Annotated in this window: 52 protein-coding genes, 1 tRNA gene and 1 pseudogene (1 of these 54 cut by a window edge); 27 read left to right on the top strand and 27 right to left on the bottom strand. The window is 73.0% G+C overall.

Annotated elements, in window-relative coordinates; translation table 11 throughout:
* Both AB0H83_RS04175 and AB0H83_RS04170 read right to left on the bottom strand, forming a co-directional pair.
* Positions 1 to 259: the start of a DUF899 family protein gene (locus AB0H83_RS04175; protein WP_360086466.1), read on the bottom strand. The gene continues 416 nt to the left of window position 1, outside the view; the window shows 259 of its 675 coding nt (coding positions 1–259); it begins with the start codon at positions 257 to 259; its stop codon lies off the left edge, out of view.
* A gap of 72 nt (positions 260 to 331) precedes the next feature.
* On the bottom strand, positions 332 to 1,600 hold the full coding sequence (locus AB0H83_RS04170) for a VWA domain-containing protein (protein WP_360086463.1): 1,269 nt from the start codon (positions 1,598 to 1,600) through the stop codon (positions 332 to 334).
* A gap of 131 nt (positions 1,601 to 1,731) precedes the next feature.
* On the opposite strand from AB0H83_RS04170, the gene AB0H83_RS04165 reads away from it, so the two are divergent.
* Both AB0H83_RS04165 and AB0H83_RS04160 read left to right on the top strand, forming a co-directional pair.
* Complete coding sequence (locus AB0H83_RS04165; RefSeq protein WP_360086460.1) at positions 1,732 to 2,091, top strand: hypothetical protein; 360 nt, start codon at positions 1,732 to 1,734, stop codon at positions 2,089 to 2,091.
* Between the two features lie 74 nt (positions 2,092 to 2,165).
* Positions 2,166 to 2,537 carry a hypothetical protein gene (locus tag AB0H83_RS04160; RefSeq protein ID WP_360086457.1) on the top strand — a complete coding sequence of 124 codons (372 nt, stop codon included), beginning with the start codon at positions 2,166 to 2,168 and terminating at the stop codon, positions 2,535 to 2,537.
* Between the two features lie 62 nt (positions 2,538 to 2,599).
* Here the strand turns inward: AB0H83_RS04160 and AB0H83_RS04155 are convergent, their stop codons facing one another.
* Positions 2,600 to 3,178 (bottom strand): DUF308 domain-containing protein, encoded by a 579-nt coding sequence (locus AB0H83_RS04155; RefSeq protein WP_360086454.1) that lies wholly within the window; start codon positions 3,176 to 3,178, stop codon positions 2,600 to 2,602.
* A gap of 173 nt (positions 3,179 to 3,351) precedes the next feature.
* Here AB0H83_RS04155 and AB0H83_RS04150 point away from each other — a divergent pair, with 173 nt between their 5' ends.
* The gene (locus AB0H83_RS04150; protein WP_360086451.1) at positions 3,352 to 3,867 is read left to right on the top strand and encodes a hypothetical protein; all 516 of its coding nucleotides are present in this window, start codon (positions 3,352 to 3,354) and stop codon (positions 3,865 to 3,867) included.
* Positions 3,868 to 4,171: 304 nt separating this feature from the next.
* Positions 4,172 to 4,723: a DM13 domain-containing protein gene (locus tag AB0H83_RS04145; protein ID WP_360086448.1), complete on the top strand. Its 552-nt coding sequence runs from the start codon at positions 4,172 to 4,174 to the stop codon at positions 4,721 to 4,723.
* A gap of 29 nt (positions 4,724 to 4,752) precedes the next feature.
* Here the strand turns inward: AB0H83_RS04145 and AB0H83_RS04140 are convergent.
* Positions 4,753 to 4,834, bottom strand: a tRNA-Phe gene (locus tag AB0H83_RS04140).
* A 21-nt stretch (positions 4,835 to 4,855) separates the two neighbouring features.
* Between AB0H83_RS04140 and AB0H83_RS04135 the strand changes: the two genes are divergently transcribed.
* The 3 genes from AB0H83_RS04135 (at position 4,856) to AB0H83_RS04125 (ending at position 7,012) form a co-directional block, all read left to right on the top strand.
* Positions 4,856 to 5,074: a DUF2631 domain-containing protein gene (locus tag AB0H83_RS04135; RefSeq protein ID WP_360086445.1), complete on the top strand. Its 219-nt coding sequence runs from the start codon at positions 4,856 to 4,858 to the stop codon at positions 5,072 to 5,074.
* Between the two features lie 112 nt (positions 5,075 to 5,186).
* On the top strand, positions 5,187 to 5,825 hold the full coding sequence (locus AB0H83_RS04130) for a response regulator transcription factor (RefSeq protein ID WP_360086443.1): 639 nt from the start codon (positions 5,187 to 5,189) through the stop codon (positions 5,823 to 5,825).
* Positions 5,822 to 7,012, top strand: a complete 1,191-nt coding sequence (locus AB0H83_RS04125) for an ATP-binding protein (RefSeq protein WP_360086440.1) — start codon at positions 5,822 to 5,824, stop codon at positions 7,010 to 7,012. Before AB0H83_RS04130 ends, AB0H83_RS04125 begins: the two co-directional genes overlap by 4 nt.
* 297 nt (positions 7,013 to 7,309) lie before the next feature.
* On the opposite strand, the gene AB0H83_RS04120 is transcribed toward AB0H83_RS04125, so the two are convergent.
* The gene (locus AB0H83_RS04120; protein WP_360086437.1) at positions 7,310 to 7,753 is read right to left on the bottom strand and encodes a hypothetical protein; all 444 of its coding nucleotides are present in this window, start codon (positions 7,751 to 7,753) and stop codon (positions 7,310 to 7,312) included.
* A 113-nt stretch (positions 7,754 to 7,866) separates the two neighbouring features.
* On the opposite strand from AB0H83_RS04120, the gene AB0H83_RS04115 reads away from it, so the two are divergent.
* Genes AB0H83_RS04115 through AB0H83_RS04100 form a run of 4 tightly spaced genes read left to right on the top strand, consistent with a single transcriptional unit; the run spans position 7,867 to position 11,900 of the window.
* Positions 7,867 to 8,742, top strand: coding sequence for an ABC transporter ATP-binding protein (locus tag AB0H83_RS04115; protein ID WP_360086434.1), 876 nt, complete (start codon positions 7,867 to 7,869; stop codon positions 8,740 to 8,742).
* A gap of 32 nt (positions 8,743 to 8,774) precedes the next feature.
* Positions 8,775 to 10,304, top strand: a complete 1,530-nt coding sequence (locus AB0H83_RS04110) for a hypothetical protein (RefSeq protein ID WP_360086431.1) — start codon at positions 8,775 to 8,777, stop codon at positions 10,302 to 10,304.
* A gap of 52 nt (positions 10,305 to 10,356) precedes the next feature.
* Positions 10,357 to 10,866: a SigE family RNA polymerase sigma factor gene (locus AB0H83_RS04105; protein ID WP_360086506.1), complete on the top strand. Its 510-nt coding sequence runs from the start codon at positions 10,357 to 10,359 to the stop codon at positions 10,864 to 10,866.
* Positions 10,863 to 11,900: a hypothetical protein gene (locus AB0H83_RS04100; protein WP_360086428.1), complete on the top strand. Its 1,038-nt coding sequence runs from the start codon at positions 10,863 to 10,865 to the stop codon at positions 11,898 to 11,900. The genes AB0H83_RS04105 and AB0H83_RS04100 overlap by 4 nt, the downstream gene beginning before the upstream one ends.
* Positions 11,901 to 11,904: 4 nt before the next feature.
* On the opposite strand, the gene AB0H83_RS04095 is transcribed toward AB0H83_RS04100, so the two are convergent.
* Positions 11,905 to 12,681: a DeoR/GlpR family DNA-binding transcription regulator gene (locus AB0H83_RS04095; RefSeq protein WP_360086425.1), complete on the bottom strand. Its 777-nt coding sequence runs from the start codon at positions 12,679 to 12,681 to the stop codon at positions 11,905 to 11,907.
* 82 nt (positions 12,682 to 12,763) lie between these two features.
* Between AB0H83_RS04095 and AB0H83_RS04090 the strand changes: the two genes are divergently transcribed.
* The 5 genes from AB0H83_RS04090 (at position 12,764) to AB0H83_RS04070 (ending at position 15,922) form a co-directional block, all read left to right on the top strand.
* Entirely contained in the window at positions 12,764 to 13,639 is an 876-nt protein-coding gene (locus AB0H83_RS04090; RefSeq protein WP_360086422.1) for a sugar isomerase, read from the top strand.
* Between the two features lie 8 nt (positions 13,640 to 13,647).
* A complete protein-coding gene (locus AB0H83_RS04085; protein WP_360086419.1) occupies positions 13,648 to 14,541 on the top strand; it encodes a 1-phosphofructokinase family hexose kinase in 894 nt (297 codons plus the stop codon).
* A complete protein-coding gene (locus tag AB0H83_RS04080; RefSeq protein ID WP_360086416.1) occupies positions 14,522 to 15,355 on the top strand; it encodes a class II fructose-bisphosphate aldolase in 834 nt (277 codons plus the stop codon). Before AB0H83_RS04085 ends, AB0H83_RS04080 begins: the two co-directional genes overlap by 20 nt.
* Positions 15,356 to 15,578: 223 nt before the next feature.
* On the top strand, positions 15,579 to 15,788 hold the full coding sequence (locus AB0H83_RS04075; protein WP_360086413.1) for a hypothetical protein: 210 nt from the start codon (positions 15,579 to 15,581) through the stop codon (positions 15,786 to 15,788).
* The gene (locus tag AB0H83_RS04070; protein WP_360086410.1) at positions 15,785 to 15,922 is read left to right on the top strand and encodes a hypothetical protein; all 138 of its coding nucleotides are present in this window, start codon (positions 15,785 to 15,787) and stop codon (positions 15,920 to 15,922) included. Before AB0H83_RS04075 ends, AB0H83_RS04070 begins: the two co-directional genes overlap by 4 nt.
* Positions 15,923 to 15,976: 54 nt before the next feature.
* Here AB0H83_RS04070 and AB0H83_RS04065 read toward each other — a convergent pair whose 3' ends face one another.
* Together AB0H83_RS04065 and AB0H83_RS04060 are read right to left on the bottom strand one after the other, a co-directional pair.
* Positions 15,977 to 16,216, bottom strand: coding sequence for a hypothetical protein (locus AB0H83_RS04065; RefSeq protein ID WP_360086407.1), 240 nt, complete (start codon positions 16,214 to 16,216; stop codon positions 15,977 to 15,979).
* 138 nt (positions 16,217 to 16,354) lie between these two features.
* Positions 16,355 to 18,280, bottom strand: a complete 1,926-nt coding sequence (locus AB0H83_RS04060; protein WP_360086404.1) for a CHASE3 domain-containing protein — start codon at positions 18,278 to 18,280, stop codon at positions 16,355 to 16,357.
* Between the two features lie 41 nt (positions 18,281 to 18,321).
* On the opposite strand from AB0H83_RS04060, the gene AB0H83_RS04055 reads away from it, so the two are divergent.
* Complete coding sequence (locus AB0H83_RS04055) at positions 18,322 to 18,981, top strand: response regulator transcription factor (protein ID WP_360086401.1); 660 nt, start codon at positions 18,322 to 18,324, stop codon at positions 18,979 to 18,981.
* On the opposite strand, the gene AB0H83_RS04050 is transcribed toward AB0H83_RS04055, so the two are convergent.
* The 4 genes from AB0H83_RS04050 to AB0H83_RS04035 all read right to left on the bottom strand — a co-directional run bounded on the left by AB0H83_RS04050 (position 18,947) and on the right by AB0H83_RS04035 (position 22,997).
* A complete protein-coding gene (locus tag AB0H83_RS04050; protein ID WP_360086398.1) occupies positions 18,947 to 19,444 on the bottom strand; it encodes a response regulator transcription factor in 498 nt (165 codons plus the stop codon). The genes AB0H83_RS04055 and AB0H83_RS04050 overlap by 35 nt on opposite strands.
* Positions 19,445 to 19,540: 96 nt before the next feature.
* On the bottom strand, positions 19,541 to 20,551 hold the full coding sequence (locus AB0H83_RS04045; RefSeq protein ID WP_360086395.1) for a hypothetical protein: 1,011 nt from the start codon (positions 20,549 to 20,551) through the stop codon (positions 19,541 to 19,543).
* A 65-nt stretch (positions 20,552 to 20,616) separates the two neighbouring features.
* A complete protein-coding gene (locus AB0H83_RS04040) occupies positions 20,617 to 22,638 on the bottom strand; it encodes an ATP-binding protein (protein ID WP_360086392.1) in 2,022 nt (673 codons plus the stop codon).
* Complete coding sequence (locus AB0H83_RS04035) at positions 22,635 to 22,997, bottom strand: response regulator (protein ID WP_360086389.1); 363 nt, start codon at positions 22,995 to 22,997, stop codon at positions 22,635 to 22,637. The genes AB0H83_RS04040 and AB0H83_RS04035 overlap by 4 nt, the downstream gene beginning before the upstream one ends.
* Positions 22,998 to 23,201: 204 nt before the next feature.
* On the opposite strand from AB0H83_RS04035, the pseudogene AB0H83_RS04030 reads away from it, so the two are divergent.
* A pseudogene (locus AB0H83_RS04030) lies at positions 23,202 to 23,327 on the top strand (sigma factor); the annotation flags it as partial.
* A gap of 32 nt (positions 23,328 to 23,359) precedes the next feature.
* Here AB0H83_RS04030 and AB0H83_RS04025 read toward each other — a convergent pair.
* Positions 23,360 to 24,004 (bottom strand): CPBP family glutamic-type intramembrane protease, encoded by a 645-nt coding sequence (locus AB0H83_RS04025; protein WP_360086386.1) that lies wholly within the window; start codon positions 24,002 to 24,004, stop codon positions 23,360 to 23,362.
* Positions 24,005 to 24,161: 157 nt separating this feature from the next.
* On the opposite strand from AB0H83_RS04025, the gene AB0H83_RS04020 reads away from it, so the two are divergent.
* Entirely contained in the window at positions 24,162 to 24,533 is a 372-nt protein-coding gene (locus AB0H83_RS04020) for a YciI family protein (RefSeq protein WP_360086383.1), read from the top strand.
* Here the strand turns inward: AB0H83_RS04020 and AB0H83_RS04015 are convergent.
* Positions 24,517 to 25,239: an RNA pseudouridine synthase gene (locus AB0H83_RS04015; RefSeq protein ID WP_360086380.1), complete on the bottom strand. Its 723-nt coding sequence runs from the start codon at positions 25,237 to 25,239 to the stop codon at positions 24,517 to 24,519. The genes AB0H83_RS04020 and AB0H83_RS04015 overlap by 17 nt on opposite strands.
* Positions 25,240 to 25,256: 17 nt before the next feature.
* On the opposite strand from AB0H83_RS04015, the gene AB0H83_RS04010 reads away from it, so the two are divergent.
* The gene (locus tag AB0H83_RS04010) at positions 25,257 to 26,135 is read left to right on the top strand and encodes an RNA polymerase subunit sigma-70 (protein ID WP_360086377.1); all 879 of its coding nucleotides are present in this window, start codon (positions 25,257 to 25,259) and stop codon (positions 26,133 to 26,135) included.
* A gap of 162 nt (positions 26,136 to 26,297) precedes the next feature.
* The gene (locus tag AB0H83_RS04005; protein ID WP_360086374.1) at positions 26,298 to 26,492 is read left to right on the top strand and encodes a CsbD family protein; all 195 of its coding nucleotides are present in this window, start codon (positions 26,298 to 26,300) and stop codon (positions 26,490 to 26,492) included.
* 65 nt (positions 26,493 to 26,557) lie between these two features.
* Here AB0H83_RS04005 and AB0H83_RS04000 read toward each other — a convergent pair whose 3' ends face one another.
* The 4 genes from AB0H83_RS04000 to AB0H83_RS03985 all read right to left on the bottom strand — a co-directional run bounded on the left by AB0H83_RS04000 (position 26,558) and on the right by AB0H83_RS03985 (position 30,163).
* Complete coding sequence (locus AB0H83_RS04000) at positions 26,558 to 26,968, bottom strand: hypothetical protein (protein WP_360086371.1); 411 nt, start codon at positions 26,966 to 26,968, stop codon at positions 26,558 to 26,560.
* Positions 26,969 to 27,003: 35 nt separating this feature from the next.
* The gene (locus AB0H83_RS03995; RefSeq protein ID WP_360086368.1) at positions 27,004 to 28,593 is read right to left on the bottom strand and encodes a family 10 glycosylhydrolase; all 1,590 of its coding nucleotides are present in this window, start codon (positions 28,591 to 28,593) and stop codon (positions 27,004 to 27,006) included.
* Between the two features lie 43 nt (positions 28,594 to 28,636).
* On the bottom strand, positions 28,637 to 29,848 hold the full coding sequence (locus AB0H83_RS03990) for a DUF4407 domain-containing protein (RefSeq protein WP_360086365.1): 1,212 nt from the start codon (positions 29,846 to 29,848) through the stop codon (positions 28,637 to 28,639).
* 63 nt (positions 29,849 to 29,911) lie between these two features.
* Positions 29,912 to 30,163, bottom strand: a complete 252-nt coding sequence (locus AB0H83_RS03985; RefSeq protein ID WP_360086362.1) for a hypothetical protein — start codon at positions 30,161 to 30,163, stop codon at positions 29,912 to 29,914.
* Between the two features lie 526 nt (positions 30,164 to 30,689).
* On the opposite strand from AB0H83_RS03985, the gene AB0H83_RS03980 reads away from it, so the two are divergent.
* From AB0H83_RS03980 to AB0H83_RS03970, 3 genes are all read left to right on the top strand, one after another.
* Positions 30,690 to 32,099: a ricin-type beta-trefoil lectin domain protein gene (locus tag AB0H83_RS03980; RefSeq protein ID WP_360086359.1), complete on the top strand. Its 1,410-nt coding sequence runs from the start codon at positions 30,690 to 30,692 to the stop codon at positions 32,097 to 32,099.
* A 474-nt stretch (positions 32,100 to 32,573) separates the two neighbouring features.
* Positions 32,574 to 34,043, top strand: coding sequence for a glutamate-cysteine ligase family protein (locus AB0H83_RS03975; protein WP_360086356.1), 1,470 nt, complete (start codon positions 32,574 to 32,576; stop codon positions 34,041 to 34,043).
* Positions 34,040 to 34,768, top strand: a complete 729-nt coding sequence (locus tag AB0H83_RS03970; RefSeq protein ID WP_360086353.1) for an enoyl-CoA hydratase/isomerase family protein — start codon at positions 34,040 to 34,042, stop codon at positions 34,766 to 34,768. Before AB0H83_RS03975 ends, AB0H83_RS03970 begins: the two co-directional genes overlap by 4 nt.
* Positions 34,769 to 34,883: 115 nt before the next feature.
* Here AB0H83_RS03970 and AB0H83_RS03965 read toward each other — a convergent pair whose 3' ends face one another.
* The 7 genes from AB0H83_RS03965 to AB0H83_RS03935 all read right to left on the bottom strand — a co-directional run bounded on the left by AB0H83_RS03965 (position 34,884) and on the right by AB0H83_RS03935 (position 47,080).
* Positions 34,884 to 35,975: a hypothetical protein gene (locus tag AB0H83_RS03965; protein ID WP_360086350.1), complete on the bottom strand. Its 1,092-nt coding sequence runs from the start codon at positions 35,973 to 35,975 to the stop codon at positions 34,884 to 34,886.
* 14 nt (positions 35,976 to 35,989) lie between these two features.
* Entirely contained in the window at positions 35,990 to 37,210 is a 1,221-nt protein-coding gene (locus tag AB0H83_RS03960; protein WP_360086347.1) for a bifunctional glycosyltransferase family 2/GtrA family protein, read from the bottom strand.
* Positions 37,211 to 37,318: 108 nt separating this feature from the next.
* Positions 37,319 to 39,367: a glycosyltransferase family 39 protein gene (locus AB0H83_RS03955; protein WP_360086344.1), complete on the bottom strand. Its 2,049-nt coding sequence runs from the start codon at positions 39,365 to 39,367 to the stop codon at positions 37,319 to 37,321.
* Positions 39,368 to 41,423: 2,056 nt separating this feature from the next.
* Positions 41,424 to 42,128 carry an NRDE family protein gene (locus AB0H83_RS03950; RefSeq protein WP_360086341.1) on the bottom strand — a complete coding sequence of 235 codons (705 nt, stop codon included), beginning with the start codon at positions 42,126 to 42,128 and terminating at the stop codon, positions 41,424 to 41,426.
* A gap of 11 nt (positions 42,129 to 42,139) precedes the next feature.
* Positions 42,140 to 44,629 (bottom strand): EAL domain-containing protein, encoded by a 2,490-nt coding sequence (locus tag AB0H83_RS03945; RefSeq protein ID WP_360086338.1) that lies wholly within the window; start codon positions 44,627 to 44,629, stop codon positions 42,140 to 42,142.
* 31 nt (positions 44,630 to 44,660) lie between these two features.
* Positions 44,661 to 46,385 (bottom strand): S8 family serine peptidase, encoded by a 1,725-nt coding sequence (locus AB0H83_RS03940; RefSeq protein ID WP_360086335.1) that lies wholly within the window; start codon positions 46,383 to 46,385, stop codon positions 44,661 to 44,663.
* A gap of 182 nt (positions 46,386 to 46,567) precedes the next feature.
* Entirely contained in the window at positions 46,568 to 47,080 is a 513-nt protein-coding gene (locus AB0H83_RS03935) for a PaaI family thioesterase (protein WP_360086332.1), read from the bottom strand.
* Positions 47,081 to 47,146: 66 nt separating this feature from the next.
* On the opposite strand from AB0H83_RS03935, the gene AB0H83_RS03930 reads away from it, so the two are divergent.
* Complete coding sequence (locus AB0H83_RS03930; RefSeq protein ID WP_360086329.1) at positions 47,147 to 47,635, top strand: helix-turn-helix domain-containing protein; 489 nt, start codon at positions 47,147 to 47,149, stop codon at positions 47,633 to 47,635.
* Positions 47,636 to 47,692: 57 nt separating this feature from the next.
* Here the strand turns inward: AB0H83_RS03930 and AB0H83_RS03925 are convergent, their stop codons facing one another.
* Positions 47,693 to 48,349, bottom strand: a complete 657-nt coding sequence (locus AB0H83_RS03925) for a DUF998 domain-containing protein (RefSeq protein ID WP_360086326.1) — start codon at positions 48,347 to 48,349, stop codon at positions 47,693 to 47,695.
* Between the two features lie 277 nt (positions 48,350 to 48,626).
* Here AB0H83_RS03925 and AB0H83_RS03920 point away from each other — a divergent pair, with 277 nt between their 5' ends.
* Entirely contained in the window at positions 48,627 to 49,589 is a 963-nt protein-coding gene (locus AB0H83_RS03920; RefSeq protein ID WP_360086323.1) for a LysR family transcriptional regulator, read from the top strand.
* 28 nt (positions 49,590 to 49,617) lie between these two features.
* Here the strand turns inward: AB0H83_RS03920 and AB0H83_RS03915 are convergent, their stop codons facing one another.
* Complete coding sequence (locus AB0H83_RS03915; protein WP_360086320.1) at positions 49,618 to 51,180, bottom strand: cellulose binding domain-containing protein; 1,563 nt, start codon at positions 51,178 to 51,180, stop codon at positions 49,618 to 49,620.
* Between the two features lie 151 nt (positions 51,181 to 51,331).
* On the opposite strand from AB0H83_RS03915, the gene AB0H83_RS03910 reads away from it, so the two are divergent.
* Entirely contained in the window at positions 51,332 to 55,906 is a 4,575-nt protein-coding gene (locus tag AB0H83_RS03910; RefSeq protein ID WP_360086317.1) for an AAA domain-containing protein, read from the top strand.
* The last annotated feature ends 84 nt before the right edge of the window (positions 55,907 to 55,990 follow it).

Here is a 55,990-nt window from a genome sequence, read left to right as displayed (position 1 = left end):
AGCCGCCGCACTGCCATTCTGCGTCAGGGTTCCACATGTGGTTGTACACGATGAGCTGCGACCTGCCGTCGAAGATGTCGACGAGCCGGACGGGGCCATCGGCGCCGACGAGCGTGTAGTCGGGCATGCGGACCGCGGGGAGCCGGCGGCGCTGGGCGGCGATCGCGTCGAGCTCCTTCGTGGCGGCCTTCTCGCGTACGCGCAGCGCGGCCAGTTCCTTGCGCCAGGTCTCGAGATCGACGACGGGCGGGACGGGCATGACGAGCCTCCTCCGTGCGTGCGGACAAACCAAAGGTCCAGCATGCACCGTCACCCCGGCCGGTGCTGGCGGTCAGGGCGTGAGGATGCCGGCCGCGGCCGCGGCGCTGTGCCAGCGGCTGACGAAGGTGCCGAAGATCTGGCCGTACAGGTCGTCGTCGGACAGCAGGTCGATGTCGTCGATCGGCAGGAACCCGGCGCTGTCCACGAGGCCGCCCCGGACGTTGTCCAGCCTGGCGAGGACACCGTAGTCGGCGACGCCGAGACCCAGGAACATCCAGTACACCGGGCGATTGCTCGACCGGACCAGCAGCTCGGTGATCTGCTTCTCGGCGTGCACGCCACCGTCGGACCAGAACAGCACCAGCGTCGGGTGCGGTGACGGCTCGGCCGCCGTCCAGTCCAGGATCTCCTTCATGACCCGGGGCTCGAAGTTGCCGCCCTCGGCGCGCTTCTTGTCGGCGGCCTGCCGCTCCAGGTAGTCGGGGGCGGTGGCGACCCGCACCGGCGCGGAGCGCACCGGGAAGTCGCCGAAGAACCAGACCTCCATCTCGCCGTTGTCGTCGAGCAGGTCGGCGATGACGACCATCCGCTCCAGCGAGCGCTGCATGACGCCGCTGCGGAAGAGCTTCTTCGTCGAGCCGCTGCAGTCGATGGCGAGGACCACCCGGAACGTGCGCGCGTCCAGGCCGCTCTTGACGAGGGAGACGGCGACGGCGTACTTGCGCAGGTCGACGCTCGAGGCGCCGGTGGCGGGCTTGGCGAGGCTGATCTGCTGCGCCTTCGTCAAGGTGACAACAGGCGAGGGCTGCGGCGCCGGTGCCTCGTCCTCGACGGTCAGGCCGACGTCCGTGATCAGTCCGCGCAGGCCGTCGGTGAAGCCGTCGCCGACGCAGCGCACCTTGATCGTGTCGCGGTGCCGGTAGACGTCGCCGACGATCAGCGCGTCTTGGACGTCCGGCGTGCCGAGGTCGAGGGTGTACAGCTCACCGCCGGGACCGTGCAGTGCCGCGTGCAGCTGCGGTACCGCGGCGAACGTGCCACCGGCGACGGTCAGGCCGATCCTGACCCGGGCGGTCGTGCCGGCCCACCCGCCGGGCGTGACGTCGAGGCGGTGCCGGGTCACCCCGCCGGTGGTCTCCGGCGGCGACCAGCGTGCCCCGGCCCCGTCGGGCTGGTTGTAGAAGACCATCGCCTCGTCGCCGGGCGCCCGGCCCGCCTCGTCGAGGAGGAACGCGACGAGATCCACCTCGGGCCCGGCCGCGTGGCTGACCACGACGCTGTACGACGCCGCAGCCGGCAGTGCTGTGTTCTGCCCACGGGCGAGGATCGCAACGGTCACCCGACGATTGCACCACAGGCCGTCCAGCCCGGCGGAAAGACGCTCATGCCGGCTGGGTGGGGCGCCGGCCGGGCACCGACTGGATGGTGGAGACGAAAAGTGCACGTGACCGCAGATCAAGGGAGTGTTCCGTGACCAGTTCCACCGCAGAACGCAACCGCACCGACGTCTCCGAGCGGGAAGGTGAGGAGGCGCTGCATCCGCTGCTGCTGGCGGCCCTCATGTCCCGCCGCGAGGAGCGCGGTGAGGGGCTGTTCGAGCACCCGTTGCTGATCGCCGCCCTCGCCAGGCGCCGGCGCGAGGAGGACGGCGAGAGCATGATCGAGCATCCGCTGCTGCTGGCCGCCCTCGCCAGGCGCCGGCGCGAGGAGGACGAAGGCAGCATCATCGACAATCCGCTGCTGCTCATGGCGCTCGCCTCCCGCAAACGGCGGGGCCGCAACATCGTCGACCACCCGCTCCTGCTGGCCGCGCTGATGGCCCGCGACTGAACCAACCGGCAGCGCCCGTCCCCCGGCCGGGGGACGGGCGTTCCCGCTGAGCAAAGGAAGGAGGGGGACCCATCGTGGCGGCTGGCGATCCTGATCAACCGCAGCACGTCGAGGCGCTGATCGACGAGCTGATCCTGGAGATCCTCAACAGTGCCGACCAGGGGCAGGCGGCGAAAGCTGCCGGTCGGAGCCACCCGGGGCTGCCCGGTGGCCTGCTCGACAGCGTACGGTCGACCATGGCGCGCGGCTCCCGCGGTTCAACGCTGGAGCGAATGTTCATGGCCGAGGCCCTCGCCGGCGTGCTGGCCGACGCGATCGCACCGGCGCTCGCGGAGGCGCTCGCGCCGAGGATCATGAAGGCGTTGGAGGGCGATGATGCCCCGGCCGGCGCCGAGCAACCGCAGAAGGCGTCGGCGGGCCGGTCCCGCAAGTCGGACGCGAAGTAACGACAGGCGGCGGCGGTCTCTGTGCACCGCCGCCACCTCGTTCCGCCCGGTCCTCGTCATGGTCATGTGGCAGCGGCCGCCTCGCGGCGCATCATGAACGCGAACACGACCTCCATGCACCCGATCAGCAGGGCGCTGATCCCGGTCAGCAGCACGATCGCGGTGAGCGACGCGCTCGGCCACACGACGAACACCAGCCCGACGACGAGCGACACGACGCCCATCGTGGTCAGCCACACCCGTGTCCGGCCGTGCGTCATCAGCCCGATGCCGATCTCCGAGATGCCGGTCAGCAACCAGGCCAGCCCGACCACGAGCGCCAGGAGCGTCACCCCGGTGGCGACGTTGCGCAGGCACGCCACGCCGCCGACCACCATCACGGCGCCCACCACCCCCGTCAGCAGGCGCCGACCCAGGCCGTGGTGCTCGGTCAGCGCCGCCGCGACCCGCATGGCGCCCGCGACGATGAGCCAGACGCCGACCAGCGCGCCGAGAACCCGCAGCGTTTCCCCGGGCCAGGCCAGCACCGCGATCCCGAACAGCGCCGTGACCACCCCCAGCGCGAGGGTCTGCCAGAACGGTACGACCGCCGCCGACGACCCGTGTACCACCCCACCGTGCCGTGCTGAAAACGTCGCCATGTTGCCCTCCTCATTCGTTCCACCACCCACGCTTCACCCGTCACCACCCACCGCCCTCGCCCGCGGAGGAGGAGGCGGGTCGGCAGTCGCCACTTCGCCCGCCGGACGGAGGCGAGGGCGGGGTCCGCGGCCGTGGCGGTGGGTTTCCGTACCCGATCAGGACGGTGACGCAGATGTGGCGAGGACCGCGCCGGCAGCACCTCGGGCACCGGCTCCGGGTGACCGGCCTCACCGAGGAGAGCACCACCGCCGGCGTCTACGGCGTCATCATCGGCGCGGCCGTCATGGCCTCGTCGCACGCCGGGTCGGCCGGTGCGGTGGTGGCCGCGGTGCTGGTCACGCTCGTCATCTACTGGAGTGCCGAGCGGTACGCCCGCATCGTCGCCCAACGCATCCACGAGGGCCGGCGGCTGGAGGCGCACGAGGTCCGGCTGCAGCTGACCACCGGCTGGGAGATCGTGACCGCCTCCGCACTGCCGGTGGCCGTCCTCGTGGTGCTGACCACGTCAGGGGTCGCGCTGCGTACAGCGGTGATCTCGGCGCTGGTGTGCAGCGCGCTGCTGCTGTGCGTGGCCGGCTGGGAGGCGGGCCGGCACGGGCAGCTCACCCTGCCGGAGCGCCTGGTGTCCGCGACGGTCGCCGGCGCCTTCGGGGTCGTCATGATCGCGCTGAAGGTGACGCTGCACTGAGCCCTCCAGCACCCCGATCGCCCTGACCAGCGGCATCGGTACCCGGTCGACCCAGCCCATCATCGGCAGCCTGATCCCGCCGGCGCTCGCCCTCGCCGGCTGGGCGATCGAGCACGTGCCGCACATCGAGGCCAGCCGGGCCGCGTACCAGAGCCGCAACGACTGACGCCGGCGCCGAGGACGACTGTGCGGATGGCGCAGTTGCACGACTCCGCTGTCGTGCACCCGGGCCGGCCGCAGCCGTAAGCGACCGGTAAGCGTGAACACCTGGCCACGATCGGGCGCACCCGGTTCACTCAGAGCCATGACACGCAGACCGATCACCTGGCTCGTGGCCGCCGCCCTCGCCGCGGGCGTGGCGTTCGGCCTGTACTGGTTCACGCCGTGGCGCCTGTTCACCGACACCACCGTCAACGAGACGCTCACCGCCGTCTCCGAGCCCGGCGCCGCCTCGTCATCGTTGCCGTCTTCGTCGTCGTCCTCGTCGTCGTCTTCTGTTGCGGTGCCGGTGATCGTGTCCCGCGGCTCGTTCATCACCCACGAGCACGACACGTCCGGCACCGTACGGCTGCTGCGCCTCCCCGACGGCACCCACCGCCTGGAGATCGAGGCCCTGGACACCTCCGACGGCCCCGACCTGCGCGTCTGGCTCACCGACCAGCAGGTCGTGCCGGGCCGGCCAGGCTGGCACCTCTTCGACGACGGCCGGTACGTCGAACTCGGCAAGCTCAAGGGCAACAAGGGCGACCAGGGGTACGCGATCCCCGCCGGCACCGACCTGACCGGCCTGCGCTCGGTCACCATCTGGTGCAAGCGCTTCTCCGTCTCCTTCGGCGCCGCCGAGCTGGCGGCCTGAGTGCCGCTGCTTCCGGCCGGTCACGCGGGTGGTCCCAGGCAGGATTCGAACCTGCGGCACACGGCCGCGCCCCGTGTTTCAGCGGTACCTGCCAAGCTTGGCATACATGGACATTTCGGCGAAGGGCGCGTTATGGCTGAGTATGAGCCGGTGAGCTCCCCGGACCAGCGCAAGCCGGGACACCCGCGCGCTGCCCGTTTCGGTGCGGTCGTCGTTGCGCTGCTGCTGATCAGCTTGATGTTCGAGAACCATGAGGGCCGCACCGGAGACATCTGGCTGATCGCCGGTGCCGCGCTGCTACTGGTCACCCTCGTCGCCGACCGGATCCTGCGTCGCAAGGGCCTGCGCTGACTCGTGCGGGCCGAGGTGCCGCAACTCCTGCCAGGAGCGGTGGCCCGATACATCGACATCACCGGCTTGCCGAGGACTGAGCGGGTGGCGGACGCATCTAGGCTGCTGTGGTGTGACCATCCGTGTGCTCATCGCCGACGACCAGTTGATGGTGCGGGACGGGTTGCGGCGGATTCTCGGGGCCGAGGACGGGATCGAGGTGGTCGCCGAGGCCGGTGACGGGGTCGAGGCGCTCCGGCTCGCGCGGGAGCTGACGCCCGACGTGGCGCTCGTGGACATCCGGATGCCGCGGATGGACGGGCTCACGCTGACCAGGCACCTTGCCGGTGGGCCGACGCGGGTGGTGGTGGTGACCACGTTCGACCTGGACGAGTACGTGTACCCGGCGCTGCGTGACGGGGCATCCGGGTTCCTGCTGAAGCGGTCGGGGCCGGCGCTGCTGGCGGAGGCGGTGCGGGCCGCGTACGCCGGGGACAGCCTGATCAGCCCGTCGATCACAGTACGGCTGCTGCGGCACGTCACGGCGCCGCGGCCGGCGCGGGCGGCACCGGTGGAGGCGCTCACCGAGCGGGAGCTGGAGGTGGCCGCGCACGTCGGGGCGGGGCGGACGAACGCGGAGATCGGGGCGGAGCTGTTCATCTCCGCGGGCACGGTGAAGACGCACGTGGCCGCGATCCAGCGCAAGCTCGGCGTCCGCAACCGGGTCGGCATCGCCGTGTGGGCGTGGGACACGGGCACCGTGGCGCCGTGACCAGGGTGTCCACGCGACGGCTTTTGCTGCTGGTGCCAGTCGGGCTGCTCGGGCTGTGCGGGCTGCCGCTGACCTGGCCCGCCGGGATCGTGCCGGCCGTCGCCGCGGTCGCCGCGGTGGCGGTCGCGGTGGTGGCCCGTTCGGCCCGGCCGGCGGTCGCCGTCGCGCTGCTGTCGCTGCTGGCCGATGTGGTGTACCAGGGGCCGCCGCAACCGCCCGCATTGTGGGCGCCGTTCGAGTTCACGGCGTTGACCGTGCTGCTCGTGGTGCTGGCCCGGCGGGGGCCGGCCCTCGCCGTCGCGGTGGTGGGCGTGGCGGTCGTCGCGTTGCCGGTACGGATCGCGCTGCACGTGCCCGGAAACCGGGTCGAGGCGACGGTGCTGCTGGTCGCGGCGGCGTTCCCGGTCGCGGTGTGCGCCGCCGGGGCGGGACTGTACCTGCGGCTCGGCGACCACCGGCGGCGGCTGGCGGAGGAGCGGGCCCGCCGGGAGCACCGCCTGGACCTGGCCCGTGACCTGCACGACCTGGTCGCGCACGAGGTCACCGGGATCGTGGTCGCGGCGCAGGCGGCGGGGCTGCCCGACATCGAGGCCGCCGGCCTGCGGGCCCTGGACGCCATGGACCGGATGGTCGGCACCCTGCGCGGCCCGGTCTCGCAGCGGGTCCACGGCATCGCCGACCTGCCGGACGTGGTGCGCCGCTTCTCGTCGACCGGCCCGATCACCGCAAGGCTCGACATGACCGGAATGTCGGAAATGTCGGCTGGAGCGGAAGCGGCAGTGGGGAAGGGAGAAGGAGCGGCGGGCAAGGCTGGACCGGCAGCGGGGAAGGAGGAAGGAGCGGCGGGGAAGGCTGGACCGGCGGCGGGCGAGGCGAAGGAACCAGCGGGCCAGGTGGGAGCGGAAGTTGGAAACACCGCCTACCACGTGGTGGTCGAGGCGCTGACCAACGTACGCCGGCACGCCCCCACCGCCACCGAGGTGATGGTGGCCGTCCGGCACCAACCCGGCCGGATCGAGCTGCAGGTGACCGACAACGGCACCGGCCGGAAGCCGGCCGGGCGGCGCAGCGGCGGCGGCACCGGCCTCGCCGGGCTGCACGAACGCGTCATCGCCCTCGGCGGCGACCTCACCGCCGGCCCGCACCCCACCGGCTGGCAGGTGACCTGCCACCTGCCAGCCGGCTAAGGCTCGCCCGGCCGATCCCGTCGGGGGGTCGCGGCCGGCTCGCTGCTGATCTTGCCTGCTTGATCGAAGTCGCGCCGTGGTCGCCCAGGACGGCCGGGACGCGACTTCGATCAACACGATGGCCCACGATGGCCCGGCCCGCCGCGCCGAAGCCGGCCCGCCGCGCCGAAGCCCGGCCCGCAGCGCCGAAGCCCGGCCCACAGCGCCCGAAGTCAGGCCCGCAGCGCCCGAAGTCAGGCCCGCAGCGCCGAAGTCAGGCCCGCAGCGCCGGAGCCAGTGCTGCGGCCAGGGACCGGCTCAGGCGTCGCTGGACAGGACGATCACCAGGATCAGCCCGATGATCAGCGCGAACGGCACGCACAGCCCGATGATGCTGATGGGGCGGGCGAGCAGCCGCTTGCCGGGGTGCATCGGCTGGCGGGCGCCACCGTACGGCGACGGCTGCGGCGGCGCGAGGCTCGCGACCTTGCCCCGGTTGATGATGTTCCACAGCACGATGAACGGCGTGATGAAGAACGACGCGTAGCCGTACCAACCCTGGATAAGGGTCTTGGAGGTCATCTCGCGGAACGTCGCCATCCCGCAGTCGCGGCAGAACGGGCCGTCGACGTGGCGGAACTGCATCATGATGATCAGTCCCCGGTGGCCGCGGAACTTGGTCTGCGCGGTGGGGACGTTGTTGCAGAAGCGGCAGGGGGTGAGCTGCGCCGTCTGGAACTGCTGCTGGAGCGGCATGGACATGGATTTCCTCCCGTGGAAGGGCAACAGGCTACGACATCCGCGACGGCCGTGGGGGGCACCGGCTCTGCCGTTCGGCAGATGTGCGCGGCGCCGGGAATCACGACGCTGGGGGCATGCTCGAACTGATCGACATCACGAAGGTCTACAACGGTCGCAAGCGCGCCGTGGACGGCCTGACGCTGCGCCTCGGGCCGGGGCTGGCCGGGCTGCTGGGGCCCAACGGGGCCGGGAAGTCCTCGCTGCTGCGGATCGCGGCGACGGTGACCCGGCCGACCGGCGGGCAGGTGCGCTTCGACGGCGGCGACGCGGTCGCCAGGCCCGGCCCGCTGCGCCGCGCGCTGGGCTACCTGCCGCAAGACTTCGGCGTGTACCCGCACCTCACGGCGCTCGAGTTCCTCACCTACCTGGCCGCGGTACGCGGGATCGCCGGGCGGTCCGCGAAGGCGCGCATCGGCGAGCTGCTGGAGCTGGTCAACCTCGCGCACGCCGCGAAGCGGCCCCTCGGCGGGTACTCCGGCGGCATGCTGCGGCGCATCGGCATCGCACAGGCGCTGCTCGCCGACCCGCGGATCATCGTGGTGGACGAGCCGACGGCGGGCCTGGACCCCGAGGAGCGGGTGCGCTTCCGCAACCTGCTCAGCGACCTGTCCGCGGACCGGTCGGTGCTGCTGTCGACGCACATCGTCTCCGACGTCGAGTCGGTCGCGACCCGGATCGTCGTGGTCACCGGCGGGCGGGTCCGCTTCGACGGCGAGCCCGGCGAGCTGGTGCGCGGCGTCGCCGGGCACGTCTGGGAGCTGGCCGTGCCGCCCGCGGAGCTGGCCGGCGTCCAGCAGCGCCTGCCGGTGACCCGGCTGATCCGCACCGCCGGGCACGTCAGGGTACGGGTCCTCGCCACGCACCGGCCGGCACCGGACGCGACCCCGGTCGCCCCGGACCTGGAGGACGCCTACCTCGCCGTCGTGCACCGGTCCAGGACCGCCGCGTGAACGCGCTTGGAGCCCGGCGAAAGGGTCGCGGCGTGAGCGCGTTCACGGCGCTGGCGATGGCGGATTTCCGCGAGCGGGTGCGGCGCCCGGCGTACCTGGTGATGCTGATCTCGGCGGTCTGCCTGGGCTGGCTGGCGGTGCCGCCGGCCAGCACGCGGTGGGTGGTGCTCGACGCCGGCGGCGCCCGCGGCCTCTACACCAGCGGCTACGTCGGCCTGGTGACGGCACTGACCAGCGCCCTGTGGCTCACGCTCGTCGGCTTCTACCTGGTCCGCGACGCCGTCGCGCGGGACGTGCGCACCGGCGTCGGCCAGCTGCTCGCGGCCGGTCCGCTGCGCACGCCGGTGTACCTGGCCGGCAAGTTCGTCAGCAACCTGCTGGTGCTCGGCTCGATGGCCGGGACCATGGCGGTGACCGCGCTGGTGCTGCAGCTGCTGCGCGGCGAGTCGCGCGCCGTGGACCCCCTGGCCCTGCTGACGCCGTTCGTGTTCCTGGCGGTGCCGATGCTGGCGGTGACCGCCGCGGCGGCCCTGCTGTTCGAGACGACCCCGGTGCTGCGCTCCGGCTTCGGCAACGTCCTGTGGCTGTTCGTCTGGATGGCCGGCGCGATCGGTGGCCAGTCGGCGTCCGCCCCGCTCGGCGGCATCGGCGTCGGGCAGCTGGCCGGCACGATGCCGGCGACCGCCGACACGTTCGGCCTGGGGCTCATGTACGTCGACCGTCCACTGCGGACGTTCGAGTGGCCCGGGCTGCCGCTGGATGCCGGGTTCGTCGCGGAGCGGGCCGCGGTGACCCTGATCGCGGTGGCCGTTGCACTGCTGCCGGCGCTGTGGTTCCACCGCTTCGACACCGCCGCCGCCACCGCCGCCGGCATCGCCAGCACCGCAGGCAGTGCAGCCGCGCGCGCGGCCGCCCGGTCGCTGCCGGAGCCGTACACCGTCTACAAAGGACTGCCGCGGACGGCGGCGGTGGCCGGCCCCGCGACCGGCCGGCTGCTCGCCGCCGAGGTCCGGATCCTGCTGCGGGGCGCACCATGGTGGTGGTGGGCCGGCGCGGCGCTGCTGGGCCTCGCCGGTCTCGCCGCGCCGCCCGGCCCGGCCCTCGCGCTCGGGTGGATCTGGCCGGTGCTGCTCTGGTCCCGCCTGGGCACCGGCCGCGACGCGGCGGCGATCCTCGCGGCGTACCCGGCGCCGCGCCGGCGGCTGCTCGCCGAGTGGGCGGCAGGGGTACTGCTCGCCGCCGCGACCGGTGCCCTTCCGGCGGTCAGGATGCTGGCCACCGGCGACGGGCCGGGCCTGGCCGCGTGGGCCGCGGGCGCGCTGTTCGTGCCCGCGCTGGCCCTGGCGCTCGGCACGCTGACCGGTGCCCAGCGAACGTTCCAGGCGGTCTACCCGGCGCTGTGGTACCTGGTGATCAACGACGTCGCGGCGCTGGACTACATGGGGGCGCTGCGCTCCGCCGGCCACCCTGCCGGACCGCCGGCGCCGCTGGTCGCGGCCGTGGCGCTGGCGCTGTTCGCGGTCGCGTTCGGCGTGGTGCGGCTGCGCCACGCCCGCCGCTGAAGTTTCCTCCACCGGGCAGAACATCCGGCGTACGTGGGAGCGTCTGTTGGACGTGACATTCGAGGAGTTCGTGCACAGCCGGGGTGCCGCCCTGGTGCGCTTCGCCCGGCTGCTCACCGGCGACGAGCACCGGGCGGACGACCTGGTCCAGGAGGTCCTGGCCAAGGCGTTCGTGCAGTGGCGCCGGGTGGCGGCGGCGCAGCGCCCCGACGTCTACGTGCGCCGGATGCTCGTCAACGCCAACAGCTCGTGGTGGCGGCGGCGCTCCAGCCACGAGGTCACCGCCGCCGAGCCGACCCTGGCCGGCGCGCCCGCGGCCGCCGAGGACATCGGCACCGCGTTCGCCGCCCGCGACGAGCTGTGGCAAATGGTGCTCGCCCTGCCGGTCCGCCAGCGGGCGGTGCTGGTCCTGCGCTACTACGAGGACCTCGATGACGGCGCGATCGCCGAGATCCTCGGCTGCACGACCACCACCGTCCGGACCACCGCGCTGCGCGGCCTGACCACGCTGCGCACCCGCCACCGTCCCGCCCCCAGCGACCTTCCGAGGAGCGCCCGATGAACGACCAGCTCGAGCAGGACCTGGCGACCGCCTTCGGCGAGCACACCGGCGGCGCCGTGGACACCGACGTGCTCGCCGCCGCCGCCACCCGCCGGGGCCGGCGCCTGCGGGCCAGGACCTATGCGGTGCGGTGCGCCGCGGTCGCCGCCACCGTCGCGGCCGTCGCCGCCGGGGCCGTCGCCGTGTACCGGTCCCCGACCCCGCCCGCCGTCCCGGGCGTGTCCGCCTCGGCCTCGCCCGCGGAGCTCGACTGGACGCTGCACCCGCCGCCGGGCGGCTGGTCCGTGCCCCCGCCGGTGGTCGCCGGCGGCCCCGCCGACCTGTCGAAGGTCGGCACCGACCCGTCGCTGCTGCACTTCACGGTCGACGGGTCCACCGACGGCGCCACGTACACCACCTGGCGCTCCACCGCGGGGATCGAGACGATCTCGTTCCAGCGGGACTCCGCCGTCTACCGGGTGTCCCTGGCGAAGACGACCGCGCTGCTCGACGATGCGCTGTTCGAGCCGGACCTCGGCGAGTACACGTACGAGCGCTGGCAGATCGCTGCCGGGGTGTGGGCCCAGGTGTACGGCCATGGTGCGCTGGAGTCCGAGATCACGCAGGTCAAATCGGGCCTCCGGTTGGACACGACCCTGCGGTGCACCACCCCGGTCCGGCTCAACGCCCTGCCGGCCGGCGCCCGGCTGCTCGGCTGTGAGACCACCCTCGCCGGCGCCGACCTGCCCGGCCGGCTGCTGTTCTCGAAACTGCGGGTCGGCGAGAACACCGTCGACCGCGCCGAGATCCTGGCGACCAGGCGCGTGCCGTCGGCGTCGCCGGGCACCCTGATGATCAGCGGCCGGCCGGCACGGGTCTTCACCGACGACCGGTTCCGCCCGAGCGTCGAGTTCCCCGACTTCAACGGCCTGACGATCACGCTGGCCGGCACCGGCACGTACAAGGCGCCGGCGCTGATGCAGCTGGCGGAGGCCGTGCGGGTCGGGCAGGACCCGGTGAACCCGGCGACGTGGGCGGAGCGCCCGACTCCCTGAGCGCTCAGGCCTGCACCACGGACACCCCAGCGTCCCGGATCGCGGCCAGCTCGCCGGGGTCGGCGCCGGCGTCGGTGACCAGGACGGACACCGACGCCAGCGGGGCGATCGTGGCCAGGCAGTTGCGGCCGATCTTCGAGCTGTCCGCCACGACGATCACCTGCGCGGCGCGGCGCAGCATGGTGGCGTTGGTATGGGCCTCGATGTCGTCGTGGGTGCTGAGGCCGCCGGCGGCGGTGATGCCGTCGACGCCGATCACCGCCACCTGCAGGTGCAGCCCTTCGAGGGTGCGGTCGGCGATGGGGCCGACGAGCTCGTAGGACTGCGTCCGGGTCACCCCGCCGGTCATGATCAGCTTGAGGCGGGGGAGCAGGGCCAACTCGGCGGCGATGTTGACGGCGTTCGTGACGACGGTGAGGTCGACCCGGGTGGCCAGGAGCCGGGCCAGCAGGTGGGTGGTGGTGCCGCCGGTCAGGCCGATGGTCAGCGGGCCGTGCGGGAGCAGCTCGAAGGCCCGCCGGGCGATCAGCGCCTTCGCCTCGCGGTGCTGGCCGGTGCGGTAGCGGACCGGCAGTTCCGCGACGGCGAGCGCCGGGGACGTCGCGACCGCGCCGCCGTGGGTGCGGGCGAGCAGCTGCTGGTCCTCCAGGCTCTGCAGGTCGCGGCGGATGGTCGCGGTCGACACGCCGAACTCGGTGGCGAGGTCGCCGGCGTCGATGGCGCCGTCGCCGGAGACCCGGGACAGGATCGCGGCGACCCGCTCGGCGCGGCGGCGGCTCACGACGCGACAAACGTGCAGTTCAAAATGTCCACTTGAGCAAGATACCTTGTGAGACGGACATGAATCGCGCAACCCTGAGCGTATGACGGACACCGCGAAGGAGATCGCCAGCCAGCCCGAGACGTGGGCGCGGGCCCTCGACGTCGACGGCGCCGCGCTGGCCGCACCCGGGGAGCGGGTGCTGGTGCTGGGCTGCGGCACCTCGTGGTTCATGGCGCAGAGCCTCGCCGAGCTGCGGGAGGCCGCCGGCTTCGGCGAGACCGACGCCGTGTGCGCCTCGGAGTTCGTGCCGCGGCGCCGGTACGACCGGGTCGTCGCCCTCACCAGGTCGGGCACGTCGACCGAGGTGCTCGAGGCGCTGCGGCAGGTGCCCGCGGGCACGCACCGGGTGGCGGTGACGGCGGTGACCGGCGAGCCGGTCGACGGGCTCGTCGACGAGCGGATCCTGCTCGACTTCGCCGACGAGCGCAGCGTCGTGCAGACCAGGTTCCCCACGACGCTGCTGGCGGTGGCCCGCCACGCGTACGGCGAGGACCTGTCGCACCTGGTCGCCGACGGCCGGGCCGCGCTGGAGGCGGACCTGCCGGGCGACCCGGCGGCCACGCGGCACCTGGTGTTCCTCGGCACCGGCTGGACCGTGGGCCTGGCGCACGAGGCGGCGCTGAAGGTCCGCGAGGCGGCGCAGGCCTGGGCCGAGTCGTATCCGGCGATGGACTACCGGCACGGGCCGGTCGCCGTGGCCGGCGAGCACAGCCTGGTCTGGGCGTTCGGCGCGGTGCCGGGCGCGCTGGACGAGACGGTCCGCGGCGCCGGCGCGACGCCGGTGCGCAACGGCCTGGACCCCCTCGCGCAGCTGGTGCTGGCGCAGCGGTTCGCGGTTGCCCTGGCGGAGCACAAGGGTCTCGACCCGGACCGGCCGCGGCTGCTGACCCGTTCCGTGATCCTGACCCAGCCATGATCGTCACGGTGACGCTGAACCCCGCGCTGGACCTGACGTACACCGTCGACGCGCTGGTGCCGCACGCCACGCACCGCGTCGGCCACGTGGCCGAGCGGGCCGGCGGCAAGGGGCTCAACGTCGCCGGGGTGCTGCACGCGCTCGGCGAGCCGGTCCTGGCCACCGGGCTGCTCGGCGGCGCGACGGGCGCCGCCGTCGAGGCGAGGACGCGGCCCCCGCACAGGTTCACGGCGATCGGCGGCGAGACCCGGCGGACCGTGACGGTGCTGGACGGGGTCGACGCGACCGGGCTGTGGGAGCCGGGGCCGGTCGTCACCGGCGAGGAGTGGGCCGCGTTCCGGGCGCACTACGCGGACCTGGTGAAGGACGCCGCCGTCGTCGTGCTGTCCGGGTCGCTGCCGCAGGGGCTGCCGGCGGACGCGTACGCGCAGCTGGTCCGGCTGGCACAGCGGTACCGCTGCCGCAGCGTGCTCGACACGAGCGGCGAGGCGCTGCGGCTCGGCGCCGCGGCCGGCCCGGACGTGGTCAAGCCCAACGCCGACGAGCTGCGCGCGCTCGGCCCGGACGTGCCCAAGCCCGGCGCCGGCGGGCTGCACGCGCTAGACCCCACGGACACGGCGGTCGTCGAGTCGCACGGGCCGCGGGGGCTGATCGCGCGCACGCCGCAGGGGTCGTGGCGGGCCGCGCCGCCGGAGGTGGTCACCGGCAACCCGACCGGCGCCGGCGACGCGTGTGCTGCGGCGCTCGCCCGCGGCCTGCGCGACGGCACGCCGTGGCCGCGGCTGCTCGCGGACGCGGTCGCCCTGGCCGCCGCCGCGGTCGCCGCGCCGGTCGCCGGCGAGATCGACATCAACCACTACCGAGCGACGAGGGAACGGGTCCATGTTCAGCCCCACGGGTGAGATCGTCGAGGCCGCACGGGCGGCGGGCGTCGGTGTCGGCGCGTTCAACGTCATCACCGTCGAGCACGCCGAGGCGATCGTCGCCGGTGCGGAGGCGGCCGGCCGGCCGGTGGTGCTGCAGATCAGTGAGAACGCGGTGAAGTTCCACGGCGGGCGGCTCGGGCCGATCGCCGCGGCGGCCCGCCGGGTGGCGGAGCTGGCGGCCGTCCCGGTGGGGCTGCACCTGGACCACGTCGAGGACGACGAGCTGTTCGACCAGGCGGCGGCGCACGGGTTCGGCTCGGCCATGTACGACGCCTCCCGGCTGCCGTTCGCCGCGAACGTGGCGGCGACCAGGGCCGCGGCCGCCCGCGGGCACGCCGCCGGGATCTGGGTGGAGAGCGAGCTCGGCGAGGTCGGCGGCAAGGACGGGGCGCACGCGCCGGGGGTGCGCACCGACCCGGTGGAGGCGTCGGCGTACGTCGAGGCGACCGGCGTCGACGCCCTCGCGGTCGCGGTGGGGTCGAGCCACGCCATGACGCGCCGGACGGCGGCGCTCGACCACGCGCTCATCGCCCGGCTGCGGGACGCGGTCACGGTGCCGCTGGTGCTGCACGGCTCGTCGGGCGTGCCGGACGAGGAGCTGCGCACGGCGGTCCGCGGCGGACTGGTGAAGATCAACATCGGTACGGCGCTGAACGTCGCGTTCACCGGCGCGGTCCGCTCGGCACTGCAGGACGCCGCCGTGGTCGACCCGCGCCGGTACCTCAAGGCGGCGAGGGCGGCCATGGCCGACACCGTGACGCACGCATTGCGCGTCGTGACCGAGCTTTAGGCCACCTTTACGTTCGACTTCAACGCGTGGGAGCCCGAGGAACTGGCCCGGCGGGTCCGGGACTGCCTCGACCAGGGCTACAAGTGCAACTCGGCGGGCAATTTCTAGCCTGCCGCGGCTCGCTGAGGCCCACCCGCCGCCACGGGTGGGCCTTTGCGCATGCCTCACAGGCGTTGCCCTCGCCGGGGCGGCGGCCGAGGCGGCGCCGGGCAGGTCGTCGAAGTTGAGGACCGCGCTCGTCGGGGTGCTCGCGGCGCTGGTCATCGGCGGTGGCGGGCTGGCCGGGGTGATGTACGGGGATTTCGTCGCGCCGGGCGGCAGCGGCGGTCAGGTCACGCGGCGTCTGCAGACCGGGACGGTCACGGCGGTGAGCGCCGACGGGCACGCACCACCTTCGTGGTCACGTCGTCCACCGCGGCCGGCGGAGCCGTGATCGCCGACGTGCAGGTCGGCGACACGGTGACCGTGGCCGGCACGCTCAGCGGCGACACCGCCACCTCGATCAGCGACTCGACGCTCAACCGGGCCGTCGGCGATCAGCAGGGCGGCCAGCCTCCGTCGAACTGACGGTAGCTGCCGGCGGAACGCTGATGGGCGGGCGGCGGCCGGCGCGGGTGGCGGTCAGACCGTGGCGAGGGCCCGGCTGCACAGCGTGCGGGCCCACTGGATGCGGTCGAGCGCGACCTCGGGGCGGTCGCCGAAGACCTCGGCGGCACGGGCGTAGCACTCGTCCGGACCGAGCTGGTCAAGGGTCCGGTCGACGGTGTCCCGGACGGTCGCGTCGTCCAGGTCGGCGTGGTTGGGGGTGTCGGAGACGAACAGGGCCATGCACAGGACCGGATCGACCAGGCAGGTCGTCATGGTGGTTCACCTCTCACAGAGGTTCGCTGGTGTCCTGTCCACCGTCGCTCGGGTGAGGGGGCGGGGCATCTGCGCCAGCATGCGTCCGGCCCTGCGGGTTTTCCGACCCGGGCATACCCGCTGGCCGCCACCGGCTCCTCAACTGGCCTCACCCCCGCCGGGTGTGCCGTCGACCGGGATCTTGATCTCCAGCGTGGTGCCGTTGCCGGGGCGGCTGGCGATGTGCATCGCGCCACCGAGCGCGGCCACCCGGTCGTCGAGGCCGAGCAGGCCGGTGCCGGTGTGCGGGTCGGCGCCGCCGACGCCGTCGTCCTCGATCGAGAGGTCCAGCGCGTGGCCGCCGTCGTCGGTGTCCACGATCGAGCCGCGGATGTGGATGAGCGTCGCCTGGGCGTGCCGGATCGCGTTGGTGAGGGCCTCCGCCACCACGTAGTAGGCGCCGATCTCGATCTTCGTGTCGAGGCGGGACGGCAGTGTGAGGCGCAGCTCCACCGGTACCGGCGACCGCCGGCCGAGCGACTTGATGGCCGGTACCAGCCCTCCTTCGGAAAGGATCGAGGGGTGGATGCCGCGGGCCAGCTCGCGCAGCTCGTCGATCGCCTCGGCCAGGTCGGTGCCGATCGCGCGCAGCCGGTCCCGCACCTCGTCCTCGACCTGGGTCTCGGTGGCCCGCAGCTGCAGCAGCAGCGCGATGAGCCGCTGCTGGGTGCCGTCGTGCAGGTCGCGCTCGATCCGGCGGCGGCTCTCGTCGGTCGCGGCGACGATCCGCGCGCGGGAGGCGGTGAGGTCGGCGCGGGCCTGCGTGTTGGCGATCGCGCTGGCGACGAGGTCGGTGAACTCGGCGGCGCGGGTGGCGTCGTGCTCCAGCAGCGGCCGGGAGCCGGTCGACAGGGCCTTCAGCACGCCCCAGGTCCGGCCGGCGACCAGGACCGGCGCGCCGACCGCGGAGCGGATCGCGCTGTCGCCGAACTTGTGGGCGAGGAAGCCCGTGCTCTCGGGCCCTTCGATCCGGACCGGCTTACCGGAGTGCCAGACCCGCCGGCTGACGCCCCCGCGATCCAGGCTGACCTTGCCCAGCGCGATGCGGTGCTCGGCGTCCCAGCTCCAGCTGGCCACGACGGTGGCGCCGCCGTCGGGCTCGAAGCGCAGCAGGGCGGTGGCGTCGGCACCGAAGAGCTTGCCGGCCTCCTCGGTGACGGCGCCGAACACGACCTCGGCCGGCCGGCCCTTTGCCGCGACGGTCGCCACCCGGCGCAGCGCCGCCTGCTCGGCGGCCACCGACCTGAGCGTGGCACGGCTCTGCTCCAGCACACTGACCATCGAGTTGAACGTGCGCTGCATGATGCCGATCTCCACCGGGCCGTCGGTGGCGACGCGGATGCTCAGGTCGCCGCGGGCCACCTTGTCGGCGGCCGACACCAGCCGGTGCAGCGGGCGGGCCACCATCACCGCGAGCGATCTGGTGAGGATGGCGACGCCGAGCAGCGACGTGGCGAAGCCGGCGATCCCGGCGACGAGCGCCTGCTGCCCGGCGATCATCGCCTCCTGCCGGCCCTGCTCGACGATCGTGCGCTGGGCGTCGGCGAAGTCGTCGAACTGCTGCCGCAGCGCGGAGATCTGCCGCTGACCGGCGAGGATCGACTCGGCGTTGAAGTTCTTCGGCACGGCGCCCTCCTCCATGGCGATGGACGGGTCGGCGTAGTCGTCGAGGTACGCGGTGATGTCCTCGTTGATCTGGGCGATGCGGGCGGACTGGGCGGGGTCGCCGGCGACGGCCTCCGCCAGCTCCTCCTGCCGGGCGGGCACCTGCTCCTGCGCCGCCTTCCACGGCACCAGCAGCGCGGGATCGCGGGTGAGTGCGAAGCCGCGCCGGCCCGCCTCCACGTCCAGCAGGAGCCGTTCGAGGGTGGTGGCGGCCGAGACCGCCTGCTCCGCCCGGCTGACCGCGATCACGGACTCGCGGAGCTGGTACACCGACAGCAGGATCGCCGCGAACGCCGAGCTGATCAGCAGTGTGAACAGCGCGCAGATCACCCCCAGGCGGAGCGTCAACCCCCCGTGCATGGGGGTGTCCTACCCCCTTCCGCGGGGATATGTTGGGTTTGATGACATCTGTGGTGGTCGCCGACGACGACGTCCTGCTTCGCGAGGGGCTTGCCAGCCTGCTCGACCGGCACGGCTATACCGTGGCCGGAGTCGCGGACGACGGCACGCACCTGCTGGAGCTGGTCGAGGAGGTCAAGCCGGACCTGGCGGTGGTGGACATCCGCATGCCCCCGACGCACACCACCGAAGGGCTGGCCGCGGCCCGGGAGATCAGGGTGCGGTTCCCGTCGGTGGCGATTCTCGTGCTGTCGGCGTTCGTCGAGGTGGAGCACGCGATCGAGCTGCTGGCCAGCGGCGAGCGGATCGGCTACCTGCTCAAGACCCGGATCACCGACGTCGAGGAGTTCCTGGAGACGCTGCACCGGGTGCAGGACGGCGGGACGGTGGTCGACCCGGCGGTCGTGCAGGAGCTGGTCGCCGCGCACCGGCGCAAGGACCCGCTCGACGTGCTCAGCCCCCGGGAGCGGGAGGTGCTCGCGCTGATGGCGGAGGGCCGCTCCAACGCGGGCGTGGCCAAGCAGTTGTGGGTCACCGAGGGCACGGTGGAGAAGCACGTCCGGTCGATCCTGACCAAGCTCGATTTGCCCGAGACCGACGAGACGCACCGCAGGGTCCTCGCCGTGCTTACGTTTCTCGAAGCTGCGTCAGCAGGCATTTGATCGCGGCGGCGGACAGATGCTCCTTCGGCAGGAAGCCGATGGCTTTGCTGTCCGCGAGCAGGTCGGCGACCTCCTCCGCGCCGAACGCCGACACCATGATCACCGGACTGGAGTCGATGCGCGCCGCGAGGTCGAAGCCGCTCTCCTCGCCGAGGCCGACGTCCACCAGGACCACGTCCGGCGCCTGCTCGTCCACTGCCTGCAGTGCCTGCTGGCTGTTCGCCGCATCAGCGACGACGGCGATGCCCTGCGCGGTCAGCAGACGCCTGGCACCCGCCCGGAAGCGCTCCGAGTCGTCGACGATGACGCAGCGGATCGTCATACCTTGAACGCTGCCAGGCGCGGCCGTCGCCGGCCTTGCGGCTAACGGGAAAGCGCAGACTTCACCCGCCCGCCCGCCCGCCCGCCCGCCCGCCCGCCCGCCCGCCCGCCAGGCCAGGCCCGGCGACGGGGCGCCGGCCACCCGGACGGTTGCTCCGCGCGGGACCGCTCGTCGGTGGTCTTGCTTGCTTGATCGAAGTCGTGTGGTGGTCGTCCGGACGGCCGGAGCGCGACTTTGTCAGGTGGAGACCGGCGTGGAGGCCGGCTCGGCAGCCCGCTCAGCCGCGGCGGGGCGGTGCGCGGCGCGCACCCCCGCCAGGCCCGCGAGGACCAGGCCGAGGGCCGCCCAGCCGAGCAGCACCCAGACGTGCGGCGCCGCCGCGTGGCCGTCGAAGAACGCGGTGCTGCGCAGCAGCGAGCCCGCTGCCCCCGGCGGGAGGTACTGGCCGAACGTGCCCCAGCCCGAGGGCAGCATCTGCGGGGCGCTGCTCAGCCCCGACAGGGGGTTTCCCAGCAGCATCATGGTCGCCGCGCCCAGCCCCAGGCCCGCCGCGCCGAGCAGCGACTCCAAGCCGAGGATGGTCAGCGCGGTGGCGGCGATGCCCAGGGCGACGGCGCCGGTGTTGAGCCAGTACGACCCCTCCAGGGAGCCGAGCCAGAACTGCAGGATCGCGGTGAGGGCGAGCGCGCCGGTGACGCTGAAGGCGACCGCCCCGGCGAGGCGGCGGGCGAGGCCGGCGACGAGGCTGGTGAGCAGCCCGGCGGCGGCGATCCCGCCGAGGACCAGCGGCAGCGCCCCGGCGGCCAGGCCGGCGCCGCGCGGGTCGTCGGCGGGCAGCGGGACCAGGTCGCGGACCGGCACGCCGGCGTCGGTGCCGCCGAGCGCCTGCGCCACCTGCTGGAGCGCCTGGGCGACGGCGGGGCTGGCGGCCGAGGCGATGATCAGTTGCGGGCGGCCGGTGGAGACGTCGATCGCGCCGTACACCTCCCGGTCCAGGATGAGCCGCTCGGCCGCGGCGGTGCCGTCCACCACGGTCACGTCGAACGTGCCCGGGCGCTTCGCGGCCAGCTGCTGGGCGACCTGCGCGGTGACCGCGGGCGGTCCGGCGACGGCGATCGGGATGTCGTGCACGCTCGAGCGGGTCGCCGGCCAGGCGAACGCGACCATGATGACGCTGAGCAACGCGGTCAGCAGGAGCGCGATCGCGCCGACGCGGGGCCAGGGCGTCCGTGGTGCGGTGGTGGTCATCGGAGTCTCCTAAAAAGGAACGCTCGTTCGCTTAACTCCGAGCATGTGACGCCGCAGGCGCCGCGTCAAGAACGAACGTTCGCTTTGACGCCGTGGTGTACGACACGTCCCGCCGCCTCCGGCATCGTGAAGACGAACCGGGAGCCGCCGCCCGGGTTGTCCACCACCCCGATCGAGCCGCCGTGCCGCTCCACGATCCGCTTGCAGATCGCCAGGCCGAGGCCGGTGCCGGCGTACCCGGCGGAGCGGTGCGCCCGGTGGAAGTTGTTGAAGACCGCCTCGTGCTGCCCCGCGGGGATGCCGATGCCGTTGTCGGAGATCTCGACCCGCACGAACCCTGCGCCGGCGCGCACCGAGCCGATCTCGATGCGCGGGACGACCCCGGGCGCGGTGTACTTCACCGCGTTGCCGATCAGGTTGTCGATCAGCTGCCGCAGCAGCACCGGGTCTGCGTGCACGTCGTGCAGCCGGCCGAGCTCGAACACCGGCGCCGGCGTGGCGGCCGCCGCCGCCAGGTCGGCCCGGGCCGTCGCCACGTCCACGACCAGGTCCCGCAGCGCCACGTCCACCGGCGCGATGACCGCGTTGCGGGTGGTGGTGTACGCGAGGAGATCGTTGATCAGGTGCCGCATCCGTCCCGAGGCACGCACGATCCGGCTGAGGCTGTCGGCCGCGTCGCGCTGCTCGGCGGTGTCCGGCATGGCGCGCAGCGTGTCCTCCAGGTTCTCCGCCCAGCCGTCGATCGTGGTCAGCGGGTTGAGCAGGTCGTGCGCGACCACACCGGCGAAGGACGCCAGCTCGTCGCGCTGCCGCCGCTCGGCCGTGACGTCGTGGAAGACGACCACCACGCCGTCGTCGCCGTGCAGCCGCCGCGCGCTGACGCTCAGGATCCGGCCCTCCGGCACGCCGCTGTTGCGCGCCAGCAGCTCCAGGTCGTGCACGTCCTCGCCGGCGAAGGCCCTGGCGTGCGCCGTCTCCTCCGGCGCCAGCTCGGTGCCGTCCGGATGGAACAGCCCGTAGTGGCGGGTGCCGCTGGTGACGCCGCCGAGCAGCGCGACCGACGCGGGGTTGCGCATGGCCCAGCCGCCGTCGGACCGGATCACCGCCACGCCGTCGCTCATCGAGTCGACGATGGCGGTGAGCAGCCGGGCCTGCGCCGCGGCGGCCCGGCCGGTCTCGGTGAGCCGCCGCAGCAGCTCGGCCCGCTCGTCACGGCCCAGCGCGATCGACAGCCCGACGATGGCGACCATGCCGACGAACGCCTGCGCGACCAGCGCCCGTGCCTGGTGCGACACGATCGTGGCGAACGGGCCGTCGCCGTGCAGCGTGAAGAGCACCGCCACGGCGCCCAGGCACAGGTCGTGCACGGCCACGAACGTGGTGTGCAGTCGCAGCGCCGCCCACACCGTCACCGCGAGCAGCGGAAACGCCAGCGGCAGGCCATGGTTGAGGGCGAAGCCGACGGCGTACGCGCTGAGCGAGCACGCGATCAGCGCCACGTACTCGGCCAACCGCAGCGGCGCGGGCCACCGGGGCCGCCGGCCCTCGTGCCAGTGGTGGCCGACGCGCAGCCCGAGGGCCACGATCAGCAGGATGCTCACCGTGTTGCGGGTGAACCAGATGGCCGCGTCCAGCCACTCGACGTGCCCGGAGACCAGCCACACCGCCGGCGGCCCGATCGCGCAGCCGGCCAGGGCCCCCGCCGCCGTGGCGAGCAGCAGCCGCCACAGGTCGGCCGAGCGGGCCATCGGCGCGTCGCCGCCGGCGCCCCACAGGTGCGGGCTGACCCGGGCGTGCACCCGCAGGAACACCGCCACCTGGGTCAGGTTGGCTACCACGAACCACAGCGCCAGCGCCGGCGGGGCGCCGGTCGCCGTGTTCACGACCAGGATGACGACCGCCAGCATGACCGGGTCGGCCCAGCGCAGCCGCGCCCGGCACTGCATGCTGAACCACAGCACGGTGACCCCGGCGGCCGGCCACACCAGGCTCAGGCTGGTGCCGTCCATGATGGTCAGCCGTCCCGCGAACGTGGCCAGGAGGCAGAGCACGGACCACGCCGCGGTCCGCGCGAGCGAGCGCGTCATCCAGGCACCAGCACCAGGTCGAGCGCGGTGCGCAGGCTCTCCGTGGTGAAGGGTTTTCGCAGGTACAGCGCCCCGGAGGCGCGCACGCGCGCCACCACCGTGCCGTCCCACAGCACGGTCAGGAACATGGCGGGCAGGTCGGCCCGGATCAGGCGCAGCCGGTCCAGCAGCTCGATGCCGTCCATCCCGGGCAGGTCCACGTCGAGGACCGCCGCCTCGGGCAGCCCGTGCCGGGCCACCGCCGCGAGGGCCTCCGCCCCGCTGGCCGCCGCCAGCACCTCGTGCCCGTCGGCCCGCAGCCGCTTGACGAGCAGCTCAAGGACGTCCTGCTCGTCGTCCACGACCAGAATCCGCGCCATGCCGGCCCCCTCGCCTGTCTTCCTGCTGATCGACAGGCGGGAGGCAGGGTTGAGTTCGGTGCGGTAACCCGAGCCGGGGCGCCTGAGCGGAAAAACCCGTGCCGGCCCGTCAACGGTCGTGCCGTCCCGCGGCCTCTGTGTGGTGACATGGTCCGACAGAGGGGACGAGGCGTGGTGACCCTGCAACCACCCGAGGTCCACGTCGTGGGCTTCGAGGCGTTCGTCGCCGCCCGCGGCGCGGCCCTGGTGCGCTTCGCGATCCTGCTCACCGGCGACGACCACCGGGCCGAGGACCTCGTGCAGGAGGCGCTGGCGAAGGCGTACCTGCGCAGCCATCCGGTAGCAGCGACCCGTGGACAGCGTCAGGCGGCGAGGAGGGCCAGCGCGAGCACGCAGTGCGCGGCGACGCCGGCCCTGACGCTGTCCAGGCGGACCGTCACCGCCGCCACGACCACGTGCATGACCAGCACGAACGCGAACGACCCGGACAGCGCGAACGGCAGGGCGAACGGCAGCGCCGACAGCCCGGCCGACACGAGCACCGCGGGGGCGCCGCTGACCGGCAGCCGCGGCAGCAGGTACCCGCGGCAGTACACCTCCTGCGCTCCGGCGACCAGGAGCAGCCAGGCGGAGCGCTGCTCCACGCCGAGCAGCATGGCCACGCCGAGCCCGATCGCGCCCAGGCTCGGCAGCAGCATCAGGTACCGGCGCGGGGGCAGCCGGCGCGGCAACCCCAGGACCGCCGGCAGCGCCGCCACCGACCAGCGGCCGGTGGCCCGGTGCGCGGCGTGCAGCAGCAGCCCCAGCTGCGCCGGCAGGAGCACGAACACGACGGCAAGGGCCGCCGCCGGCCGCGGCGGCACGTCGAGGGCGCGCAGCAGCGCCGCCGCAGCGAAGGCCACGGCGACCGGCAGGAGGTGCAGGGCGAGCGCCCCGGGCCAGGTGAACCGCTGGACCGGCGGCCGCGCGGCGCGGGTCCCGGCGCTCCGGGTCATCGTCACGGTCATGGATGTGACGCTATGGAAAACGGCCCGGCGGTCCCAGCCCGCTGACTACCGTGTCGAGGGTATGGCTGGCCATACCAAGAAATCATCGAGGGCCGTGTCGGATCCGGATCGCGCCGTTCGAGGTACCGGTGAAGCCACCCACTGACAGGAGATGGACATGCGCTACCTCGTGCTGCTGAAGGGGACGACCCCTGGCACCCCGCCCCCGCCGGAGCTGATGGCCGCGATCATGCAGCTGGGGGAGGAGGCCACCGCCGCCGGCGCGCTGCTGGACACCGCGGGCCTCGCACCGAGCGCCGACAGCGCCCGGGTGACCGTCACCGGCGGCGCGCTGGACGTGGTCGACGGGCCGTTCGCCGAGACCAAGGAGATGATCAGCTACGCGCTGTACCAGGTGCGGACGAAGGCCGAGGCCACGGAGTGGACGACCCGGTTCGTGAAGCTGCACCGTGACCTGTGGCCCGGCTGGGAGGGCGAGGCCGAGGCCCACCGCGTCTTCGGCCCGGAGGACTTCAGCCCGGCGGGATGACCGCGTCCGGGACGGGCGCCAAGAACGCCTCGTCCGGCGGCGCCTGCACGGTGACCCGCTCGCCGTCCAGGTCGAACGACAGCCGCCACGCGTGCAGGTGCGTGCGTCCCGTCGCGGCCTTGTCGAACAGCGGGTCGTGCAGGATCGGGTGACCGATCCAGGCCAGGTGCACCCGGATCTGGTGGCGCCGGCCCGTCAGCGGGTTGGCGACCACCAGGGCGTGCCGCTCGTCCTGCCACAGCACCCGCAGCTCGGTCACCGACGGGTACGTCGGCACCTGGTCGAACACGGCCCCGGTCGGCACCGACCAGGTGCCGGCTTCGCCGTCGGTGCCGGCCACGATGCTCTCCCGGGGCGCCGCGATCCTGACCCGGTTCTTGCGCCCGACGCTCAGCGGCAGGTCGACCCGGCCGGTGGCGGGCAGCCCGCCGGGGGTCACCACCGCCAGGTACGCCTTCTCCACGGTCCGCTTGTTGAACTGCCGGGTCAGCCCGCCGTGCGCGGCGAGGTCCTTGGCGAACAGGATCACGCCGGAGGTGACCTTGTCGATGCGGTGCACCGGGTACAGGGTCTCGCCCGCCTCAGCGGCCATCCGGACCAGGTCGGACTCGTGCCGCTCGCCCATGACGGACACCCCGACGGGCTTGTCCAGCGCCAGCACCGTGTCGCTCTCGAACAGCGCACGCTTCCGGTAGTCCGCCCACATCGCCCTAACATACGGTGGTGGAGGAGTACCGCCGCGAGCTGGAGGTCCACTGTTACCGGATGCTCGGCTCGGTGCACGAGGCCGAGGATCTGGTGCAGGAGACCTACCTCAAGGCGTGGCGGGCCCGCGACGGGTTCGACGGGCGGTCCTCGGTGCGCACGTGGCTGTACCGGATCGCCACCAACGCCTGCCTCGACGCGCTGAAGGCCCGCCCCCGCCGGGCGCTGCCCGTCGACCTGGGGCCCGGCGAGCCGGAGCACTGGCTGGAGCCGATCCCCGACGCGGTCCTGGACGCCGCCGGGCCTGAGGCGGCCGCGGTCGCGCGGGAGGGCGTCGAGCTCGCGTTCCTCGCCGCGCTGCAGCACCTGCCGCCCCGGCAGCGGGCCGTGCTGATTCTGCGGGACGTGCTCGACTGGTCCGCGGCGGAGACCGCGACGCTACTGGAGATGACCGTCCCGGCGGTCAACAGCGCCCTGCAACGGGCCAAGGCGCGAGTGCCCGCCGCGGGTCCCGCCGTCGGGCCCGCCACCGCCGCCGAGCACGAGGTCGCCCGCCGCTACGCCGACGCGTTCCAGCGGGCCGACATCCCCGCCATGGTCAGCCTGCTGGCGCAGGACGCGCGGGCCGCCATGCCGCCGTGGCGCAGCTGGTACCAGGGGAAGGACGCCATCGAAGCGTCCCTGCGGGAGGGCCGCCCCGGCCTGGGTGCGATCAGGGTCCGCTGCACGGGCGCCAACCGCAGGCCGGCGGTCGTGGCGCACGTCCGCTTGGAGGGTTCGTCGGAGTGGCAGCCGTTCGCGGTGTCGGTGCTGTGGATCGCCGGCGGGCTGATCACCGACATGGTCGCCTTCCACGACCCCGCCGTGGTCGCGGTCTTCGAGCGCGCGCCGGCCTGAGGATGCCGCCCGGCGCCGCGGGCGCCCGCGTCTTCGCCCCAGCCGTCCGCGGCCGGCGGGGCGGGCACCGTGGTGTCCGTCGCAGTGACCGCCGTGTTTGCCCGCCGGCGGTCGCGGGCACCCAGACAGTGCACGACAGGACCAGAAACGGAAGGATCAGCGATGAGCTTCACGGACAAGGTCGAGCACAAGGCTGAAGAGCTCAAGGGCGCCGCCAAGGAGAAGTACGGCGACGCCACCGACAACGAGCGGCTGCAGGCCGAAGGTGCCGCCGAGCGTGCCGCCGCCAAGGCGAAGCAGGCCGGTGACCACGTCAAGGACGCCGGCGCGGACGTGCGCGACGCGCTCGCCAGCTGAACCTGACACCCATCGGGGCCGCCCCAGCACCACGGGGTGGCCCCGAAGTCTGTCCGGGTCCGGGTTCAGGACGCCACCGACAGGCCCGTGCAGATCAGCATGACCAGGCCGACGGCGAGGTCGTTGGCGGTCGGCGCGCTCCAGCCGTACTGCAGGACCAGCGGCGCGACCAGCAGCCAGCCGGCGAGCCCGGCGGTCACCCACGCGAGGGCCGGGGTGGGGCGCAGCAGCCGGACCATGGTGACGATCGCGACGGCGATGCCGACGACCGTGTCACCCCAGAACACGTCGTACCGGGCGGCGCCGATGTACCCGATCGGCACCGCGGACACCACCAGCCACACCGCGGCCAGGAACACCACGGCGAGGAACGGGGCCGGGGAGGACTCCCGGCGTTCGGTGCGCTCCTCGACGTCGGCGGTCACCCGGGCGTGCGCGGGAGTCGTGAAATCCTGGTCGGAGATGAAGCTGGTCATCGCCCGAACCTTCCGCGGCCCGGGATGAGCCGTGCTCACCTCCCCGGAGTGCTCTCGTTCCACGAGCGGTCCAGCGCCGTCACGCAGTAGGTGCCGGCGGCGTCGGGCACGGTGATCTCGCCGTTGCCGCCGCGGCGCACCGCCAGCAGGTCGGCGTTGTCGCCGCGCACCTGGTACACGGCCGAGCTGGTGCCCTTGCCCTGCCACGTGAGCTTCGTGCCGGACACGGTCACCTTCGGCGCCGGCGGGATGTCGGAGGGCAGCTGCGCCATGATCGGCGGCAGCGCCGGCGTGTTGTAGAAGTTGGCCGCGTACCGGGTGACCGAGCCCAGCGCGTCGCTGCGCATGCTCTTGGCGCTGAAGTGGACGCTACCGCTGACCTGCGGATACTTGCGGTTCAGGGCGAGCTGGCGGTCCAGTTCGCCGGCGTCGGACCAGGCGCCGGACTGCCCGACGCGGTAGTCGGCCTGCCCGATCCACAGCTGCACGTCGGTGTCCTTGACCACGTCCACCCACCAGGGCAGCAGCTTGGCGTAGTCGGCGACGTCGAAGCCGATGTGCCAGTACAGCTGCGGCACGATGTAGTCGAGCCACTCCCGCTGCACCCACAGCCGGGTGTCGGCGTAGATCTCGTCGTAGGACTGCAGGCCGCGGGTCGGTGAGCCGGCCGGGTCGGTCCGGTCGTTGCGCCAGATGCCGAACGGGCTGATGCCGAACTTCACCCACGGCTTGAGCTTGCGGATCTTGTCGTGCATCTCCTGGACGAGCTTGTTGACGTTGTCGCGGCGCCAGTCCGCGCGGCTCTTGCCGCCGCCGTACTGGGCGTACGCCGCGCCGTCCGGGTACTCCTGCTTGCCCACCGGGTACTGGTAGAAAAAGTCGTCGAAGTGCACGCCGTCGATGTCGTAGTGCTTGACCGCCTCGAGCATCGAGTCCTCGACGAACTCCCGCGCGGCCGGGATGCCCGGGTTGAAGTGCAGGCGGCTGCCGGTGGTCCCGGCCGCCGGGTAGACGACCGCCCACTCGGGGTGCTGGCGCAGCGGGTGGTCCGGGGCGAGCGCGTCGAGATCGGGCCCGGCCCCGCTCGGCGCGGGCTGGCTGCCCCGGTACGGGTTGAACCAGGCGTGGAACTCCAGCCCGCGGGTGTGGGTCTCGTCGATCATCCAGCGCATCAGGTCGAAGCCGGGGGCCTTGCCGCGGACCCCGGTGATCCACTCCGACCAGGGCGCGTACGCGGACGGCCACAGCGCGTCACCACTGGGGCGCACGTGCACGAAGACCGCGTTGAGGTTGCGCTTCGTGGCAAGGTCGAGCCAGCCGAGGTACTCCGACTTGATCTGCTCGTCGGGCAGGCCGGGGCGGCTCGGCCAGTCGATGTTCTCGACCGTGGTGATCCAGATGCCGCGCAGCTCCCGCGGCGCGCGCAGCGGCTTGCCGTCGCAGCGCAGGTCGGTGCGGGTCTGGGACCGGTCGGCCCGGTTGTTGTCGCGCCCCGACGGGGTCGCGGTCGAGGCGGCCGAGTTGACCCAGACGGCCCGGACGGCGCCGACGCCGGCGACCACCGCGAGGACGATGCCGATCACGATCGGTAACACCGGGGGACGGCGGGGCAGGCTGTGACGCACGTCGACCAGTCTGCCCGGCCCCGAAGCCCCCATTGCAAGTGATTCAGGAACTTCTGGACGAAGAGGGGAGGGACTGGTCCTCCAGTTCCGCCAGGAGCCGGGCGGTGGCCTGCTCGACCGCGGCGTCCACGAGGCGCCGCTCCGCCACGACGGTGTCCAGGCCGTCGCCGGCGATCTCCCGCGCCGCCCCGGCGACGCGCAGCTCCTGCTCATGGCGTTTCGTCGCGCTCAGCTCCCGGCCGCGGGCGGCGCGCGCCTCGGTGCGCTCGTACGCGTTGCCGTGCGAGACCAGCTTCAGCCACACCGCGGCGCAGTCCAGGCAGACCAGCAGCGCGGCGACGCCGAGGTAGAAGAAGCCGAAGCCCCAGAAGTCGCTCTTGACCAGGTGCCACATGGCGGTCGTGCGGGCGCCGAACCCGGCGCCGGCCTCGACCGAGCGCCGGTTGTCGCTGCGTTGCCCGGCGATCTGCTCGTTGAGCGTCGCCACCTGTTCCGCCCGGTCCAGCCGGGCGCTGCGCTGGGTCTGCTGCAGCGCGGCGGCCTCGTCGTCGAGCCGGGTGGCCTCCGCGCTGAGCGCCCGGGACTGCCGCACGAGGGTGTCGCAGAAGCCGCCCGCCGGGCAGCCGGCCCGCCGGGTGACGCCGTCGGCGCGGGAGTCGGCCAGGGCGCGGTCGTACACCTCGGCGGCCTCCGCCCGTTTCGCCGCGGCGAGCCGGTGCAGCTCGGCGACCGCGGCGTCGTCGGCGGCGTCCTGCGCGCGCAGCGCGGCGACCTGCTCGGTGAACGTGGCGATCGCACCGGTCCGCTCCAGCTGGATGAGCTGCCGGTTGTGCACGGTGCCGAGGTACGCGTCGATCTCGCCCTTGTACCGGGCGAGCATCAGCGGTTCGGTGATCACGACGGCGAACAGCAGGGCGAGCAGCAGCCGCCCGGCGTAGAGGCCGGCCGTGCGCCGGCGCAGCAGCAGCCGCGGGTCGGCGGACTCGAGGTTGTCGTAGCTGACCGCGACCCTGCCGACGACGGCCCGGTCGTAGGCGATCACGGCGGCGGCGACGGGCGGCCCGACCAGCCACTGCCACCAGGGGTGGGCGTAGTTGGTGCTCGCGTCGATGAAGGCCGCGGCACCGACGATCGCGTACACGCCGTACAGCAGGATGAAGACCCCGATCGAGCGGTACAGCGCGCGGTCGGTGTGCGTGCGCACGCTGGCGGGGTTCACGTTGGCGACCCTGAGGAGGAACGTACGGCCGGCCATGACCTGACGGTACGCGAGCATTAGTCGCGTTTATTGCGTTTTCGCCAACCCCTCCAGTTCCGATCAGGCGGTGCCGACCGGTGATCCGTTGGGTAGCAACGAGTCTTCGTATCCGTCTTTGCTGGCCAGGTAGATGACGAAGCCCCACCGGTTGGCGTAGCCGCCGTAGCGCGGCCGGCATAGGGGCAGGGTGGTGCCGTCGGCGAGTTCATCGGTGATGTGGGCGAACTGTCCCTGTTGCCGATCGCGAATGGGATGCGTTCGGCGCCGGCCCTGCGCGCCCGCCCGGTATGGTTGACCGCCTCGCAACGGCACTAGCTGAAGAAGATCGCCCAGGGTCGCAAGAGGCCCGCACCGGGGGCAGGCTGCGGGCGCAGATCGTGCTGGACGCGGCCGGTGACTACACCAACGCCGCGTGGCGATGCTCCACATAGGACGAAGCCCCAGGGGGCCTCCGCATAGTGGGATTCGTCACCACAGGCGCGGGCGGACGGGACCGAGTGGCGGATCAGGGGCCGGAGCTGTGGGTGTTGCCTCGAATGCTTTGTGCACGGCAAATTCGCGATGCCTTGACCGGCTCATGCCCGGACCTTAATACTTCAGACAAATTGTGGCCTGAAGGCATGCCGGTGTGCCGAGTTGGTGTGCCGAGAAGGCCAACGCACAAGTCAAGACATCCGGATCCGTGGCCGCGGAGCCGAGGTTTGAGGTGAGGACGAGGATGGAACCGACCCGCCAGAACGAAACCACGACTCACCGGAACCCCCGACACAGGCAATCGGATCAACCGGATCGACCGGATCAACCTGGTTGGTGGCAGGGTCGTCGGGCTGTCCTTGTGGTGGCGGCTGTCGTTCTCGCCGCCGGGGTCTTGTTGGCGGTGTCACTGGATGACTCCGGGGTCGATCCGGCCGACACCCGCCGCCCCGTCGCGATTGAGGACGAGGTCAGCTGGTCGGACGAGTTCGAGGGGGCTGCCGGAACGTTGCCGGCCGCCGCGAACTGGAAGTTCGCTATCGGCGGCGGTGGCTGGGGCAACGAGGAACTGCAGTACTACACCAACAGCCCGAACAATGTGTCACTCGACGGCAAGGGCAACCTCGTCATCACGGCGCGGAAGGAGAACCCGTCCGGTTACGACTGCTGGTATGGCAAGTGTGAGTACACCTCCGCCAGGATCCTCACCAAGGGCCTCTTCGAGCAGAAGTACGGCCGCTTCGAGATGCGGGCGAAGTTTCCCGGCGCCGGCAAGGGCTACTGGCCGTCGATGTGGATGCTGGGCAACGACATCGACACCGTTGACTGGCCGCAGAGCGGCGAGATCGACGTTGTGGAGATCGTGGGCTCGAAGCCCGGCGAGGCGGTGGGCAGCATGCACGGCCCTGGATACAATGGCAAGGAGAACTGCTGCGTCAACGGTAACTACCACCTCCCGAACGGCGCCAGCTTCAGTGACGACTTCCACGTCTTCGCGGTCGACTGGGCGGCTGACTCGATTACCTGGTGGGTCGACAACGTAGCGTACTCCCGCAAGACTCCGGCCGACATCTTCGGCAAGAAGTGGGTCTTTGACCATCCGTTCTACATCCTGCTGAACTTCGCCGTCGGTGGGAACATGCCGGGCAATCCGGAGGGCGGCACGCAATTCCCTGCGATGTATGTCGTGGATTACGTCCGGGCGTATGACGCTCCGGGCCAACGCGGCCCGAAGCCCGCGACAACGCCCGCGAAGACCGAACCGGCCGAGGAGACCGCATCGCCCGCCCTTAGCCCGTCGGCCAGCACGACCAGCACGGCCAGCACGACCGCCACCACCGCTGCGCCCACTCGCACCACCACGCCTCCCAAGGGCGGCCAGAGCGCGGCGCCCACCAACGGCGGTGTGCTCAACATCAATAGCCAGAAGTGCCTCGACATCCCCGGCAGCAAGGCGGTTGACGGGCAGGACGTGCAGATCTGGGAGTGCCAGGGCCTACCGGGGCAGAAGTGGACCTTCGAAAGCGACGGAAGGTTGCGGTCGATGGGCATCTGTCTGGATGTGGCGCATAACAATACCGACAACGGGACGAGGATCCAGACGGTCTGGTGCAACGACAGTGGGGCGAATCAGTTCAAACTGACCGCGTCTGGAGAGCTGATCAATCCGCCAAGCGGCAAGTGCGTCGATGTCAAAGGGCAGGGAACCGCAAACGGTACGAAGCTCGTTCTCTGGGATTGTAACGGCAGCGCCAGCCAGAAATGGCGCCGCTGATCCCGGTGGCGTCGGCGAACGTCTTGATCGAGCTGTCGAGCGCCGCGTTCGCCGCTGTCGAGTACAGCTTCTGCGACAGCACCCCCATCGCGGAGCCCTTCAACGGCACCGCGGCGTCGAGCAGCTCCTGCGGAACCTCCGGCTGCACCTTGGGAGTCGCGTCCGTAATTCAGTGGACGGCCGGCTCTCGTGGGTCGACACCGTCCGGCTGATTTGTCGACGGTCGGCACCCGGGCGGGAGCGAGACGCGGAACCGGTGGGTCGATGGGGATGGTGGTGCCGGTGCCGAGCGACAACACCGACGAGGAGATTCTGCGGCGACTGCACCGGGATTACGGGAACGTCGGACTAATTGGACGCCCGGCGTGGTGCCGCGTGCCCGATCGCGGGCTCGCGGGCGGCGTGGGATGCACGAGTAAAACTCCGCGCCGCGTGGTATGCCAGAGTCACGGCTCCGGCGGAGGTGGGACATCCATGGGCAAGGACGTCGAAACGACCGAGTTCAGCCGTGAAGACCGCATGCGCTACCGCGACAAGGTGCGGCAGTGCCTCGACGCGTTCGCCAGGATGCTCGCCGACGCCCACTTCGAGGACGGCGACGGCATGAGCGGCCTGGAGATCGAGCTCAACCTCGTCGACGGGCAGCACGACCCGGCCCTGCGCAACCAGCGGGTCCTCGACGCGCTCGCCGACCCGGCGTTCGTCACGGAGCTCGGCCAGTTCAACATCGAGATCAACGTGCCACCGCGCCGCCTCGCCGGCGACGGGCTGGCCGGCTTCGAGGAGCAGGTCCGCGCCAGCCTCAACGCGGCGGAGCAGCACGCGGCGAGCGTCGACACGCGCCTGGCGATGATCGGCATCCTGCCGACGCTGCGCCGCGACCAGCTCACCCCCGACGCGCTGTCGGCGAATCCACGGTACGCGCTGCTCAACGAGCAGATCTTCGCCGCACGGGGCGAGGACCTGCTGATCGCCATCGACGGCGTCGAGCGGCTGCACGTGCGCTGCGACTCCATCGCGCCCGAGGCCGCCTGCACCAGCGTCCAGTTCCACCTGCAGGTCGGCCCGCAGCAGTTCGCCGCGTACTGGAACGCCGCCCAGGCCATCGCCGGCGTCCAGGTCGCCCTCGGCGCCAACGCGCCGTTCCTCTTCGGCCGCGAGCTGTGGCGCGAGACCCGCATCCCGCTCTTCGAACAGGCCACCGACACCCGCGCCGAGGAGCTCAAGTCGCAGGGCGTGCGGCCCCGCGTCTGGTTCGGCGAGCGGTGGATCACCTCGATCTTCGACCTCTTCGAGGAGAACGTCCGGTACTTCCCCTCGCTGCTGCCGATCGTCGAGGACGAGGACCCGATCGCCGTCCTGGACGGCGGCGGCGTGCCGAAGCTGGCCGAGCTGCGGTTGCACAACGGCACCGTGTACCGCTGGAACCGCCCCATCTACGACATCGTCGACGGCAAGCCGCACGTACGGGTCGAGAACCGGGTCCTGCCCGCGGGCCCCACCGTCGTGGACAGCATGGCCAACGCCGCCTTCTACTTCGGGCTCGTGCGCCGCCTCGCCGAGCAGGACCGGCCGGTCTGGACGCAGATGTCCTTCGGCGCCGCCGAGGAGAACTTCCACACCGCCGCCCGGCTCGGCATCGACGCGTCCGTCTTCTGGCCCGGCCTCGGCGCCGTCCCCGTCACCGAGCTCGTCCTGCGCCGCCTGCTGCCCCTGGCCCACGAGGGCCTCGACGGCTGGGGCGTCGACCCGTCGCACCGCGACCGGCTCCTCGGCGTCATCGAGCAGCGCTGCCTCACCGCCTGCAACGGCGCCTCCTGGCAGGTCGAGACCGCCCACCACATCGCCGGCGCCGGCGAGATCGACCGGGACGACACCATGCGCCGGCTGCTGGCCGAGTACCTTCCGAGGATGCATTCCAACGTGCCCGTCCACGAGTGGTGAGCGACGGCGAGATCCGCGTCGACGTCGACGGCGCGGTCGCCACCCTGCTCATCGACAACCCCGGCAAACGCAACGCGCTGACCGCGGCCATGTGGACCGCCGTGCCGAAGCACCTCGAGTCCCTCGCCGCCGACGACGCCGTCAAGGTCCTCGTCGTCGCCGGCGCGGGCGGCACCTTCAGCGCCGGCGCCGACCTCGGCGACGCCGCCACGATCGCCGCCGCCGGCGAGGACAGCGTCGCCGTGCACGCCGAGATCGCCCTGGCCGCGTTCCCGAAACCGACCATCGCCCGGATCGACGGCTTCTGCGTCGGCGGCGGCTGCCAGCTCGCGGTCGCCTGTGACCTGCGCTTCGCCGCCGAGGACAGCCGCTTCGGCATCACTCCGGCCAAGCTCGGCATCGTCTACCCGCGCTCGACCACCCGCCGCCTCGCCGCACTCGTCGGCCCGGCCCGGGCGAAACTGCTGCTCTTCACCGGCGACCTGATCGACGCCCGGACCGCCGAGCGGATCGGCCTCGTCGACACCGTCGCCCCCGGTGCCGAGCTGGCGGCGCTGGTACGCGACACCGCCGCCACCATCGCGGCCCGGTCCCAGTACAGTGTCCGCTCGGCGAAGGCGATCATCGACGGGTGGGACGGCCCGGTCCGGCACGACCCGGCGGAGGTGGCCGAAGGCATCGCCGCGTTCCGCGACCGCCGCCAGCCACGCTGGCCGAGCGGCTGACAGGCTCATGCTGCGGGCGCCGTCGCGTGCGGCGCCGCGCTGGCCGAGCGGCTGACAGGCTCATGCTGCGGGCGCCGTCGCGTGCGGCGCCGCGCTGGCCGAGCGGCCGACCGGCTTACGCTGCGGGCGCCGTCGTGTGCGGCGCCGTCGCCGCGGGCGGCAGGGCGACCTTGCGGGGCTGGCCGGCGGCCACCGCCAGCAGCGTCCCGAGCACGCCGAGGACGCTGTACCCGCACAGGATCAGCGCCGAGCGGCCCACGCCGACGCCGGCGAAGTACACAATGCCGCGGATCGCCTCGGTGCCCAGGCCGGGCGGCAGCCAGGGGCCGACGGCGCGCCAGAACGGGGGGAGCAGCGGGGCCGGGTAGGCGCCGCCGGCGCTCGGGTTGCCCAGGACGACGAACAGCAGCACGGCCAGGCCCGTGCCGATGAAGCCGAACGCGGCCTGCAGCGCCATCGTGAAGGTGCCCGAGGCGAAGACCAGCAGCGCGCCGAACCAGGTCAGCTGCGCGAGGTGGCCGTCGATCGCGCCGTAGACGGCGCCGGTGACCAGGGCCCCGCCGAGGCCGGACAGCAGGGCGTACGCGAGCAGCGACAGCAGGCGGATCACGGCGCGGTGCGGGTTGGCGGGGCGGGAGCCCTTGCTGGTGCTCAGGGCGATCGCGACGAGGTACCCGCCGACGACCCAGCCGAGCGCGAGGTAGAAGCCGGACAGGCCGCGGGCGTCGCCGACCAGTGCGGGCTTGACGTCCTCGACGGTGAACGCGCGGCCCTGGGCGTCCTCGAACGGCGTGATGATCTGCTCGAGGACCTGGCCGACGCTCGCGCCGGCCCCGCTGGCGATGATCAAGCGGTCGGCCGAGCCAGCGGGGTCGCCAGGGCCCGCCGGGTCCGCCGGGTCCGCTGTGGAGACGACGAAGGCGCCGTACACCTCGCGGCGGTCGATCATCCGCCGGGCCGAGGTCTCGTCGGGCACGGCCACGGCGTCCAGTGGCGCCCCCGGCAGCGCGTTGAGCTGCCGGACAAGCTCGCCGACCTGCTGCGGCGGCGCGGTGACGGCGATCGGGATCCGGTGCGGGGTCGGCTCGTGGAAGGCGCCGATATAGCTGGCGATGAACGCCAGTTGCACGGCGAGGACCGCGAGGACCAGTGCACCGGCGCGAGGAGTGACCCCGTCGCGCAGTTCATGAAGAAAGCCCGATTTCACCGCATTTGACGATATCAGGGTTTGCGGAACACCCAGACCCGCATGAGCACGAAGCGCAGCACGGTCGCGGCCAGGTTGGCGGCCACCAGCACCGCCAGCTCCAGCAGATGCGGGTGTGCGGGCGCGACCGCACCCAGCAGCGCCAGGGAGCCGGACGTCGGCGCCAGGCCGAACGCGAACAGCAGCAGGCCCTGCGCCTGGTGCCGGCCGGCGTGGGCGGCGCCCCGCACGGCGAACGTCAACCGCCGGTTGAGCGCGGTGTTGCCGACCGCGGTCACCAGCAGCGCGGTGAAGTTCGCCGCCTGCGCCCCGGCGGCCGGCCGCAGCAGTGCGAAGATCAGCAGGTACGCCACCGTCGACAGCACCCCGACCGCGGCGAAGCGCAGCAGCTGTGACGGCATCGCCGCCGGTACACCCGCCGCGACGAGTGGCTCGCGACCGAACTTCGAACGCAGTGACTGCACCGGCAGGCTGCCGTTGAGCAGGCCACGGGCGAGGCGCGCGATGCCGCGCAGGTCGGCGACGGCGGTGGAGACGATGTCGACCCGGCTGTCGGGGTCGTCGATCCAGTCGACGGGCACCTCATGGATGCGCAGCCCGGCCCGCTGCGCCAGCACCAGCAACTCGGTGTCGAAGAACCAGCCGGTGTCCTCCACCAGCGGCAGCAACTGGGCGGCCACGTCCTTGCGGATCGCCTTGAAGCCGCACTGCGCGTCGGAGAAGCCCACCTGCAACGTCCCGCGCAGCAACAGGTTGTACGACCGGGAGATGAACTGCCGCTTCGCCCCGCGCACCACCCGGGAGCTGCGGGCGAGGCGGGTGCCGATCGACACGTCGGAGTGGCTGGACAGCAGCGGCGCCACGAGGGGCAGCAGCGCGTTGAGGTCGGTGCTGAGGTCTACGTCCATGTACGCGAGCACCGGCGCGTCCGAGCCGTCCCACGCCGCCCGCAGCGCCCGCCCGCGCCCCTTCTCCGTCAGGTGCAGCACCTCGACCCCGGGCAGTTCCCCCGCCAGGCCGGTGGCGACCGCGAGGGTCCCGTCGGTGCTCGCGTTGTCCGCGACGGTGATCCGGAACGGGTAGGGAAACGTCGCGGCGAGGTGCGCGTGCAGCCGGCGCACGCACGGCCCGAGGTCACGTTCCTCGTTGTAGACGGGGACCACCACGTCGAGGACGGCCGTGGCGGCGTCGATGGTGGCGTTGGCTGCGGTACGTGGGAGCGTCGTCGCGGTCATGTCACCAAGGTCGGCGCCGCAGCTTCCGGCCCCGTGTGGCGATCCTGTGCCCAGGCTGTGAAAAGGGGCCGCCCCGAGACGGGACGGCCCCTTGCGGAAGGCGGGTGGCTACGACAGGTCGTACACCGTGACGCCGCCGACGGTCTGCGCGGTGTAGTTGGCCGCGACCCACGCGGTGATCTCCGCGCTGACGCTGCTGCCGCCGTTGCTGCGCCCGCCGACCCCGGCGCCGCCGATGAAGTAGTGGATCTCGCCGGCCGCGACGTACTGCTGGAACCGCTCCAGGCTCGGCGCGGGGTCGCTGCCGTTGAAGCCGCCGATCGCCATCACCGGCAGCTGCGTCGCCAGCTGGTACCCGGAAGCGCTGTGGGACCCGACGGCCGCGCCGACCCAGGTGTACCGCGCCGCGTCCTGGCTCAGCAGCGCGACGAGCTCCGCGCTCGGGGTGGTGGCGTTGAGCAGGCCGCCCATACCGCCGGCCCCACGCTGCCCGCCGCCGCCAGTGCCCGCGTCGCCGCCAGTGCCCGCGCCGCCGGGAGTGCCCGCGCTGCCTGCGGTGCCTGGAGCGGTGCCTGCGCCGCCGGGCGCCGCGCCGCCGTTGCGGAAGCCGCCCGTGCCGCCCGGTCCGCCGCCGGTGCCGTCAACACCGCCCCGGCCGCCGCCCATGCCTCCCCGGCCGCCGCCGAAGCCGCTTCCCGCGACCGCCGGCCCGGCCGTGACGATCGAGCCGCTGTGCGGCGTCGCGACGGTCTGCAGCGAGTACGCCACCGGCCCGCCCAGCAGCGCGAACAGCGCCGCCACGGCCGCCGCCGGCCCGACCCGCCGCCCGAGCTGCTGGCTGACCAGCAGCCCCGCCGCGCCCGCCGCACCGGCGAGCAGCACCGCGACACGCAGCCACGGGTGGAAGTCCGCGGCGCGGGCCAGCAGCACGTACGACCAGATCGCGCTGACCGCGACCGTCGCGGCGAGCGTGAGCAGCGCGAGCAGGTTCCCGCGCCGGCGCCACAGCGTCGCCGCGCCCATCGCGACCAGCGCACCGATCGCGGGGGCCAGGGCCACCGTGTAGTAGTCGTGGAAGATGCCCTGCATCGAGCTGAAGACGACGGCGGTCACCACCAGCCAGCCGCCCCACAGGACGTAGGCGGCCCTGCGCGTCGACCAGACCAGCCCGGCGACCAGGAAGATCAGCGCTGCGGGCAGCAGCCACGACGCCTGCCCGCCGGTCTGCCCGTCGAAGAGCCGCGACCAGCCGGTCTCGCCCCAGCGGCCACCGGCGCCCCCACCGCCGCCGACGCTGCCGGTCTCGTTGCCCGTGATGCGCCCGAGGCCGTTGTAGCCGAGCGTGAGTTCCAGGATCGAGTTGGTCTGCGAGCCGCCGACGTACGGCCGCCACGACGCCGGGGTCAGCTCGACGACCGCGACCCACCAGCCGGCCGAGGCGACCAGCGCCGCCCCGGCGATCAGCAGCTGCACCAGCCGGCGCCCCCACCCGGTCGGCGCGAACAGCAGGTACGCCAGCGCGAACGCCGGCACCACCAGCAGCGCCTGCAGCATCTTCGTCAGGAAGCCCAGGCCGACGCTGCCGCCGGCGAACACCAGCCACCACGTGCTGCCCCGCTCCAGGGCGCGCACCATGCCGTACACCCCGGCGACGAGCAGCAGCACGAGCAGCGCGTCAGGATTGTTGAACCGGAACATCAGCGCCGCGACCGGGGTCGTCGCGAGCACCGCCCCGGCGAGCAGCCCGGCCGCCGGCCCGTGCCAGCGGCGGACTGTCAGGTACAGCAGCCAGACGGTCGCCACCCCGATCAGCGCCTGCGGGGCGAGGATGCTCCACGAACTGGGCCCGAAGACCCGCACCGCCAGCCCGGTCACCCACAACGCCCCCGGCGTCTTGTCCACGGTGATGAAGTTCGCCGCGTCGGACGAGCCGAAGAACCACGCCTTCCAGCTCTCGGAGCCCGCCTGCGCCGCCGCCGCGTAGAAGGCGTTGCCCCACCCGGACGCGCTGAGGTCCCACAGGTACGCCACCAGCGTCCCCACCAGCAGCACCCCCAACGCCGGCCGCACCCAGCACGGATCCCGGGGCGGCGGCTCCACCGGCAGGTCCGCGGGCGGCGGGGCGATGGCATCGATGCGGCTCAGCGTCGTCGTCATGCTGCCGAGGCTGCGGCCCGCCCCTGCCAGCACCTTGCGTCCTGCCTGTGCCCCACCTGTGAGTCCGAGCCTGCTGTCACGCGCGCAGCAGCACCACCGCCTCGCGCGGCCGTGACGCTTTGCGTACGGGGTTGGTCGCTGCGGGTAGCGGCGCTGGACGGGGTCTGGTGCGTCCACGAAAATGGGGGTGGCGCCTACCGGGGGGAGGCGGCACGTGCCACGACCGTATTTTTCGCTGGACGCACCAGACGCCGGCCGACCCACCACGCGGGCCGACCGCAGGGCCACCGTGCCGGTTCCTGCCGGCACGCCGACTTCCGCTGGCGGGACGGTTTCCGCTGGTCCGGCGGTTGCTGCTGGTGCGGCGAGTTGCGCGAGTGCGGCGGATCCCGCCAGCGCGGTGAGTTCCGCCAGCGCGGTGACGGGTGGCTCTGTAGCGGACGACGACGCCCGCGCGTCGGCCGCCCGCCTGGCCACCGCCGCGGCCGCTCACACCCGCCGCCGGGAGTGGCTGGCGAGGACGAGGGCCGAGTTCGCAGAGGCCCGCAGGCACGGGCTGGCCGCCCGCCACGCCACGAAGCTGGCCCGCCTGCGCACCGCCCGCCTGCTGGCAACCCTGCACGAGCTGCCGCCCACTCCTACCGAACACCCTGCAGCTGGCGCGCCCCCTGCAACTGCTGTGCCCGTCGCAGTTGGCGTGCGCCCTGCAGTTGGCGTGCGCCCTGCAGTTGGCGTGCGCGCCGCAACCGGCGTGCCGACAGGCCTGGTGTGTACCAGTCCGGCAAGTTCCGACCCGGCGAGTTCCGGCCCAGCGAGGCCAATCGCCAGCCCGGCGACGGCGGCTTCCGCTCCGACGCCGGCGACCTCCGGTCGGGCGGCGGTGCCTGCCGCCCCGGCACCGGCAACTACCCATCCAACGGCGTCAGCTCCCAGTCCGGCGACGGCACCCGATCACCCGACGGCGCCGGCTTCCGGTCCGAAGACGGCACCCGATCACCCGACGGCGCCGACTTCCGGTCCGGAGACGGCAACTGCCTACCCGGCACCGGCACCTTCCGGTCCGACGCCGGCGACTTCCGGTGTGACGACGGCCACTGCCCATCCGGCAATCGACCGCTCGGCAACCGAGCGCCCCGGAACCGCGACGGCCCGCCCGGCAACCGCGCCCCTGACAGCCCGCCCGGCAACCGTGACCGGCCGCCCCACGTCGGGGGCAGCGCCTGCCGGCCCGGCTGCACATCCCTCGCCCAGCGGCCCGCCACCGGTACCTGCTGCCCGACCGCCGATGCCCACGGCCACGGCCGCCGCAGCCGCCCACAGCGGTGACGTCCAGGAACCAGCCGCCGCGCCGGCATCCACCACTTCCTCCAACGCCACCCGGCGCCCGGCATGCACAGGACCTCGCACCCGCCGCAGGGGAGGGCGGCCTCAGCCCGATCGGACCCGGCGAGCACGACACCACAGTGCCCGCGTCGGCAAGGCCGCGCCCCGACCACCTCCCACCGCGGACAGATCCTTGATTCATACAACGTCCCGGCAGAACGCCGTGCGAAGGCGCCGTGCTCCCTTGCGTGTCGCCTGTCCCCGGTCGCTGCTCGTTGCTCGCCGCCGCTGTCGACCCTGACGCCCGCCGCTGAGCTGTCGGCGCTTGCCCGCGGCCCCCTGTCCGGCCGTCGGCTCTCGCGCAGCCCGCGGCCGGGGTGTCGGCGCTCGCGTGCGGTTCGCCGCCGGGGGTCGGCGCCGGTTGCCCGTTGCCGGCCTCAGCCTGGTGCCGGTGCCGGTGCCGGTGCCGTGCCGGTGCCCGTGCCGTGCCCGTGTCTGGTGCTGGCGTCCGGTGTCTGGTGGCGGGAGGTGGCTGCGTCTCGGCCAGGGGGCGGGTCGTGGACGGTGGCTGGTCGATGGGCGTGTCCGGGGAGGTCGACCGGCGGTTGCTGCGCGCATGCGCGAAAGCCGCCGCGCGAAGCGCAGGCGGTGCGAGCGCAGCGAGCATGGGGGTGCGGGTGGGAACCCCCGCCGGGACCCGCCGCGTCAGCGGTGGGGCGGCAACACAGCCGCGTCAGTGGTGGGGCGGCAACACAGCTAGGGGGATCTCCTGCCAGGTGGCGGTGGGGCCGGGGGTGGTGGCGAAGTCGTACCGGGCGGCGCCCGGGCGCAGGGCGACCAGGCTGGCGGAGCCCGAGCCGTACTCGAGGCCGTCGACCGAGTGGTGGACCAGCAGCGTGCGCGGGGCGGCGCCGGTGAAGGTGCCGCCGGCGAGCATGGGGACCCAGTCGCCCCAGGCGTCGGCGGTCGGCAGGCCCGGCCGGGGGTCGGGCGTGGCGGCAGCCTGCAGCGGGGCGAAGGCGTTGACGTCGACGCCCTGGTTGACGATGACGTGGTCGCCGGGCGGGAGGGTCTGGTGGGTCACGTCGGTGCCGTCCCAGGAGACGACGGTGACGTCGGCGGGCGTTGCGCGTACCAGATGAAAAGCGTCGAAACCGGAAAAGTCCGACGGCAGGGAGGTCAGGGGCAGGGTGCCCCGGGTCGGGCGGTCGCCCAGGGGCGGCAGCGGGGGGAAGCCGTTGAGCAGGGCGGTCACGGTGGTGCCGGCGGGGTCGACGGCGAGCCAGGTGCCGCCGCCGGTGCTGTCCCGGCCTCCCCAGCGGCCCGGCCAGTGCTCGGCGGGCGGCTCCCAGGGGCGGGCCAGGTACTCGTCGCGGACCGCGGCCAGCAGCAGGGGCCAGGTGGCGGCGGGGTCGAAACGGAGGAGCACGGTGCACATGCGGGGAAAGGTTATGCCTGTCCGAGTTGTGGCACTCGTGCGGCCAGCCAGTCGGCGAACTCGTCGGCGGGCAGCGGCTTGGAGATGAAGTACCCCTGGACCAGGTTGCAGCCTTCCAGCCGCAGGTGGTTGAGGGTCGGTTCGTCCTCGACGCCCTCCGCGACCACCTCCAGGTCCAGGGCGTGCCCGAGCTGGACGGCGGAGCGCACCACCGCCCGGTCCCGGTGGTCGACGGCGATGCGCTGCACGAACGACTTGTCGATCTTCATCTCGTGGATGGGCAGCTCGCGGAGGCGGCCGAGCGAGGAGTAGCCGGTGCCGAAGTCGTCGATGGCCAGCTTGACCCCGAGCGCGTGGAGGCGGTCGAGCGTGACGAGGCTGCCGGCGGGGTCGTCCATGATGCTGCTCTCGGTGATCTCCAGGGTCAGCGCGCTCGCCGGTACGCCGGCCTGGCCGAGCAGGCGCGCGACGATGTCGGGCAGGTCCGCCTCCTGGAGGCTGTTGGGCGACAGGTTGACCGCGACGTGTATGTCGTGCCCCATCCGCCGCCACGACGCGCACCGGCGCAGGGCGACCTCCAGCACGTGCAGGGTCAGCGGCCGGATCAGCCCGGACGTCTCGGCCAGGGGGATGAACTCGTCGGGCGGGACGAAGCCGTGCGCGGGATGGTGCCAGCGGGCAAGGGCCTCGGCGCCGCGCACGACGCCGGTGGCGGTCTCCAGCTTCGGCTGGAAGACCACGACGAGGTCGTGGCGCTGGATGGCCTCGCGCAGGTCGGCGACCATGGCGAGCCGGCGGGGGCTGTTGCGGTCGTCGTCGGGCTGGTAGACGCGCACGCCGGTGCGGGTCGTCTTCGCCACGTACATGGCGACGTCGGCGCGCTGGATCAGCGTCTTCGCGTCGTTGCCGTGCTCCGGCGCGAGGGCGATGCCGACGCTGACCCGGGCGTTGAGGCGCAGGTGGCCGATGGCGATCGGCTGCTCCATGGCGGCGGCCAGGTCGTCGCCGACGGCCACGGCGACCTCCCGGGTGCGGATGCCGGGCAGCAGCACGGCGAACTCGTCGCCGCCGAAGCGGGCGACGGTGCCGCGGTCGCCGAGGCGGCCCTGGAGCCGGTCGCCGACCTGCCGCAGCAGCGTGTCGCCGATGTCGTGGCCGAGCGCGTCGTTGACGTCCTTGAACCGGTCGAGGTCCATGAGCAGCATCGCGACCGGGGTGCCGTCGGCCCGCAGCGCGTCGATGGTGGCCTGGAAGCGCTGCCGGTTGGGCAGGCCGGTGAGCGGGTCGTACAGCGCCAGGTGCTCCTTCTCCGCGACCTCCCGCCGCAGCTCGTCGAGCAGCCTGGCCTTGGTGAGCGAGAGGCTGGCGTGGTTGGCGAGCGCCTGGAACAGCCGTACGTGCTGCTCGCCGAACGTCGGGATGTCGGGCAGGCTGTCGGCGACGAACAGCACGCCGGTGGCGCCGTCGCTGAGCGGGACGGGCACGGCGATACCGTCGACGATGGAGCCGACGACCCGGCTGCCCTTGGCGACGAGGACGGGGGTGCCGGCCCGGGCGGGCTGCCACCAGGCGGTCTCGGGCAGCGTGTCCGGGACGGTCGTGTCGAGCTGGTGCCGGCCGTGCATGCGCATCCGGACGAAGGTGCCGTCGGCGACCGGCAGGATCAGCTCGGCGCGTTCGGCGCGCAGCTGGTCGCGGGCCTGCTCCAGCACGATGCGGGCGACCCCGCCGGTGTCCAGGACGCCGTCGAGGGCGCGGGTGAACGCGTACAGCTCCTCGACCTGCTCGTGGCCCTGGCTCTGGTTGACGAAGGACCGGTACGCCCGGTACGTGACCGCGGAGACGATCGCGAGCAGGGCGATGGCCCGCGGGTCGCGGTCGATGGCGAGGGTGCTGATCAGGCCGATGCTGGTGGTGATCGCCACCAGGGGCAGCCCCTGCAGCGCGCTGGGCAGGCGTTTCCACTCGCTGGGGTCGTCGTGCAGGGCGATGACGGCGGTGACGAGGACCGCGGCGATGACGTCCGCGACGAGCATGACGAGCAGGACGTAGAGCCACTGCATCGGGCCGACGTCGCCGGGGTCGGTCTGGCCCAGCGCCTGCAGCATCACCGACGAGGCGGTGGTCTGCACGCCGAGCAGGGCGACGTTGAAGCCGAGCTTGACGCCGCGCTGGCCGCGCAGCACGACGAGGCCGAGGCCGCCGCCGAGGACCCGCACCACGAGCAGCAGGGTCGGGTCGACCGACAGCAGGCCCAGGACCATGGGGATCTCGCTGAGGCTCATCGCGTGGCCGCCGCGGCGGACCCGGATGTGCACGGCGAAGCCCTCGGTGACGGCGAACGCGGCGCCGAGCAGGATCAGCGGCAGCGCGTCGGCGACGGCGGGCGGCCCACCGTTGCGGACGCGGAGCGCGTGCGCCAGGACGGTGGCGACGCCCAGCCACAGGCTGAGCGCCGCCACCCGGGCGTCCGGGCGACTCCACGTGCGTGCTTTCTTCATGGCCGTCCCGGAATCGCCCTTCTTCGTGCGGTCACTGCCAGAGGGAGGCTGACCAGTAGCTTCCACTCCAAGTTCGGCCGCTCCAGGTGCTACCTGACCAAGTTCGGCCACTCCATGTGCGGCCGTCCCACACCGCACTGCTCCAGGTGCGCCCGCTCCAGGCGCGTCCGGCCCAGTTGGTGCCGCTCCAGCCGACCGTGACCCAGCTGCGGCCGGTGGTGGTGGTGGTGTTGCCGCCGAGTGCGGTGCCGGTCCAGGTCGCGCCGTTCCAGGTGCCGCCGGTCCACGCGGTGCCGGCGGTGGCCGCCTTCGCCCAGGTCGCGCCGGTCCAGGGGCGGCCCATGATGTCCTTCTCACCGGTCAGCTCGGTACCACTGACCGGGTCCGCGACGTGCGCGGAGCCACGCGACGCCTCCAAGGAGCCGGTGCCCGTCGACGCCGCCCAGGTCTGCGTGACCGCAGGGGTCGGCGCCTCGATCGCCTTCTTGACGTTGAGCTGGCCGGAGCCGCGGCCCAGCACGTCGCCGGAGGTCATCGCGTCGGTGGTGCTGACGAGCAGCTTCTTGACCTGGTCCGGGGTCAGGTTCGGGCGCTGCTGCAGCAGCAGGGCCGCGGCGCCGGAGGTGATCGCCGCGGCCTGGGAGCTGCCGCTGCCCCGGAAGTACCGGCCCGTCGTGTCGCCGGGCACGAGCCCCGTCGGGTAGTTGACGTCGATGTAGGAGCCCGGGTCCCGCAGCCCCACGATCGACCGTCCGGGTGCGGTCAGGTCGGCGGAGCGGGTGGTGTTGCCGCGGGTACTGAAGTCGGCCAGGACGTCGTCGGCGCGCGAGTCGGTGCTCCTGGAGTCGGCGGCGCCGACGGCGATGACGTACGGGTTGGCCGCCGGCATCGACAGCGCGGTGCGGTCCTTGCCGTCGTTGCCGGCCGAGACGACGACCGTGATGCCCTTTTTCCAGGCCGCCTCCACCGCGTGGGAGAGCGGGTCGAGCTTCTCGTCCTGGGTCGAGTCGGTGCCGAACGACAGGTTCAGCACCTTGATGTTGAGGCCAGGGTCGTTGCGGTGCGTCACGACCCAGTCGATCCCGGCGATGACCTGCGACACGTCGGTGGCGCCGTCGGCGGCGGCGACCTTGACGCTGATCAGCGTCGAGGTGGGTGCCATGCCGGTGAAGTTGGTCGGCGAGTTGACCGTGTACAGGTTGGTGCCGGGGTCGCGGCCGGCGATCAGACCGGCCATGTGGGTGCCGTGGCCGAACGTGTCGGCGTAGCGCAGGTTGGGGGCCTGCGACTCGAACGACAAATCCGGGCCGTTGATGATCCGGGTCGGGTCGTTGAGGCCGGTGACCTGCGAGACGCCGGAGTCGATCAGGGCGACACCGACGCCGGTGCCGCCGACCAGCCGGCCGCTCGCGTCGGTCTTCTTCCACACGTCCAGCGCACCGGTCGCGCGCACGACGCTGAACATCGAGTTGGCGTCGCCGTCGGCCCGCCAGCGTTCGGCCTGCAGCGCCACCGAACCGTCGAGGGTCACGGAGCGCACGCCGGGGGAGTTCCTCAGGGCGGACAGCTGTGTGTCGGGTACTTCCGCGGCGAAGCTTGCCACGATCGGCAGCGGCCGGCCGACCTTTCCGTCGGCGCGGTCCACCGCGCGGGCGGCCGCGTCGGCGTCGTCGTAGGCGACAATGACGCGGGCCGGTCGGCCGGGTTCCGGCGCCGTCGGTGGCGCCGCGGATGCCGGCGCGCCTGTGACGGCCACGCCGGCGATCGTGATGATCGCTGCCGCGGCGGCGCCCAGTGCGCTCCGGTGTCTGCTCGGCATTCGGTCCCCTTCCATGGGTCGACGACTCGCCGTGATCCATGGTTCAGCAACCGGTTGCGGAGCGTTGTCACCAGGTCGGACACTCTTCGCAGTTCAGCGCGCACGCAGCGGGGCGCCGGTCACGATGCGCTGAGGTCGAACAGCATGCAGCTGGAGGTGGCGTGGGCGACCATCCCGCCGCGCGAATCGGTGATCACGGCCTGCGCCAGCGCGGTGCGCCGGCCCTTGGACAGCACGGTCCCCTCGCAGGTCAGGATCCCGGAGGCGATCGACGCCGGGCGCAGGAACTTCGTGGTGAGGTCGAGCGAGGTGTACCCCACGCCGGCCGGCAGCGTGGTGTGCACCGCGCACGCCGCGGCCGTGTCCAGCAGCGTGGCGAGCACCCCGCCGTGCACGCTGCCCAGGGGGTTGTAGTGGAACTCCTGCGGCTCGAGCGTCACGACGACCCGGCCCGGCTCGGCCTCGATCCGCCCGGCGCCCATGAGGTGCGTGATCGGGGGCGCCGGCAGCTCGCCGCGGGCCACCGCCTGCAGCAGCTCCAGACCGCTGCGGCGGCCCAGCTCGGCCGCGTTGATCATCGGGTCGGACCAGGTGAACGTGCGGCTGCGGACCGCATCCTGCGTCTGCGTCATGGATGCAGCGTGGTCGACCGGAGCTGAATCTGTCAACAAGACTCAGGTGCGGGTTAGCCTGTCGGCATGAGACCTGCGGCACTGGACTGGTCGGTCGACAACTGCACCATCGGCGCGGCGATGGCGATCCTCGGCGAGAAGTGGACCGTCGTCGTGCTGCGTGAGGTCTTCAACGGCATCCACCGCTTCGACGACATGCGCGAGCGCACCGGCATCCCGCGCCAGGTGCTCACCAACCGGCTGGGCATGCTCGTGGACAACGGCGTGCTGCGCCGCGTGCCCTACCGGGAGCCCGGCGCGCGGGCCCGCGACGAGTACCGGCTCACCGAGAAGGGCTTCGACCTGTACCCGCTGCTCGTCGCCGTGCGGGAGTGGGGCGACCGGTACCTGGCCGGCCCGGAGGGCCCGCCGCTGGACACGGTCCACCGCGACTGCGGCGCGTCCGTGCACGCGGTGCTGGTCTGCGAGTCGGGGCACGACGCGATCGCCCCGCGCGACGTCGTGCCACGCCCCGGCCGCGGCGCCCGCCGCCGGGAGCCGGCGGTCACCCGCTGACGCCGACCGTCATGCACTGACGGCGGCGGCCGTTATGCGCGACGGCGGCGGTGTGGGTCACGGTTTGGCGCGCACATGGACGGCGGCGGTGTGCACGAGCCAGGCGGACACGGCGGCGAGGGCGGCGCGCTCCATCAGGCCGGTGAACAGCCCTCGGCCGAGGAGCAGGATGCCGAGCGCCGACAGGATCAGCGGCGGGAAGGCCAGCAGCACCCCGAGGCGCCCGGCGCGGCGCAGCGTGGTCGCGTCGGGCTGGGTGGCGTACACCAGGATCACCAGGGCGCACAGCAGCAGCGCGCCGATCGCCCCGGCGGCGTGCACCAGGTCGCGCGGCTGGGAGGTCTCGTACGGCGGCAGCGGGCACCCCGGCGAGCAGGTCACCGCCCCGGCCACGACGGCCAGGGGAGCGGCCAGCGCGAGCGCCGCAGCGGCCAGGCCGGCCGGCACGGCGGCGGCGAGCCGGCCCGGCACGAACGGCAGCGTGGCCAGGGCGTGCCGGGCGGTGTGCCGGGCCGGCACCGCCAGCAGCGCCAGGGACGCCGCCAGCAGCAGCATGCTGGTGCGGTACAGCGTCGCGTGCGGCGCGCCGGCGACGCCGGACTCGCTCACATAGCGCCACGGCGCCGAGCCGGCCACGGAGACGGCCAGCCCGATCGCGCCGGTCGCCGCGGTCGCGGTGGCGGCACCGGCGAACCAGCGGCGGGTGGAATGCACCCCTCCAGCCTACGGCTCAGTGGTGGGTGTGGTGCTGGTGGACGACCGCGTGGCCGCGGCCGCGGGGCCGGGCGCGAGGCCGGCGGCGAGCACGGAGCGGAGGGTCAGCGCGTACCTGCCGCGTCAGGGACCGTGTTTCCATAGCGCAAACATGTACCCCTGGGGGTATACCTGTAATCAACCGAAGTGTTTCGATGATGTGTCGATCTGCGAAAACGGTCAGTCTCGATACGTTCGGGGTCTTCTCCCCATCCGGCGGACGTCCTACCGTCTCCATATGGATCTGGAGCTGCGGCACCTGCGGGTCGTGTGCGCGATCGCGGATGCCGGCAGTGTCACCAAGGCCGCCTCGGTGCTGGGCCTCGCCCAGCCGGCGTTGACCGCGCAGCTGCAGCGCATCGAGCGCGCACTCGGCGGGCTGCTGTTCGAGCGGGACCGGCGCGGGGCCCGGGCGACGCCGCTGGGCGAGCTGGTGCTCGCCCGGGCGAGGGTGCTGCTGCCGGCGGTGAAAGGCCTGCAGGACGAGGCGACCCGGCTGGCCAGCACGAAGGACCCCGCCGGGCGGTACCGCATCGGCGCCGTCAACGGCCCGATCCTGGGCGGCCTGGTCCACCGCATCACCAGCAACCACCCGGGCGCCCAGGTGAGCACCCACGCGTCCTGGTCCTCGTCCGAGCTCGGCGACCAGGTGCTCGCCGGCAAGCTCGACTTCGTCCTCGTGGGCGCCTGCGGCGACGCGCCGCCGGCCACCGACAACGGCCTGGCCTGGCGGGTCGTGGCTGCCGACCCGGTGTTCCTGCTGCTGCCCGAGGGGCACCCGCTCGCCGACCGCGACGAGGTCGACCTGGCCGAGCTCGCCGACGCCCAGTGGGTCGCCGCGCCCGGCGACGGCTGCTTCTCCGCCTGCCACGCGGCGGCCTGCGCCCGGGCCGGCTTCACGCCGAAGGTGCTCTTCGAGACCGAGGTCCGCGGCGCCATCGACCTGATCGAGTCCGGCGACGCGGTCGGGCTGTGCCAGGCGACCCTGCGGCCGATGGCGGGGCTGGCCGCGGTGCCGATCGCCGGCGCGCCGCTGCACTGGCGGCAGATGCTCGGCTGGCTGCCCGACGGGCCGGCGGCCAACGTCGCCGGGCAGGTGTGGGCGTACGCGATCGAGGCCTACGCCGACGCGGTGCGCAAGAACGACCGCTACACGGCCTGGCTGGGCCGCCACCCCGACAGAAGAGGGCTGGCCCTGTAGGACCAGCCCTCTTCGTTCAGCAGTCCGCCTATCCGGTGAAGGTCGCCGTGATCTGCGTGAACTGCCAGTTGTTCTGGGCGATGCCGCTGCAGTTGGACACCACGCCGCCACCCGGGCACGGCCGGTCCCGGTTCACCGACCAGAAGGCCAGCCGGGCCAGGTGCTTCGACTGCGCCCAGTCGCGGATCTGCTGCCAGTACGCCACCGACGTCAGCTCCTGCTGGTCCGACAGGCCGTTCATGCCGGAGATGCCCATGTGCCGGTAGGCCTGGTCGTCGGTCCAGCCGAAGGCCGTCTTCAGCATGTTCTTCAGGCCCTCGGAGGCGCTGACGGTGCTGTTGTACATGTTGGCGCCGCCGCCGAAGTCGAACGGCATGATCGTGAAGACGTCGATGTTGGCACCCGTCGAGGCGGCCCGGCTGATGATCTGCTGGGCGTAGTAGCCGGGGCCGGTCGTCGCCGTGCCGAACGTGATGATGGTCTTCAGCGTCGGGTTGTTCTGCTTGACGATCTTCAGGGCGTCGACGATCCGGTTGCGGACCGTGTCGTTCTCGAACTCATCGGTGTTCTCGATGTCGATGTCGATCGCCTTGAGGTTGTACGCGTTGATGACCTGCTGGTACGCGTTGGCCAGGGCCTGCGGCGTCGAGCAGTTCGGGCCGAGCTTGTTGCCGCTCCAGCCGCCGAACGACGGGATCACGTCGCCGCCGCCCGCGCGGATCTGGTTGATGACGGTCTGGTCGACGCCGCCGGTCAGCGGCCGGTTGCCGTCCCACGCCGGGGTGCAGCCACCGCCGGACAGCACGAACGCGAGGGTGAACCAGCGGATCCCGGTCGCCGACTGGACCGTCTGCGGGTTCGGCGGGTCACCCCACTGGTACAGGTACGGCGCGGCCTGCATCCCGCTCGGCGTCGTGGTGCCCCCGGTGGTGGTGGCGGTGACGCTGTTGGACGCGCCCGACTCGCCGACGTTGTTGTAGGCCTTCACGGTGTACGTGTGGGTCGAGCCGGCCGTCAGCCCGGACACCGTGGCGGTGGTGCCCGTGACGGTGGCCCGAACGGTGCTGCCCTCGTAGACGCGGTAGCCGGTGACGGTGCCCGTCGAGGCGTTCCACGCCAGGGAGAAGCTGGTGTTGGTGGTCGCGGTGACCCGGAAGTTGCCCGGCACGCCCGGGGTCCCGGCCGGCGTGGTCGGGGTCGTGCCGCCCCCGCACGAGGCGCCGTTGAGCGTGCAGTTGGTCGGGGTGCCGCTGCCTGCGGCGATGAACCCGAAGCTGGCCGTGCCGCCCGGGGCGATCGTGCCGTTCCAGGTGCCGGTGAAGCTCACGTGACCGGAGTTGCCGGTCCGGTTGGCGTCCCACGACGAGCTGATCGAGGTGCCACTGGGCAGGTCGAACGCGACCGTCCAGCCGTTGATCGTGCTGCTCGTGCCGTTGGTGATCGTGTACTTGGCCTCGTAGCCGGAACCCCAGGAGGAGGTTTGGACGAAGGCCGCGGTGGCGGACGCGGCTGACGCCGGTGCCGCGGCGATGATGACGGTGGCCGCGACTGTTGCCAGGGCAGCCGCGATCACCCCGATTCGCAGTCTCATTGCAGACCTGCCTCGGACTCGGGTCGAGATGGGGGATGTAGGGCGCCCTAGCGCGGACACTACGCGAAGGTTTGTTAACAGTAAAGATGCTGGTCGATTACCGTTGAGTTGATCAGTGCAGAGTGTCGTACCCGGCCGTTACGCTCGCGTCGTGGATGGTCAGAGGCGGGCGGGGCTCGTGCAGGAGGCCGCCCGGCGGTGGCGCTCGCAGCTCATCGACCTGGGCGGACGCAATACGCTGCTGTATTACAAGGACCTGCGCTCCGGCACGCTCGACCTGTCCGCCGCCGACCCCGTCGCCGTCGCCGCGCTGCTGGGCGGGCGCACCATGTCGCTCAGCCAGCTGTTCACCCGGTCGGGGGCGGGCAAGCGGCTCGCCGTCGCCGAGGAGCCGGGGGGCGGGGTGGACGACACCGTCCTGGACCTGGGCGCGGAGTCCTCCGGTGCGCCGTCGGGCGGGGCGGCCGACACCGTCCTGGATCTGGGCGCGGAGTCGTCCGGTGCGCCGGCGGGCGGGGTGGCCGAGCCTGATCCGACCGCGTCGCGGCTGGTGGATTCGGGGCGGCCCGCGATCGGCCGGGCCAGTGTGCCGTCGCGGCCGGTCAGCGATGCGGGCGAGTCCGTTTCCGGCAGTCCGTCGGTCGAGGGCGCCGGGGATCCGCCTGCCGGATCTGATCCGTCTGCCGGGTCCGCTCCGTCTGCAGCGTCTGTGGAAGCCGGCGATGTCGCGGGGCCTGGCGAAGGGGCGGGGCTCACGCACGCCGCCGCGGTCAAGCGCGCCCGCACGATCCGTAACAAGGCCCGCGAGCTGGCCGAGGAGCGCGGCATCGAGACCTGTTTCGTGGCCATCGGCAGCGCGACCTGGACACCGCCGGCCGGCAGCGGCGTGCCCGCGGCGCCGGTCCTGCTGCGCTCCGCCCAGCTGCGGGCCCGCGGCGCCGCCGAGGACGACTTCGAGCTCAGCGTGCACGGCGACACCGAGGTCAACCCGACCCTGCTGCAGCTGCTCGAGGAGGAGTTCGGCGTCCAGGTCGACGCCGACGAGCTCGAGGAGCTGATCAGCTACACCGCCGGGTTCGACCCGCAGCCGCTGTACGAGCGGCTGGTCAAGGAGGCCTCCGGCCGGGTCCGCGGCTTCACGATCGGCCCGCGGTGCGTGCTCGGCACGTTCTCCTACGCGAAGCTGCCGATGGTCAACGACCTGCGGGTCGCCGCGCCCGCCCTTGAGGGGCACGAGATCATCGCCGCGATCGCCGGCGACGGCGAGGCGCAGCGGCGGCTGCACGCGACCGGCGCGGTCCAGCTCGACGACCCCGACCTGGTCGCCCCCGCCGACGAGTTCCTGGTGCTCGACGCCGACTCGTCGCAGAACTACGCCATCAACGCCGTCCTGTCGGGCCAGCACAGCGTGATCAAGGGCCCGCCCGGCACCGGCAAGAGCCAGACCATCGCCAACCTCATCGCCTCGCTGGTCGCCCGCGGCAAGCGGGTGCTGTTCGTCGCGGAGAAGCGGGCCGCGATCACCGCCGTCACCGACCGGCTCGCCCGGCGCGGGCTCGGCAGTCTCGTCATGGACGTCCACGACGGCACCACGTCGCGGCGCCGGGTCGCCGCCGACCTCAAGGCCGCGTTCGACTCGGCCGCCAGGACCGCCCAGCCCGACCTGAGTGTCCTGCACGAGGCCCTGGTGACGAAGCGGGCCCAGCTCAACGGGCATGACGAGGCGCTGCACCAGGTGCGCGAGCCGTGGGGCGTGAGTGCGTACCAGTCACAGAGCGCCCTCGTCGCGCTGTCCGGCACCGTGCGGCCGATGCCGGCGGTGCGCCTGCGCGGGCAGACCCTCGCCGCGCTGGACGCCGGCACCGCCCGCCGGGTCCGGGAGCAGCTGCGCGACTTCGCCGCGCTCGGCGGGTTCACCCTCACCGCCCAGGAGTCGGGCTGGGTCGGTGCCGCCGTGCGTACACCTGCCGACGCCGAAGCCGCGTTCGACCTGGTCGAACGGCTCGCCGAGCGGACCCTGCCCGCGGCCCGTCCCGCTTTGCGGCACGTCCAGGAGCAGACCGGGCTGCGCCCGCCCGCCGACCTGGCCGGCTGGCGGCAGCTGTTCGCGTTCCTCGACGGGGTCGCCGGGACCCTGACCCAGTTCCACGAGGACGTGTTCCGGGTCGACCTCGCCACCCACATCGCGTCCGCCGCCGACGCCGCGTGGCGCCGCGAGCACGCCGGCCAGCCGGGCACCGACGCGGGCTGGTTCACCCGCCGCCGCATGCGCAAGCAGGCCGCCCGGTTGTGGCGGGGCCCGGGAAGCCCCAGCCGGCAGCAGCTGTTCACCGGGCTGACGACCGCGCTCGCCCAGCGGGCGCAGTGGACCCGCGCGACCGCCGCCGACGGCCCGCCCCGCCTGCCCGCCGAGCTGCCCCGGGCCAGGGCCGCGTTCGAGCAGCTGGACACGCAGGTCGCGCAGCTGCAGCGGTACGTGCCACACCTCGCCCTCGCCGGGATGGACCTCGACCGGCTGGCCGGCCTGCTGTCGGGGCTCGCCGGTGACGAGCGCACGCTGCGCAAGGTGCCGCGGCTCAACGAGCTCGGCGCCGCGTTCAGCGGGCTCGGCCTCGACCAGCTCGTCGCCGACCTCGCCGGCCGCCGCCCCGGTGCCGACCTCGCCGCGGCCGTCTTCGACGCCTGCTGGCACGCCTCGATCCTGCAGCACCTCAACTTCACCGACCCGCGCATCGGCGCGTTCGACGGCCCGCTGCACACCCGCACCGTCGAGGAGTTCCGCACCGCGGACCGCGCCCACATCGACGCGACCGCCAGCCGCGTCCTGCGCGCCGTCGCCGAGCACATCACCCGCACCCGCGACGCGTATCCCGACGAGAGCCGCCTGGTCGAGCACCAGGCCAACCTCAAGCGCCGGCACCTGCCGATCCGGCAGCTCTTCGCGACCGCCCCGCACATGCTGACCGCGCTGCGCCCCTGCTGGGCGATGAGCCCGCTGATCGTGTCGCAGCTGCTGCCCGCCGAGGCCGGCCTGTTCGACGTCGTCGTGTTCGACGAGGCCAGCCAGGTCACCCCGGCCGACGCGGTCCCCGCGCTGCTGCGGGCCCGGCAGGTCGTCGTCGCCGGCGACGAGCACCAGCTGCCGCCGACGTCGTTCTTCACCGCCGCGGAGGACGGCGGCGGCGCCGACCCGCTCGGCGTGCGCCCCGACGGCTCGATCGACCTGTCGCTCACCTCCGGCTACGAGTCGATCCTGGACGTGCTGACCGCGCTGCTGCCGGCGTACCTGCTGCGCTGGCACTACCGCAGCCAGGACGACCGGCTCATCGGCTTCTCCAACGCCCACATCTACGACCGCTCGCTCGTCACGTTCCCGGGCACGGCCGGCGCAGGCTCCGTGCGGCACGTCCACGTCGCGCACGACCCCACCGGCGCCGACACCGACAGTGTCACCGCCGAGGTCGACCGGGTGGTCGAGCTCGCGCTGCAGCACGCCCAGCTGCGCCCCAGCGAGTCCCTCGGCGTGATCACCATGGGCATCGTGCACGCCGACCGCGTCGACCTGGCGCTGCGCAAGGCGCTGTCCGCCCGCCCGGAGCTGCACCCGTTCTTCTCCGAGTCTGCCGCCGAGCCGTTCTTCGTCAAGAACCTCGAGCGCGTCCAGGGCGACGAGCGCGACGCGATCATCCTGTCCATCGGCTACGGCAAGAACGCCGCCGGCCAGCTGCCGTACCGCTTCGGCCCGCTCCTGCTGCCCGGCGGCGAGCGCCGGCTCAACGTGGCCGTCACCCGCGCCCGCCGCCGGATGACCCTGGTCAGCTCGTTCACCGCCGCCGACATGGACCCCGCCCGCAGCACCTCCGACGGCGTGCGCCTGCTGCGCGCCTATCTCGAGTACACCGAGTCCGGCGGCACCTCCCTCACCGCCGCCGCCACCGACCGCACCCAGCCCGACGCCTTCGAGGCCGACGTCCTCGCCCGCCTCACCGCCGCCGGCATCCCCGTCACCGCCCGCTACGGCGTCGCCGGCGCCTTCATCGACTTCGCCTGCGCCCACCCCTCCGACCCCGAAGAGCTCATCCTCGCCATCGAGACCGACGGCACCACGTACCACTCCGCGAGCACCGCCCGCGACCGGGACCGCCTGCGGCAGGAGCAGCTGGAGCGGCTCGGCTGGCGCTACCACCGCATCTGGTCCACCGACTGGTTCGCCGACCCCGACGCCGAGACCGCCCGCACCCGCGCCGCGTACGACGAAGCGGTCGCCGCCACCGACGCCCGCCGCACCAACGACCCGACGGTCGTGCTGCACCTGCCCCCACCCACGCCACCGTCCGCCGCGTCGGACCGCTCGCTGCCCCGGCCGGACCTCACCCCGGGCCGGCCGATCACCGAGTACCCGCCGGAGGCGCTGGTCGCCCTGATCCGCTGGATCGAGTCCGACACGCTTCTGCGCACCGAGGAGCAGGTGCTGGAGGAGGCCCGGCGCGAGCTCGGCTTCAAACGCGGCGGCACCCGCATCAACGCCGCTCTGACCGCCGCGCTCCACACCGCCCGAGCCACTCCGCCCGTGCCGATGTCCGCCTCCGCGCCCACGTCGCCGCCCACGTCGCCGCCCGCGTCGACGGTCGTGGCCGCGGACGCTGAGGCCGACGCGGACCGGACGAGGCTGCTCGCCATCGAGGAGGAGACGCGGGTGCTGCCACAACGCCCCGAGACCGACTGACCGTCGCGGCCACCGCCCGAGCGCGACGGCCGCGCACTCCCCGGATGACCACGACCACCCCGGCCGCCACGCTCCGGGCGTGGG

Origin of the sequence: Dactylosporangium sp. NPDC050688 (assembly GCF_040654515.1) — a bacterium.
Classification (GTDB): Bacteria; Actinomycetota; Actinomycetes; order Mycobacteriales; family Micromonosporaceae; genus Dactylosporangium.
Note: the sequence above shows the minus strand (reverse complement) of the source record. Positions and strands in the feature narration are given on the sequence as shown.

What these genes read in the sequence shown, in the direction of transcription:
- AB0H83_RS03975 (WP_360086356.1), top strand. Translation starts at nt 32,574, where the DNA reads ATGGGCAAGGACGTCGAAACGACCGAGTTCAGCCGTGAAGACCGCATG.
- AB0H83_RS04120 (WP_360086437.1), bottom strand. Translation starts at nt 7,753, where the DNA reads ATGTCCATGCCGCTCCAGCAGCAGTTCCAGACGGCGCAGCTCACCCCC.
- AB0H83_RS04145 (WP_360086448.1), top strand. Translation starts at nt 4,172, where the DNA reads ATGACACGCAGACCGATCACCTGGCTCGTGGCCGCCGCCCTCGCCGCG.
- AB0H83_RS04020 (WP_360086383.1), top strand. Translation starts at nt 24,162, where the DNA reads ATGCGCTACCTCGTGCTGCTGAAGGGGACGACCCCTGGCACCCCGCCC.
- AB0H83_RS03950 (WP_360086341.1), bottom strand. Translation starts at nt 42,128, where the DNA reads ATGTGCACCGTGCTCCTCCGTTTCGACCCCGCCGCCACCTGGCCCCTG.
- AB0H83_RS03920 (WP_360086323.1), top strand. Translation starts at nt 48,627, where the DNA reads ATGGATCTGGAGCTGCGGCACCTGCGGGTCGTGTGCGCGATCGCGGAT.
- AB0H83_RS04090 (WP_360086422.1), top strand. Translation starts at nt 12,764, where the DNA reads ATGACGGACACCGCGAAGGAGATCGCCAGCCAGCCCGAGACGTGGGCG.
- AB0H83_RS03960 (WP_360086347.1), bottom strand. Translation starts at nt 37,210, where the DNA reads ATGACCGCGACGACGCTCCCACGTACCGCAGCCAACGCCACCATCGAC.
- AB0H83_RS04115 (WP_360086434.1), top strand. Translation starts at nt 7,867, where the DNA reads ATGCTCGAACTGATCGACATCACGAAGGTCTACAACGGTCGCAAGCGC.
- AB0H83_RS03930 (WP_360086329.1), top strand. Translation starts at nt 47,147, where the DNA reads ATGAGACCTGCGGCACTGGACTGGTCGGTCGACAACTGCACCATCGGC.
- AB0H83_RS04135 (WP_360086445.1), top strand. Translation starts at nt 4,856, where the DNA reads ATGGCTGAGTATGAGCCGGTGAGCTCCCCGGACCAGCGCAAGCCGGGA.
- AB0H83_RS04000 (WP_360086371.1), bottom strand. Translation starts at nt 26,968, where the DNA reads ATGACCAGCTTCATCTCCGACCAGGATTTCACGACTCCCGCGCACGCC.
- AB0H83_RS04025 (WP_360086386.1), bottom strand. Translation starts at nt 24,004, where the DNA reads ATGACCGTGACGATGACCCGGAGCGCCGGGACCCGCGCCGCGCGGCCG.
- AB0H83_RS04155 (WP_360086454.1), bottom strand. Translation starts at nt 3,178, where the DNA reads ATGGCGACGTTTTCAGCACGGCACGGTGGGGTGGTACACGGGTCGTCG.
- AB0H83_RS03935 (WP_360086332.1), bottom strand. Translation starts at nt 47,080, where the DNA reads ATGACGCAGACGCAGGATGCGGTCCGCAGCCGCACGTTCACCTGGTCC.
- AB0H83_RS04040 (WP_360086392.1), bottom strand. Translation starts at nt 22,638, where the DNA reads ATGACGCGCTCGCTCGCGCGGACCGCGGCGTGGTCCGTGCTCTGCCTC.
- AB0H83_RS03915 (WP_360086320.1), bottom strand. Translation starts at nt 51,180, where the DNA reads ATGAGACTGCGAATCGGGGTGATCGCGGCTGCCCTGGCAACAGTCGCG.
- AB0H83_RS04005 (WP_360086374.1), top strand. Translation starts at nt 26,298, where the DNA reads ATGAGCTTCACGGACAAGGTCGAGCACAAGGCTGAAGAGCTCAAGGGC.
- AB0H83_RS03945 (WP_360086338.1), bottom strand. Translation starts at nt 44,629, where the DNA reads ATGAAGAAAGCACGCACGTGGAGTCGCCCGGACGCCCGGGTGGCGGCG.
- AB0H83_RS04055 (WP_360086401.1), top strand. Translation starts at nt 18,322, where the DNA reads ATGACATCTGTGGTGGTCGCCGACGACGACGTCCTGCTTCGCGAGGGG.
- AB0H83_RS03955 (WP_360086344.1), bottom strand. Translation starts at nt 39,367, where the DNA reads ATGACGACGACGCTGAGCCGCATCGATGCCATCGCCCCGCCGCCCGCG.
- AB0H83_RS04150 (WP_360086451.1), top strand. Translation starts at nt 3,352, where the DNA reads ATGTGGCGAGGACCGCGCCGGCAGCACCTCGGGCACCGGCTCCGGGTG.
- AB0H83_RS04065 (WP_360086407.1), bottom strand. Translation starts at nt 16,216, where the DNA reads ATGACGACCTGCCTGGTCGATCCGGTCCTGTGCATGGCCCTGTTCGTC.
- AB0H83_RS04080 (WP_360086416.1), top strand. Translation starts at nt 14,522, where the DNA reads ATGTTCAGCCCCACGGGTGAGATCGTCGAGGCCGCACGGGCGGCGGGC.
- AB0H83_RS04100 (WP_360086428.1), top strand. Translation starts at nt 10,863, where the DNA reads ATGAACGACCAGCTCGAGCAGGACCTGGCGACCGCCTTCGGCGAGCAC.
- AB0H83_RS04045 (WP_360086395.1), bottom strand. Translation starts at nt 20,551, where the DNA reads ATGACCACCACCGCACCACGGACGCCCTGGCCCCGCGTCGGCGCGATC.
- AB0H83_RS04060 (WP_360086404.1), bottom strand. Translation starts at nt 18,280, where the DNA reads ATGCACGGGGGGTTGACGCTCCGCCTGGGGGTGATCTGCGCGCTGTTC.
- AB0H83_RS03990 (WP_360086365.1), bottom strand. Translation starts at nt 29,848, where the DNA reads ATGGCCGGCCGTACGTTCCTCCTCAGGGTCGCCAACGTGAACCCCGCC.
- AB0H83_RS04015 (WP_360086380.1), bottom strand. Translation starts at nt 25,239, where the DNA reads ATGTGGGCGGACTACCGGAAGCGTGCGCTGTTCGAGAGCGACACGGTG.
- AB0H83_RS04035 (WP_360086389.1), bottom strand. Translation starts at nt 22,997, where the DNA reads ATGGCGCGGATTCTGGTCGTGGACGACGAGCAGGACGTCCTTGAGCTG.